52 protein-coding genes, 1 other RNA gene and 1 pseudogene (2 of these 54 only partly in view) are annotated in these 56,936 nt (G+C 59.6%); 20 read left to right on the top strand and 34 right to left on the bottom strand.

Going from position 1 to position 56,936, the window contains the following annotated elements; translation table 11 throughout:
- A protein-coding gene (locus FHW68_RS13795) for a transporter substrate-binding domain-containing protein (RefSeq protein ID WP_095633192.1) crosses the window boundary here: on the top strand, positions 1–552 show its 3' portion. 27 nt of this gene lie to the left of the window's left edge; the window shows 552 of its 579 coding nt (coding positions 28–579); the start codon falls outside the window, past its left edge; the stop codon is at positions 550–552.
- 128 nt (positions 553–680) lie between these two features.
- Here the strand turns inward: FHW68_RS13795 and FHW68_RS13790 are convergent, their stop codons facing one another.
- Complete coding sequence (locus tag FHW68_RS13790) at positions 681–1,166, bottom strand: DUF523 domain-containing protein (RefSeq protein WP_183680824.1); 486 nt, start codon at positions 1,164–1,166, stop codon at positions 681–683.
- Between the two features lie 2 nt (positions 1,167–1,168).
- Positions 1,169–1,801, bottom strand: coding sequence for a 2OG-Fe(II) oxygenase (locus FHW68_RS13785; RefSeq protein WP_095633190.1), 633 nt, complete (start codon positions 1,799–1,801; stop codon positions 1,169–1,171).
- Positions 1,802–1,934: 133 nt separating this feature from the next.
- Here FHW68_RS13785 and FHW68_RS13780 point away from each other — a divergent pair, with 133 nt between their 5' ends.
- Positions 1,935–2,687, top strand: a complete 753-nt coding sequence (locus FHW68_RS13780) for a DUF2059 domain-containing protein (RefSeq protein ID WP_183680822.1) — start codon at positions 1,935–1,937, stop codon at positions 2,685–2,687.
- 125 nt (positions 2,688–2,812) lie between these two features.
- Here FHW68_RS13780 and FHW68_RS13775 read toward each other — a convergent pair whose 3' ends face one another.
- Entirely contained in the window at positions 2,813–3,760 is a 948-nt protein-coding gene (locus tag FHW68_RS13775; protein ID WP_095633188.1) for an alpha/beta hydrolase, read from the bottom strand.
- Between the two features lie 97 nt (positions 3,761–3,857).
- On the opposite strand from FHW68_RS13775, the gene FHW68_RS13770 reads away from it, so the two are divergent.
- Positions 3,858–4,436 carry a DUF6436 domain-containing protein gene (locus FHW68_RS13770; protein ID WP_095633187.1) on the top strand — a complete coding sequence of 193 codons (579 nt, stop codon included), beginning with the start codon at positions 3,858–3,860 and terminating at the stop codon, positions 4,434–4,436.
- Between the two features lie 103 nt (positions 4,437–4,539).
- Positions 4,540–6,951, top strand: a complete 2,412-nt coding sequence (locus FHW68_RS13765) for a penicillin acylase family protein (protein WP_183680820.1) — start codon at positions 4,540–4,542, stop codon at positions 6,949–6,951.
- A gap of 230 nt (positions 6,952–7,181) precedes the next feature.
- On the opposite strand, the gene FHW68_RS13760 is transcribed toward FHW68_RS13765, so the two are convergent.
- The 8 genes from FHW68_RS13760 to FHW68_RS13725 all read right to left on the bottom strand — a co-directional run bounded on the left by FHW68_RS13760 (position 7,182) and on the right by FHW68_RS13725 (position 16,403).
- Positions 7,182–8,072, bottom strand: coding sequence for an ABC transporter permease subunit (locus FHW68_RS13760; protein ID WP_095633185.1), 891 nt, complete (start codon positions 8,070–8,072; stop codon positions 7,182–7,184).
- A complete protein-coding gene (locus tag FHW68_RS13755; protein WP_177409340.1) occupies positions 8,069–8,950 on the bottom strand; it encodes an ABC transporter permease subunit in 882 nt (293 codons plus the stop codon). The genes FHW68_RS13760 and FHW68_RS13755 overlap by 4 nt, the downstream gene beginning before the upstream one ends.
- Before the next feature lie 35 nt (positions 8,951–8,985).
- Complete coding sequence (locus tag FHW68_RS13750; RefSeq protein WP_095633183.1) at positions 8,986–10,128, bottom strand: ABC transporter ATP-binding protein; 1,143 nt, start codon at positions 10,126–10,128, stop codon at positions 8,986–8,988.
- 61 nt (positions 10,129–10,189) lie between these two features.
- Positions 10,190–11,287, bottom strand: coding sequence for a polyamine ABC transporter substrate-binding protein (locus tag FHW68_RS13745; RefSeq protein ID WP_183680817.1), 1,098 nt, complete (start codon positions 11,285–11,287; stop codon positions 10,190–10,192).
- Between the two features lie 241 nt (positions 11,288–11,528).
- Positions 11,529–12,626, bottom strand: coding sequence for a polyamine ABC transporter substrate-binding protein (locus tag FHW68_RS13740; RefSeq protein ID WP_095633273.1), 1,098 nt, complete (start codon positions 12,624–12,626; stop codon positions 11,529–11,531).
- 182 nt (positions 12,627–12,808) lie between these two features.
- The gene (locus FHW68_RS13735; protein WP_095633181.1) at positions 12,809–14,173 is read right to left on the bottom strand and encodes an aspartate aminotransferase family protein; all 1,365 of its coding nucleotides are present in this window, start codon (positions 14,171–14,173) and stop codon (positions 12,809–12,811) included.
- Positions 14,174–14,230: 57 nt separating this feature from the next.
- Entirely contained in the window at positions 14,231–15,589 is a 1,359-nt protein-coding gene (locus tag FHW68_RS13730) for a glutamine synthetase family protein (protein ID WP_095633180.1), read from the bottom strand.
- Between the two features lie 37 nt (positions 15,590–15,626).
- Positions 15,627–16,403 (bottom strand): gamma-glutamyl-gamma-aminobutyrate hydrolase family protein, encoded by a 777-nt coding sequence (locus FHW68_RS13725; protein WP_183680816.1) that lies wholly within the window; start codon positions 16,401–16,403, stop codon positions 15,627–15,629.
- Positions 16,404–16,681: 278 nt separating this feature from the next.
- On the opposite strand from FHW68_RS13725, the gene FHW68_RS13720 reads away from it, so the two are divergent.
- The gene (locus tag FHW68_RS13720; RefSeq protein ID WP_095633178.1) at positions 16,682–18,058 is read left to right on the top strand and encodes a glutamine synthetase family protein; all 1,377 of its coding nucleotides are present in this window, start codon (positions 16,682–16,684) and stop codon (positions 18,056–18,058) included.
- Between the two features lie 226 nt (positions 18,059–18,284).
- Positions 18,285–18,920, top strand: a complete 636-nt coding sequence (locus FHW68_RS13715) for a TetR/AcrR family transcriptional regulator (protein ID WP_095633177.1) — start codon at positions 18,285–18,287, stop codon at positions 18,918–18,920.
- Between the two features lie 133 nt (positions 18,921–19,053).
- Here FHW68_RS13715 and FHW68_RS13710 read toward each other — a convergent pair whose 3' ends face one another.
- The 10 genes from FHW68_RS13710 to argE all read right to left on the bottom strand — a co-directional run bounded on the left by FHW68_RS13710 (position 19,054) and on the right by argE (position 29,792).
- Positions 19,054–19,269, bottom strand: coding sequence for a molybdopterin-binding protein (locus tag FHW68_RS13710; RefSeq protein ID WP_003229256.1), 216 nt, complete (start codon positions 19,267–19,269; stop codon positions 19,054–19,056).
- Between the two features lie 105 nt (positions 19,270–19,374).
- Entirely contained in the window at positions 19,375–20,181 is an 807-nt protein-coding gene (gene ssuB / locus FHW68_RS13705; protein ID WP_183680814.1) for an aliphatic sulfonates ABC transporter ATP-binding protein, read from the bottom strand.
- A complete protein-coding gene (gene ssuC, locus FHW68_RS13700) occupies positions 20,178–20,960 on the bottom strand; it encodes an aliphatic sulfonate ABC transporter permease SsuC (protein WP_183680812.1) in 783 nt (260 codons plus the stop codon). Before ssuC ends, ssuB begins: the two co-directional genes overlap by 4 nt.
- Before the next feature lie 9 nt (positions 20,961–20,969).
- Positions 20,970–22,118, bottom strand: a complete 1,149-nt coding sequence (ssuD, locus tag FHW68_RS13695) for an FMNH2-dependent alkanesulfonate monooxygenase (RefSeq protein ID WP_095633174.1) — start codon at positions 22,116–22,118, stop codon at positions 20,970–20,972.
- A gap of 25 nt (positions 22,119–22,143) precedes the next feature.
- Positions 22,144–23,109 carry a sulfonate ABC transporter substrate-binding protein gene (locus FHW68_RS13690; RefSeq protein WP_183680809.1) on the bottom strand — a complete coding sequence of 322 codons (966 nt, stop codon included), beginning with the start codon at positions 23,107–23,109 and terminating at the stop codon, positions 22,144–22,146.
- Between the two features lie 101 nt (positions 23,110–23,210).
- The gene (gene ssuE / locus FHW68_RS13685; protein WP_095633172.1) at positions 23,211–23,804 is read right to left on the bottom strand and encodes an NADPH-dependent FMN reductase; all 594 of its coding nucleotides are present in this window, start codon (positions 23,802–23,804) and stop codon (positions 23,211–23,213) included.
- Positions 23,805–24,097: 293 nt separating this feature from the next.
- Positions 24,098–24,736, bottom strand: a complete 639-nt coding sequence (locus tag FHW68_RS13680) for a peroxiredoxin (protein ID WP_183680807.1) — start codon at positions 24,734–24,736, stop codon at positions 24,098–24,100.
- Positions 24,737–25,030: 294 nt separating this feature from the next.
- Positions 25,031–26,365 (bottom strand): OprD family porin, encoded by a 1,335-nt coding sequence (locus FHW68_RS13675; protein WP_183680805.1) that lies wholly within the window; start codon positions 26,363–26,365, stop codon positions 25,031–25,033.
- 742 nt (positions 26,366–27,107) lie between these two features.
- The gene (gene argA / locus FHW68_RS13670; protein WP_183680803.1) at positions 27,108–28,406 is read right to left on the bottom strand and encodes an amino-acid N-acetyltransferase; all 1,299 of its coding nucleotides are present in this window, start codon (positions 28,404–28,406) and stop codon (positions 27,108–27,110) included.
- A 228-nt stretch (positions 28,407–28,634) separates the two neighbouring features.
- The gene (gene argE, locus FHW68_RS13665; protein WP_095633170.1) at positions 28,635–29,792 is read right to left on the bottom strand and encodes an acetylornithine deacetylase; all 1,158 of its coding nucleotides are present in this window, start codon (positions 29,790–29,792) and stop codon (positions 28,635–28,637) included.
- Positions 29,793–29,970: 178 nt separating this feature from the next.
- On the opposite strand from argE, the gene FHW68_RS13660 reads away from it, so the two are divergent.
- Positions 29,971–31,338, top strand: coding sequence for an inorganic triphosphatase (locus FHW68_RS13660; RefSeq protein ID WP_183680801.1), 1,368 nt, complete (start codon positions 29,971–29,973; stop codon positions 31,336–31,338).
- Positions 31,339–31,493: 155 nt separating this feature from the next.
- Here the strand turns inward: FHW68_RS13660 and FHW68_RS13655 are convergent, their stop codons facing one another.
- A complete protein-coding gene (locus tag FHW68_RS13655) occupies positions 31,494–31,964 on the bottom strand; it encodes an Lrp/AsnC family transcriptional regulator (RefSeq protein WP_183680799.1) in 471 nt (156 codons plus the stop codon).
- A 126-nt stretch (positions 31,965–32,090) separates the two neighbouring features.
- Between FHW68_RS13655 and FHW68_RS13650 the strand changes: the two genes are divergently transcribed.
- The 3 genes from FHW68_RS13650 to FHW68_RS13640 all read left to right on the top strand — a co-directional run bounded on the left by FHW68_RS13650 (position 32,091) and on the right by FHW68_RS13640 (position 34,835).
- The gene (locus FHW68_RS13650) at positions 32,091–32,429 is read left to right on the top strand and encodes a hypothetical protein (RefSeq protein WP_183680797.1); all 339 of its coding nucleotides are present in this window, start codon (positions 32,091–32,093) and stop codon (positions 32,427–32,429) included.
- A 90-nt stretch (positions 32,430–32,519) separates the two neighbouring features.
- Positions 32,520–34,304, top strand: a complete 1,785-nt coding sequence (locus tag FHW68_RS13645; RefSeq protein ID WP_095633166.1) for a GspE/PulE family protein — start codon at positions 32,520–32,522, stop codon at positions 34,302–34,304.
- Positions 34,305–34,514: 210 nt separating this feature from the next.
- Positions 34,515–34,835, top strand: coding sequence for a DUF2388 domain-containing protein (locus tag FHW68_RS13640; RefSeq protein WP_095633165.1), 321 nt, complete (start codon positions 34,515–34,517; stop codon positions 34,833–34,835).
- A 193-nt stretch (positions 34,836–35,028) separates the two neighbouring features.
- Here the strand turns inward: FHW68_RS13640 and gcvP are convergent, their stop codons facing one another.
- The 10 genes and pseudogenes from gcvP to FHW68_RS13595 all read right to left on the bottom strand — a co-directional run bounded on the left by gcvP (position 35,029) and on the right by FHW68_RS13595 (position 47,263).
- A complete protein-coding gene (gcvP, locus tag FHW68_RS13635; protein ID WP_183680795.1) occupies positions 35,029–37,902 on the bottom strand; it encodes an aminomethyl-transferring glycine dehydrogenase in 2,874 nt (957 codons plus the stop codon).
- A 197-nt stretch (positions 37,903–38,099) separates the two neighbouring features.
- A complete protein-coding gene (gene gcvH, locus FHW68_RS13630; RefSeq protein WP_095633163.1) occupies positions 38,100–38,483 on the bottom strand; it encodes a glycine cleavage system protein GcvH in 384 nt (127 codons plus the stop codon).
- A 48-nt stretch (positions 38,484–38,531) separates the two neighbouring features.
- Complete coding sequence (gene gcvT / locus FHW68_RS13625; protein ID WP_183680780.1) at positions 38,532–39,614, bottom strand: glycine cleavage system aminomethyltransferase GcvT; 1,083 nt, start codon at positions 39,612–39,614, stop codon at positions 38,532–38,534.
- Positions 39,615–39,769: 155 nt separating this feature from the next.
- Positions 39,770–41,386 (bottom strand): iron ABC transporter permease, encoded by a 1,617-nt coding sequence (locus FHW68_RS13620; RefSeq protein ID WP_095633161.1) that lies wholly within the window; start codon positions 41,384–41,386, stop codon positions 39,770–39,772.
- Positions 41,387–41,563: 177 nt separating this feature from the next.
- Positions 41,564–42,568 carry an extracellular solute-binding protein gene (locus FHW68_RS13615; protein ID WP_183680778.1) on the bottom strand — a complete coding sequence of 335 codons (1,005 nt, stop codon included), beginning with the start codon at positions 42,566–42,568 and terminating at the stop codon, positions 41,564–41,566.
- A gap of 250 nt (positions 42,569–42,818) precedes the next feature.
- Positions 42,819–44,036, bottom strand: a complete 1,218-nt coding sequence (locus tag FHW68_RS13610) for a 2-octaprenyl-3-methyl-6-methoxy-1,4-benzoquinol hydroxylase (RefSeq protein ID WP_183680985.1) — start codon at positions 44,034–44,036, stop codon at positions 42,819–42,821.
- Between the two features lie 8 nt (positions 44,037–44,044).
- A pseudogene (locus tag FHW68_RS27290) lies at positions 44,045–44,140 on the bottom strand (tetrameric acyl-CoA thioesterase); the annotation flags it as partial.
- A 22-nt stretch (positions 44,141–44,162) separates the two neighbouring features.
- Positions 44,163–45,350, bottom strand: coding sequence for a 2-octaprenyl-6-methoxyphenyl hydroxylase (gene ubiH / locus FHW68_RS13605; RefSeq protein WP_183680775.1), 1,188 nt, complete (start codon positions 45,348–45,350; stop codon positions 44,163–44,165).
- Entirely contained in the window at positions 45,347–46,681 is a 1,335-nt protein-coding gene (gene pepP / locus FHW68_RS13600; protein WP_183680773.1) for a Xaa-Pro aminopeptidase, read from the bottom strand. The genes ubiH and pepP overlap by 4 nt, the downstream gene beginning before the upstream one ends.
- 27 nt (positions 46,682–46,708) lie before the next feature.
- Entirely contained in the window at positions 46,709–47,263 is a 555-nt protein-coding gene (locus tag FHW68_RS13595; RefSeq protein WP_095633156.1) for a YecA family protein, read from the bottom strand.
- A 126-nt stretch (positions 47,264–47,389) separates the two neighbouring features.
- Between FHW68_RS13595 and FHW68_RS13590 the strand changes: the two genes are divergently transcribed.
- From FHW68_RS13590 to FHW68_RS13575, 4 genes are all read left to right on the top strand, one after another.
- The gene (locus tag FHW68_RS13590; RefSeq protein WP_007899405.1) at positions 47,390–47,599 is read left to right on the top strand and encodes a TIGR02449 family protein; all 210 of its coding nucleotides are present in this window, start codon (positions 47,390–47,392) and stop codon (positions 47,597–47,599) included.
- Positions 47,596–47,913, top strand: coding sequence for a cell division protein ZapA (locus FHW68_RS13585; protein WP_095633155.1), 318 nt, complete (start codon positions 47,596–47,598; stop codon positions 47,911–47,913). Before FHW68_RS13590 ends, FHW68_RS13585 begins: the two co-directional genes overlap by 4 nt.
- A 30-nt stretch (positions 47,914–47,943) precedes the next feature.
- Positions 47,944–48,122, top strand: a non-coding RNA gene (gene ssrS, locus FHW68_RS13580) — 6S RNA.
- An 85-nt stretch (positions 48,123–48,207) separates the two neighbouring features.
- Positions 48,208–48,813 carry a 5-formyltetrahydrofolate cyclo-ligase gene (locus FHW68_RS13575; RefSeq protein WP_095633154.1) on the top strand — a complete coding sequence of 202 codons (606 nt, stop codon included), beginning with the start codon at positions 48,208–48,210 and terminating at the stop codon, positions 48,811–48,813.
- Positions 48,814–48,849: 36 nt separating this feature from the next.
- On the opposite strand, the gene FHW68_RS13570 is transcribed toward FHW68_RS13575, so the two are convergent.
- Positions 48,850–48,999: a hypothetical protein gene (locus FHW68_RS13570; RefSeq protein ID WP_095633153.1), complete on the bottom strand. Its 150-nt coding sequence runs from the start codon at positions 48,997–48,999 to the stop codon at positions 48,850–48,852.
- A 199-nt stretch (positions 49,000–49,198) separates the two neighbouring features.
- On the opposite strand from FHW68_RS13570, the gene FHW68_RS13565 reads away from it, so the two are divergent.
- From FHW68_RS13565 to FHW68_RS13550, 4 genes are all read left to right on the top strand, one after another.
- Complete coding sequence (locus FHW68_RS13565) at positions 49,199–49,648, top strand: EVE domain-containing protein (RefSeq protein WP_183680771.1); 450 nt, start codon at positions 49,199–49,201, stop codon at positions 49,646–49,648.
- Positions 49,649–49,775: 127 nt separating this feature from the next.
- On the top strand, positions 49,776–50,741 hold the full coding sequence (locus tag FHW68_RS13560) for an HlyD family secretion protein (protein WP_095633272.1): 966 nt from the start codon (positions 49,776–49,778) through the stop codon (positions 50,739–50,741).
- A complete protein-coding gene (gene rbbA / locus FHW68_RS13555; RefSeq protein WP_183680769.1) occupies positions 50,738–53,452 on the top strand; it encodes a ribosome-associated ATPase/putative transporter RbbA in 2,715 nt (904 codons plus the stop codon). The genes FHW68_RS13560 and rbbA overlap by 4 nt, the downstream gene beginning before the upstream one ends.
- Positions 53,452–54,570 carry an ABC transporter permease gene (locus FHW68_RS13550; RefSeq protein WP_095633150.1) on the top strand — a complete coding sequence of 373 codons (1,119 nt, stop codon included), beginning with the start codon at positions 53,452–53,454 and terminating at the stop codon, positions 54,568–54,570. Before rbbA ends, FHW68_RS13550 begins: the two co-directional genes overlap by 1 nt.
- A 232-nt stretch (positions 54,571–54,802) precedes the next feature.
- Here the strand turns inward: FHW68_RS13550 and FHW68_RS13545 are convergent, their stop codons facing one another.
- Positions 54,803–55,210, bottom strand: a complete 408-nt coding sequence (locus FHW68_RS13545; RefSeq protein ID WP_095633149.1) for a flagellar basal body-associated protein FliL — start codon at positions 55,208–55,210, stop codon at positions 54,803–54,805.
- A 150-nt stretch (positions 55,211–55,360) separates the two neighbouring features.
- On the opposite strand from FHW68_RS13545, the gene FHW68_RS13540 reads away from it, so the two are divergent.
- Together FHW68_RS13540 and glpT are read left to right on the top strand one after the other, a co-directional pair.
- On the top strand, positions 55,361–56,338 hold the full coding sequence (locus FHW68_RS13540) for an NADPH:quinone oxidoreductase family protein (protein WP_183680767.1): 978 nt from the start codon (positions 55,361–55,363) through the stop codon (positions 56,336–56,338).
- A gap of 204 nt (positions 56,339–56,542) precedes the next feature.
- Positions 56,543–56,936 carry the start of a glycerol-3-phosphate transporter gene (glpT, locus tag FHW68_RS13535; protein ID WP_183680765.1) on the top strand. It continues 956 nt past the right edge of the window, so the window shows 394 of its 1,350 coding nt (coding positions 1–394); its start codon is at positions 56,543–56,545; the stop codon falls past the right edge of the window.

The raw sequence follows: 56,936 nt of genomic DNA, 5'->3' as shown, positions 1-56,936 counted from the left end.
CTGCTACCCCTTTTGAGCCCTTTGGCTCATGCCGAACTGATTGACGATGTTAACGACCGCGGCGAATTGCGCATTGCCCTTGAGGCTAATACCCCGCCCTTCAATTTCAAGGATGACGGCAAACTGACCGGCTTCGAGGTGGAATTGGGCCAAATGCTGGCCAATGAACTGGATGTAAGGGCCGACTTCGTCGTCACCGATTCGGTCGACCTGCTGGCCGGCGTCGAAAGCGGCAAGTACGACGTCGCCATCAATCACATAGCACAGACCCCGGAGCTGAAGGATCGTTTCGACTTCAGCGAACCTTACATTCACACCAATTCACAATTGATCGCGCAGAAAGAAGAGCCGCCGCGTTCAATCCTGTTGGTGCAGTCGCTGACGGAAGAAAAGCCCAAAGCCGCCCCGGCTGTGAGCCTGGCCATTCCGTTTCAGAAGGGTAACCCGGCATTTCAAGCCAGCCTGGAAAACGCCTTGCAGCGGATCAAGGCTGATGGCCGGCTGGAGACGCTGGAGCAGAAATGGTTCGGGGCGGATGCGCCGAAACCCTGATTCAAGGTTGATGAATAACCCCTGTGGGAGCGGGCTTGCCCGCGATGAGGCCCTAACATCCAACATCGATGTTGAATGTTGAACCGCCATTGTGGGCAAGCCCGCTCCCACAGGTATTGGGGTGACTGCTAGTCCTGCGCGGCCAGCGCTTGCGCCGCTTCAGCCAACTCCAGCTCGCTGAACACCTGCACGCCATGGCGCTTGAGCAATGCCGCGGTTACACCCTCGCCGCTGACCTTCACGCCACTGAACGTTCCGTCATAGGTCAACAGATTCCCGCACGACGGGCTGTTGGCCTTGAGCACGGCGATGCGAATGCCGTGCTGTTGCACCAACTCCAGCGCCTGACAGGCCCCGCAAAGAAACTCGGCACTGACGTCCTCGCCCTCGGTGGTGATGACCGATGCCAGGCCATCAAGCACTTCACCGCCCTGCCCGCCCGCAATCTCCGCCGCGGCCCTTGGCGTCGGCAAACCACCGGCGACTTCCGGGCACAACGGCACTACCCGGCCTTCGGCAATCCACTGTTCCAACAGATTGAATGGCCCACTGGCGCCGCCGTCGTAACGGACGCGGTGACCGAGCAAACAACGGCTTACCAGAATCTTATGCATGATCAGAACGGCTCATTGCCACGACGCCGGAACCAGCCCGTCAACGACAGGCGATCCCGGGTCGCGGGCAGCACTTCGTGGGGAACTTCGCCCGACAGGAACACCACCAGGCATCCGCCGGTAGGCACTACATCGTGTTCAACGCCTTCATCCAGGTACATGCGCAACTGACCGCCATGCTCGGGCAGCCAGGCGTCATTGAGGTAGATCACCGCCGAAACCATGCGCCGGTCGTCATCGCGGAACCGGTCGACATGCTTGAGGTAGAAAGCGCCAGGCGGGTACAGAGCGAAATGGCTTTCGAAATCTTCCAGGCCCAGAAACAAACTGCGATTCATCGCCTCACGCAGGCTGTCCATCAACCCCAGATAGCGGTCGCAAGCCTCGGCCTGGCCGGGTTCGAGCCATTGGATATGGTCACCACGAATGCCTTCGCGGATCTCCGAAAACGGCCCACGCCCCACACCGGCCGGCGCAAGCTCGCCCTCGGCGGCACGTTTTTGGCACTCGGCCGCCAGCGCCCGGGTCAGATCCAGAGGCAGGAAAATAGTCTGCTGCGACCAGCCGCGCTCAGCCAGGTCGTCGACGATACGTAACAGCAGCGGATGATCAGAGGATATTTGCATGGCGCGCATAGTATTCCTGTGCCCGCAAATCCGACAGAGCCGCGCAGCGGAGGATTGGTCGGATAAGGCACGCAACCTGATACGAATTCTCGACAAGTACGAATGCCGCACGGAGAATAGTCGCCTGCTGACAGGAGTCCCTATGCGCCGTTTGCTTTTTTCACTGCTGATGTTCTGTGTTTTGCCCGCCTGGGCGGACGGCCACGACCAGTTGTACAAGGTTGCCGGTTGGCCAGAACAACGTGCGCACTTCAACGATGCTCTTTCTGCCGCTCAGCAGCGTTATCAGAACAGCCTGCCGCCGGCGGTGTTTCAGGCCTTGATCAACAACAGTAATCAGCGCTTTGCGCCCAAAGCCATGGATCAACGTGCTGAAGCGCAGCTGCGCAAAAAGCTTGCCGATCCGAAACCTGCATTGACCTTCTTCCAATCGCCCTTGGGCAGGAAAATCGTCGCCGCCGAACTGCTGGCGACCCGTCGCGATCAATTGGCCAAAAACGCCAAGGGTTTGCCGAGAATGCAGGCCAGCGATACCCGTCAGCTGATCATCGGCCACCTCGCCCAGGCCTTGCCTGCCCGCGAGGCCGGTGCTGAAGTCAGCCTCGCCATCGCGGGCGTGGCGGCCGACAGCCTGAGCTCGATGATCCCCGGCCTGCTCGGTGGCGGCCAGGCACAAGGCATGCTGAACGGCCAGCGCCAGCGTCTGATGGAGCAGATCGGCGCCGATCTGAATAACACGCTGCTGTATGTCTATCGCGACCTGTCGGATGAAGAACTGGAAGAGTTCGCCACATTTGCCGAGTCCGCTGAAGGCAAGGCTTACTACCAGGCAGCATTGGCGGCGATTCGGGCGGGGTTGGCGGTGGGGCAGAGTACGTCGAGCCTGGCCCAGTAATTTTTGGCGTCTGCCAAATCGCCTTCGCGGGCAAGCCCGCTCCCACAGTGGACCTGTGCAAGTCACCCATGGCCAATACAAAACCTGTGGGAGCGGGCTTGCCCGCGATGGGGCCCTGACTACCGCTAAAGATTCCGCCCCTTCATCCGCTTGCTCAAAAACCCGAAATACTCCTGCCGCAATCCGGCTGACTCATTCGCCAGATGATGCCGCGCCTTGGGCAGCATCAGCACTTGGGGCCGATCAAACTTGCCCCGCAATACATCAAGGTTGTGCTTCCAATCCACGGTCATGTCCGCCTGCCCCTGCACGATCAGCGGCTGCCGCGGGCTGCTCGGTGCCGCTTCGATGCGCTTGATCCAGCGCCCCAGCGCACCGACCCAGGCCGTTGGCAGACGCAGCGGCTGCAGCGGATCGGCTTGCAGGAATGCGAGGAAGTCAGGGTCGTTGGAATTCTCGCTGAAACGCCGGGCGATGCCTTTGACAAATGGCTTGAGCAGGTAATAACTGAGCTGCGACCAGCCCCAGGCTCGCGGCCGCACCAGTGGTGACAGCAGAATCACTTGCCCTTGGGCCGGACTGCTCGCGCCTTGATTGAGCACATGATCAATCACGATCGCCCCGCCGGTACTTTGCCCGCACAAATGCCAGGGCTGCGGAAGGCCGAGCGATTGCGCCTCGACCAACAGGCCTTGCAACGCGCTCTGATACTCGGCGAAGTCCTTGATGCTCGCCCGTTCGCCGCTGGACAGGCCATGGCCCGGCAGGTCACAGGCGATTACTGCAAAACCCTGGTCCAGCGCCCACTCGATCACATGCCGATAGAGCCCGGTGTGATCGTAGAAACCGTGAAACAGAAACAGCGTCGCCTTCGCCCGTTCGGGCCACCAGAGCTGGCTGACCACTTCATAGCCATCGACCTCGAAACGCCCCAGGCCACTGCGCAAGGTTCGCCGGGGGAAATCCAGCCCATAAAAATGCTGATAGGCCATGGCCTCGGTCGACAGCGGCTGCCACTCGGCCAATGGCCGCAGGCTGGCACGCAAATGATCGGGGTCGAAAGTGGCAGACATGGGCGATTCCAGAGCGCGAAATGGACTTTATGGGCCTGCGATATTCATCTGTCGCGGCAAGCATGGCAAGCTAGCCGACCTTCGAGGATTGAAACCCATGCGTCCGGTCTACCGCACCACATTGCTTGCCAGCCTGCTCGCCCTTGTGTGTGCCGGCGTGCTGTGGGCCGCCTATGACTGGTTTCAGGGGCGCTACTTGCGCGCCTTCAGTTCGCACACTGCGATGTTTTCCGGCGATCCATTGCGCCTGCCGGACGAGCTCGCCGGCCCCGGCGCCATTCGCCTGGTGCATTTCTGGGACCCGGCCTGCCCGTGCAATGTCGGCAATCAACAACACCTGACCGAACTGGTCGAGCAGTATGTACCGCAGGGCATCGAGTTCTATGCGGTTCAAAGGCCCGGCAGCCACGGTCAATTGCCCAGCACGTTGAGCCGCCTTAAAACCATCACGGTCCTGCCTGGTTCCGAACAAATCCCTGCCAGCCCGGCGGTGGCGATCTGGGACCGCAGTGGCAGGCTGGCGTATTTCGGTCCGTACAGCGAAGGCCTGACCTGCAATTCGAGCAACAGTTTTATCGAGCCCATCCTGCAAGCGCTGAACGAAGGTCGAGCGGTGAACGCCACCCATACGCTGGCGGTGGGTTGCTACTGCCCGTGGCCTGCTGAGATGCAGTAAAGGCATTGCTGACTTTTCCAGGACCGCGATGGCCGGCGCAGAAGGTCTGTGCTACACGTTTGCAGCCCCACGGGCGGCAATCCCGTAAGAACAAGGAGTCACCATGAAACGCGTCCTGACCGTACTTGCCGTGCTGATCATCGTGCTCGTCGCCGGAGGCGGCTGGTATGTGTACAGCAAGCAACCGACGCGTCAGGGCCAGGTGGCGTTGCAGCACCTGCAAGGTTCGGTGACCGTGCGCTACGACGAGCGCGGCGTGCCGCATATCCGCGCCGAAAACGAAACCGACCTCTACCGCGCCCTCGGCTACGTGCACGCCCAGGACCGACTGTTCCAGATGGAAGCCATGCGGCGCCTGGCCCGCGGTGAACTGGCCGAAGTCCTCGGCCCGAAACTGATCGACACCGACAAACTGTTTCGCAGCCTGCGTATCCGCGAACGGGCAGACAGTTATGTGGCCGCGCTGGATCGTCAGTCGCCGGCATGGAAGGCTCTGCAAGCCTATCTGGACGGCATCAATCAGTATCAGGACAGCCACGCGGCGCCCGCCGAGTTCGACGTGCTGGGGATCCCCAAGCGCCCGTTCACTGCCGAAGACAGCATCAGTATCGCCGGCTACATGGCCTACAGCTTTGCCGCGGCGTTTCGCACCGAACCCTTGCTGACTTACGTGCGTGAGCAACTGGGCGCCGAGTACCTGACCATCTTCGATCTCGACTGGCAGCCCAAGGGCGTGCTGGCCAAGAGGCGCGCCAACCCTGCACCGGCCCTCACCGCCAATGACTGGAAGGATCTGAATGCCCTCGCCCGTTTGAGTGAGCACGCCTTGGCCGACAATGGCCTGCCGCAATTCGAAGGCAGCAATGCCTGGGTGATTGCCGGCAGCCGCAGCAAAAGCGGCAAGCCACTGCTGGCCGGTGATCCGCACATTCGCTTCTCGGCGCCGTCGGTGTGGTACGAAGCGCACCTGTCGGCACCAGGCTTCGAGCTTTACGGTTACCATCAGGCGCTGGTGCCGTTTGCGTTTCTGGGCCACAACCTGGACTTCGGCTGGAGCCTGACGATGTTCCAGAACGACGACCTGGACCTGATTGCCGAGAAGGTCAACCCGGAGAACCCGAACCAGGTCTGGTATCGCGGCAACTGGACCGACCTGGTCAACACCGAACAACAGATCGCGGTCAAAGGCCAGCCACCGGTCACGCTGACCCTGCGCCAGTCGCCCCATGGCCCGATCATCAACGATGCGCTCGGCACTGCCGCCGGCAAAACACCGGTCGCCATGTGGTGGGCTTTCCTCGAGACGCCGAATCCGATCCTCGACGGTTTCTACCAGCTCAACCGCGCCGACACCCTGGCCAAGGCCCGCGCCGCCTCGGCCAAGGTTCAGGCGCCGGGGCTGAACATCGTCTACGCCAACGCCAAGGGCGACATCGGTTGGTGGGCCTCGGCGCTGCTGCCCAAGCGCCCGGCCGGGGTGAAACCCGGGTTCATCCTCGACGGCAGCACCCCTCAGGCGGACAAGGAAGGTTTCTACCCGTTCAGCGCCAACCCCCAGGAAGAAAACCCGGCGCGGGGCTATATCGTCTCGGCCAACTTCCAGCCAGTGTCGCCGACCGGCATGGAAATTCCCGGTTACTACAACCTTGCCGATCGCGGTCAGCAGCTCAATCGTCAACTCAGCGACAAAAATGTGAAGTGGGACAACGAGTCCGGCCAGAAGCTGCAACTGGGCACCACCACCGACTACGGTCCGCGCTTGCTCGCGCCGTTGCTACCGGTACTGCGTGAAGGGGTGAGCGATCCCGCCGAGCTCAAACTCGTGGAGCAACTGGCGCAATGGACTGGCGATTACCCGCTGGACTCGATCAGCGCCACGCTGTTCAACCAGTTTCTGTTCAACCTCGCCGACGCCGCGATGCGCGATGAACTGGGCAACGACTTCTTCGAAACGCTGCTGCCGACCCGGGTGATCGATGCCGCACTGCCGCGTCTGGCGGCCTCCGCCGATTCACCGTGGTGGGACAACCGCAACACTTCCGGTAAAGAGACCCGCGCCGATACGGTCAAGGTGGCCTGGCAAGCGAGCATGGCTCACCTCAAGACCACCCTTGGCGCCGACTCCGCACAATGGCAGTGGGGCAAGGCACATACCCTGACCCACGGCCATCCGCTGGGAACGCAAAAGCCACTGGAGCGGATCTTCAATGTCGGGCCATTCGCGGCGCCCGGCACCCATGAAGTGCCAAACAACCTCTCGGCCAAGATCGGCCCGGCGCCGTGGCCTGTGACTTACGGCCCGTCGACGCGGCGGCTGATCGACTTCGCCGACCCGGCCCACAGCCTGACCATCAACCCGGTCGGCCAGAGCGGCGTGCCGTTCGACCGTCACTATGACGATCAGTCCGAGGCGTATATCGAAGGGGTTTATTACCAGGCGTATTTAAACGATGAAGAAGTGACGGCCAATACCCGCAGTACGTTGAAGCTGTTGCCAGCGCGTTCAGGGCAATAGATTTCTGTTGGTTTAACTGACGTCATCGCGGGCAAGTCGAATCGTCGCACCGCCGCTCCCACAGGTTTTGTGTTGATCACAAAACTGTTACTTCACACCGATCACTGTGGGAGCGGGCTTGCCCGCGATAACGGCATCACCGTCAACATAGATATCGACGGACAGACCGCTATCGCGAGCAAGCCTGGATTTGGGTTGGCCCCGCAACGGTGGTCAACCCGGCCTCAGGCTCAAGCCGCTTCCGGCGCCTGCGTCCGACGCACGTCCGGTTGTTTCCAGGAGTCGGCGGCGCCTTCTTCGATGGCCTGCTGGATCGCACGCTTGCGAATCTCTTCGGCACGACGGCTGAAGAACCAGACCAGGAACGTGACGAACGACACCGCCAGCAGAATCAGGCTGGCCACGGCATTGATCTCAGGCTTCACGCCCAGGCGCACCGCCGAGAACACTTCCATTGGCAGGGTCGTGGAACCCGGACCCGATACGAAGCTCGCCAGCACCAGGTCATCCAGCGACAAGGCGAACGACATCATCCCGCCCGCCGCCAGCGACGGCGCGATCATCGGGATGGTGATCAGGAAGAACACCTTCCACGGCCGCGCGCCCAGGTCCATGGCCGCCTCTTCGATGGACAGGTCCAGCTCACGCAAGCGCGCCGACACCACCACCGCCACATACGCCGCACAGAACGTGGTGTGGGCGATCCAGATGGTGACGATGCCGCGTTCCTGCGGCCAGCCGATCATCTGCGCCATGGCCACGAACAGCAGCAACAGCGACAGACCGGTGATCACTTCCGGCATCACCAACGGCGCGGTGACCAGACCACCGAACAGCGTGCGGCCCTTGAAGTGGGTGATACGGGTCAGCACGAACGCCGCCAGTGTCCCCAGTGCCACCGCGGCAATCGCCGTGTAGCAGGCGATTTCCAGCGAGCGCACCACCGAGCCCATCAGTTGGGTGTTGTCCATCAACCCCACGTACCACTTGATCGACCAACCGCCCCACACCGTCACCAGTTTGGAGGCGTTGAACGAGTAGATCACCAGGATCAGCATCGGCGCGTAGATGAACAGCAAACCCGCTACCAGCATGAAACTCGAGAAACGGAAGCGCTTCATTCCTTGCCCTCCATTTCTTTGGCCTGACTACGGTTGAACAGAATGATCGGCACAATCAGGATCGCCAGCATCACCACCGCCAGCGCGGACGCCACCGGCCAGTCACGGTTGTTGAAGAACTCTTGCCAGAGCACTTTACCGATCATCAGGGTTTCCGGACCGCCGAGCAGTTCCGGAATCACGAACTCGCCCACCACCGGGATGAACACCAGCATGCAGCCGGCAATGATGCCGTTTTTCGACAGCGGCACGGTGATCTTCCAGAAACTGTTGAAGGTGCTCGAACCCAGGTCCGACGCGGCTTCCAGCAGGCTGGTGTCATGTTTGACCAGGTTGGCGTAGAGCGGCAGGATCATGAACGGCAGATAGGAGTAAACGACCCCGATATAAACCGCGAGGTTGGTGTTGAGAATCTGCAGCGGCTGGTCGATCCAGCCCATGCTCATCAAAAAGCCGTTAAGCAAACCGTTGTTGCTGAGAATGCCCATCCACGCATACACGCGGATCAGGATCGCGGTCCAGGTCGGCATCATGATCAGCAACACCAGCACCGTCTGCAGCTCTTTGCGGGCACTGGCAATGGCGTAGGCCATCGGGTAGCCGATCAACAGGCAGAGGACGGTGCTGATCAGCGCCATCTTGAGCGAACCCAGGTAAGCGGCGATGTACAAATCGTCGTCGCCGAGCATCGCGTAGTTGCTCAGGTTAAGCAGCACCTGGAGCTTCTGGTCGATGAAGCTGTAAATTTCGGTGTACGGCGGAATGGCCACGTCGGCTTCGGCAAAGCTGATCTTCAAGACGATGAAGAACGGCAGCATGAAGAACAGGAATAGCCAGATGAACGGCACCCCGATGACCAACTGGCGGCCACCGGGAATTATTCGATTGAGCCGGCGTTTGAATTTGCGCAGGTTCATGAGCGAAGTACCACGCCGCTGTCGTCTTCCCACCACACGTAAACCTGGTCACCCCAAGTCGGGCGCGCGCCACGGCGTTCGGCATTGGCGACGAACGACTGGACGATCTTGCCGCTCGGCAGTTCGACATAGAACACCGAGTGGCCACCGAGGTAGGCGATGTCATGCACTTTGCCGCTGGACCAGTTGTATTCGCAGGTCGGCATGGTCGGCGTCACCAGCAGTTTTTCCGGACGGATCGCGTAGGTCACGGATTTGTCCTGCACCGACGTGCTGATGCCGTGGCCCACATAAATCTGCCGGTCCAGGTCCTTGCAGGTGATGATCGCGTGGCCTTCGGCGTCGTCGATCACTTCACCGTCGAAGATGTTGACGTTGCCGATGAATTCGCAGACCAGACGGCTGGTCGGGGTTTCGTAGATGTCGATCGGGCTGCCGATCTGGGCGATCCAGCCCAGGTGCATGATCGCGATGCGCTCGGCCATGGTCATGGCCTCTTCCTGGTCGTGGGTGACCATCACGCAGGTCACGCCGACCCGCTCGATGATTTCCACCAGTTCCAGTTGCATTTGCGAACGCAGCTTTTTATCCAGCGCGCCCATTGGCTCGTCGAGCAGCAACAGCTTCGGTCGTTTGGCCAAGGAACGCGCCAGCGCCACACGCTGACGCTGGCCACCGGACAATTGATGCGGTTTACGCTTGGCGTACTGAGTCATCTGCACCAGTTTGAGCATGTCGGCCACGCGCGCATCGATTTCAGCGGCAGGCAGTTTGTCCTGCTTGAGGCCGAAGGCGATGTTCTGCGCCACGGTCATGTGCGGGAACAGCGCGTAGGACTGGAACATCATGTTGATCGGCCGCTCGTACGGCGGCATGTCCGTGATGTCGACGCCATCGAGGTAAATGCGCCCCTCCGTGGGCCGTTCGAAACCTGCCAGCATCCGCAGCAAGGTGGATTTGCCCGAACCCGAGCCGCCGAGCAAGGCGAAGATTTCGCCTTTCCTGATTTCCAGGGACACGTCGTCCACGGCAATCGTCTCGTCGAACTTTTTTGTGACCCGGTCGATTTTGACCAGCACCTGTTTAGGTGTCTGGTCGCCCTCGAGGGCTTTCTTATAGGCGCCGGAGGCAACTGCCATTTACGAAACTCCCAACAGAATTTGCAGTTCGCCCAACGTGGCGAACCTGGATAGTTTGCAGCTATTTGCCCGACTTGACCTTGGTCCAGCTGCGCGTCATCAAACGTTGAATGTTTGGTGGCAACTCGGTGGAAACGTAGGTCTTGTCGAGGACCGCTTGCGGTGGATAGACCGATTCGTCGGTGCGTATGGACTGTTCCATCAGTTTGTCCGACCCGGGATTCGGGTTGGCGTAGCCTACGGAATCGCTGACCTGGGCAATCACCTCGGGTTTCAGCAAATAGTTGATGAAGGCATGGGCTTCCTTGACGTTGGCGGCATCCTTGGGGATCGCCAGCATGTCGAACCAGAGCGCGCCGCCCTCTTTCGGAATCGAATAGGCGATGTTTATGCCTTTGCCAGCTTCAGCCGCGCGGGCCTTGGCCTGGAACATATCGCCGGAGAAACCGATCGCCACGCAGATATCACCGTTGGCCAGGTCTGCGATGTATTTGGACGAGTGGAAATACGTCACGTAAGGCCGCACCGCCAGCAACTTGGCTTCGGCCTTTTTGTAGTCTTCAGGGTTGGTACTGTTGGCATCCAGGCCCATGTAGTTGAGGACCGTGGGCATCATTTCATCGGCGGAGTCGAGGAACGCCACGCCGCAGCTGTGCAGCTTCTTGATGTTCTGCGGTTCGAATACCACATCCCAGGAATCGATCTTGTCGAGACCCAGCACGGCCTTGACCTTGTCGACGTTGTAACCGATGCCGTTGGTGCCCCACAGATACGGTACGGCGTACTGATTGCCCGGATCATTCTGCTCCAGGCGCTTGAGCAGCACCGGATCGAGGTTGGAATAGTGGGTCAGCTTCGATTTGTCGAGCTTCTGGAAAGCCCCGGCCTTGATCTGCTTGCCAAGGAAGTGGTTGGACGGCACGACCACGTCATAACCGGTACGCCCGGCCAGCAACTTGCCTTCCAGGGTTTCGTTGGAATCGAATACGTCATACACCGGCTTGATGCCGGTTTCTTTCTGGAAGTCGGCCAGGGTGCTCTCACCGATGTAGTCCGACCAGTTATAAATATGCACCGTGCCAGCCGCCTGAGCACTGACAGCGAGTGTCAGCCCGGCGCCGACCAACAGGGCATTGCGCAACAAAGAAAAAATAGGCAAGTGGAGGTCCTCTAAAATTAGTTGGGCCCAAGTTGCCCCGCGTTACATGACAGCCATGGCTGCCTGACAACAAAACCGGCGCGCAACTTACCCTCGAAAAACCGTTCCAGCAAAACTTTTATGCAGAACCCTGTAGCAGCTGCCAAAGGCTACGTTCAACTGCGAAGCAGTTGTGCTGTCGAAAAGCGGAGGTCCTTGGGACCTCAACGCAGCCTGCGGCAGCTGCTACAGGGTTTATGGCTTATTTACCGGATTTGATCTTGGTCCAGCTGCGAGTCAGGATCCGCTGGGTGGCGGCCGGCAAATCGGCAATCGCGTACAGCTTGGCCAGTACTTCTGCTGGCGGGTAGATGCCAGGATCGCTGGTGATTTCTTTATCGACCAATGCGGTAGATGCCGCGTTACCGTTCGGGAAACGCACGGCGTTGGTGATCTCGGCCATGATTTCCGGCTTCTGCAGGAAGGTCATGAACTTGTAGGCGCCTTCGACGTTTTCGGCATCTTTAGGGATGGCGACCATGTCGTAGAAGCTGCCGGCACCTTCTTTTGGAATGTTGTAGCTGACTTTCACCTTGTCACCGGCTTCAGCGGCGCGAGCCTTGGCCTGGTAGATGTCGCCCGAGTAACCCACAGCGACACAGATGTTGCCGTTGGCCAGGTCGGAGATGTATTTGGACGAGTGGAAGTAGCCCACCGAAGGACGGATTTTGAGGAACAGCGCTTCGGCTTCAGCCAGTTGTTTCTTGTCCTGGGTGTCGGTTGGATAGCCCAGGTAATGCAACGCCACCGGAATCATCTCGGTTGGCGAATCGAGGAAGCTGATACCACACGACTTCAACTTGGCAGCGTTTTCAGGTTTGAACAGCAAGTCCCAGGAGTTGGTCGGCGCATCGGCACCCAGTGCAGCCTTGACCTTGTCGGGGTTGAAACCGATACCGATCGAACCCCACATGTAAGGGAAGGCGTGTTCGTTGCCCGGGTCGCTTACCGATACGGCTTTAAGCAGGTCCGGGTTCAGGTTTTTCCAGTTAGGCAGCTTGGACTTGTCCAGCTTCTGGTAAACGCCGGCCTTGATCTGCTTGGCCAGGAAGTTGTTCGACGGCACGACGATGTCATAGCCGGACTTGCCTGCCAGCAGCTTGGCTTCCAGGGTTTCGTTACTGTCGAACACGTCGTAGACGACTTTGATACCCGACTCGGCTTCGAACTTCTTGACGGTATCCGGTGCGATGTAATCGGACCAGTTGTACACGCGCAGCACTTTGTCGTCCGCCTGAACGGCGCCCGCCATCATGCCCATCAGGGACATGGCGAGGAGGGTCTTGCCAGCTATCTTCATACCTAATGCCTTCATGGGTAATGCTCCAGTTTTTCTTTTTAACCACGTGCTCGGCGGCCGGTTACCGGGCATCCGAACAACCGTTAGTCTGGCAAGTTCCAAGGCAGGCTTTCAAGGAAAGACCCATCCTTTGTTTGCACTGAACGAAGTGCAAACTTCGCACCTCGTTCAGAGCCTAGCACTTAGCCCTGCAACGCACTCAGGGTCAGGTCCAGGCACTTGCGCGCCTTGGTCACCAACTCGTCGATTTCAGCCGGTGTAATCACCAGGGGCGGAGCAATGATCATGGTGTCGCCGACGGCGCGCATGATCAGGCCGTTTTCGAAGCAGAACGTGCGGCAGATCATGCCGACACCCTTGCCTTCGTAACGTTTGCGGGTGGCTTTGTCCTGGACCAGTTCAATGGCCCCCAACAGACCGACCCCACGCACTTCCCCCACCAACGGGTGATCGCTCAGTTCCCGTAGACGCTTTTGCAAATAAGGTGCCGTTTCTGTCCGCACGCGCTCGACAATTTTCTCGTCGCGCAAGATGCGGATGTTTTCCAGCGCCACCGCAGCGGCCACCGGGTGCCCGGAATAGGTGAAACCGTGGTTGAAGTCGCCACCTTCGTTGAGCACCTCGACCACGTCGTCATGCACGATCAGGCCGCCCATCGGGATGTAGCCGGACGTCAGGCCCTTGGCGATGGTCATCATGTGAGGTTTGAGGTCGTAGAAATCGCTGCCGAACCATTCACCGGTACGGCCGAAACCGCAGATCACTTCGTCGGCCACGAACAGAATGTCGTACTTGGCGAGGATTTCCTTGATACGCGGCCAGTAGGTGTCTGGCGGGATGATCACGCCGCCGGCGCCCTGGATCGGCTCGGCAATAAAGGCACCGACATTGTCGACGCCGACTTCCAGAATCTTCTCTTCCAGCTGATTGGCCGCCCAGATACCGAACTCGTCCGGCGTCATGTCACCGCCTTCGCCGAACCAGTACGGCTGGGCAATGTGGACGATGCCCGGGATCGGCAAGTCGCCCTGTTCGTGCATATAGGTCATGCCACCCAGGCTCGCGCCGGCCACGGTGGAGCCGTGATAGCCGTTCTTGCGACTGATGATGACTTTCTTCTTCGGCTGGCCCTTGATCGCCCAATAGTGGCGAACCATCCGCAACATGGTGTCGTTGCCTTCGGACCCGGAACCAGTGAAGAACACGTGATTCATGCCTTCAGGCGCAACGTCGGCAATGACCTTGGCCAGTTCCAGCACCGGCGGGTGAGCGGTCTGGAAGAACAGGTTGTAATAAGGCAGTTCGCGCATCTGTTTGCTGGCGGCATCGGCCAGCTCATCGCGACCGTAGCCGACGGCGACGCACCACAGGCCGGCCATGCCGTCGAGGATCTTGTTGCCTTCGCTGTCCCAGAGGTAAACGCCCTTGGCATGGGTGATGATCCGCGGGCCTTTTTCTTTCAGCTGCTTGAAGTCGCTGAACGGGGCCAGGTGGTAATCACTGCTCAGGGCTTGCCATTCACGGGTTTGCGGGTTGTTGCTGGTCATGCCAATTCTCCTTGGATTCCAGTGAAGGCGCGGCGATTGACAGCCGCGCTCGGCGCATCAGACGGCAAAGAGCAGGAATTCCCGCTCCCACGAACTGATCACGCGCTTGAAGTTTTCATGCTCGGCTCGCTTGACCGCGACGTAGCCCGTGATGAATTTCGTGCCCAGGTATTTTTCGATGGTCTTGCTGTTTTCCATGCGATCCAGGGCATCTTCAATGGTCAGGGGCAGGCGCAGGTTGCGTCGCTCGTAACCACGACCCACGACCGGCGCACTGGGGTTATGCCCTTCGACCATGCCGATCAAGCCACACAACAGGCTGGCGGCGATGGCCAGGTAAGGGTTGGCATCGGCACCCGGCAGACGGTTTTCCACCCGACGGTTCTGCGGCCCGGCGTCCGGAACCCGCAGGCCTACGGTGCGGTTCTCTTCGCCCCACTCCACGTTCACCGGGGCCGAGGTATCCGGCAGGAAGCGGCGGAATGAATTGACGTTGGGAGCGAACAACGGCAGCAGCTCAGGAATGAATTTCTGCAGGCCACCGATGTGGTTGAGGAACAGCTGGCTCATGGTCCCGTCTTCATTGGAGAAAACGTTTTTGCCGGTCTCAAGGCTAATGATGCTCTGGTGCAAGTGCATGGCGCTGCCTGGCTCGCCGGTCATGGGCTTGGCCATGAAGGTCGCCGCCACGTTGTGCTTGAGCGCGGCCTCGCGCATGGTGCGCTTGAACACCAGAATCTGGTCGGCCAGGGACAGGGCATCGCCATGACGGAAGTTGATTTCCATCTGCGCCGTGCCGTCCTCGTGGATCAGCGTGTCGAGGTCCAGCTCCTGCAGTTCGCACCAGTCGTAGACGTCTTCGAACAACGGGTCGAATTCGTTCGCCGCTTCAATCGAGAAAGACTGACGGCCGGTTTCCGGGCGACCGGAGCGGCCAATCGGCGGTTGCAGCGGGTAGTCCGGGTCATCGCTGCGCTTGGTGAGGTAAAACTCCATTTCCGGCGCCACGATCGGCTGCCAGCCGTGGTCGGCGTAGAGTTTGAGCACCTTTTTGAGCACGTTGCGTGGCGACAGCTCGATCGGGTTGCCTTGCTTGTCGTAAGTGTCGTGAATCACGATGGCGGTGGGCTCGATGGCCCATGGCACCAGAAACACCGCGTTCTGGTCGGGACGGCAGATCATGTCGATGTCGGCCGGGTCGAGCAGTTCGTAATAGATGTCGTCTTCGACGTAGTCGCCGGTGACGGTCTGCAACAGAACGCTTTCGGGCAGGCGCATGCCTTTTTCAGCAATGAACTTGTTGGTCGGCGAGATCTTGCCCCGGGTAATGCCCGTCAGGTCGCCAATCATGCATTCGACTTCTGTGATCTTGTGGTCTTTCAACCAATCGGTGAGCTGGTCGAGGTTGTTACTCATAAATGCCTCTTAGGCTGAGTTTCCTGACTCTTATAAGTCAGGCGTTGTTTGACGCATCGGCGTCGCGTTGTAGTGCGCGCTTGCGGCAGGCATCGCCAAATGCCTGGAAAATCGCAAGGTAGTCAGGATTCAAGCTTACCTGCCATTCGGGATGCCATTGCACCCCTAAAGCAAAAGCCTTGCCTTCGATGACAGAGATGGCTTCGATCAACCCGTCGGGAGCCACCGCTTCCACGCGAAGGCCTGGCGCCAGACGCTCGATGCCCTGACCGTGAATCGAATTGACTTCAATCTCGCTCTTCAGGCCCAGCCTGGCAAGTACACCGCCCGGCTGAACGTGTACAAGGTGCCTTGGCGCGTATTGCCCTTCCAGCGGCAGGCTGTCGTCTTCACGGTGATCCATGAATGGACCGGCCTCGTGAACCTTCTGATGCAGACTGCCACCGAACGCCACATTCATTTCCTGGAAGCCGCGGCAAATACCGAGCACGGGCACACCCGCCTCGACAGCAGCGCGGATCAGCGGGAGAGTGATGGCATCGCGTGCAGAATCATGAGCAGTACCTGGCGCACTGGCCGGGCCTTTATAGTGAAACGGTTCTATATTGGAAGGAGAGCCTGTAAAGAGAATGCCGTCCAGAGCGTCCAGAATATCGGACGATGTCAGTAGATCCGCCAGGGATGGAAGAATCAACGGCAGGCCCTTGGCAGCTGAAGCCACGGCGCGTACGTATTTGTCGCCACTGATGTGATAAGCATGCAGACCGATCTGCTTTGAGCAGGCGGTGACGCCGATTAACGGCAGGCGAGACATGAAGCACCCCGGTATTATTGCTGTTATGGGTTTGAATCGAGCTTAGCCTTGTTCATTTTTTTACACAACACCCCCGTAAAAAATACAACACGGCCCGCTCAAGCTCGCGGGCGCCAAGAAGGCTGAAGGCAAAAAAATGCCCCAAAGTGCCTCAAAAAAGCCCGGCCAGTGCTTTTTTAGGGCAAAAAAGGCCTCACTTGACTTCGGCATGCCGTTCGGGTTGACTGGAATCCGAAGAGATCAATGATTGATATTTTTAACAACAAAGGTGTTGCATCATGTCGGTACCCCCGCGTGCCGTTCAGCTTAACGAAGCGAACGCGTTCCTTAAGGAACATCCTGAGGTTCTGTACGTTGACCTTCTGATTGCGGATATGAATGGTGTGGTGCGCGGCAAGCGCATTGAACGCACCAGCCTCCACAAGGTTTACGAGAAAGGCATCAACCTGCCGGCCTCTCTATTTGCTCTGGATATCAATGGCTCGACGGTGGAAAGCACCGGCCTGGGCCTGGACATCGGCGATGCTGACCGAATCTGTTATCCAATCCCCGATACCCTGTGCAATGAGCCCTGGCAGAAGCGCCCGACCGCGCAACTGCTGATGACCATGCACGAACTCGAAGGTGATCCTTTCTTCGCCGACCCGCGCGAAGTCCTGCGACAAGTCGTAGCCAAGTTTGACGAGATGGGCCTGACCATCTGCGCCGCGTTCGAACTGGAGTTCTACCTGATCGACCAGGAAAACGTGAACGGTCGCCCACAACCGCCGCGCTCGCCGATCTCCGGCAAACGCCCGCATTCGACCCAGGTCTACCTGATCGACGACCTCGACGAATACGTCGACTGCCTCCAGGACATTCTGGAAGGTGCGAAAGAGCAAGGCATTCCGGCCGACGCCATCGTCAAGGAAAGTGCCCCGGCACAGTTCGAAGTGAACCTGCACCACGTGGCCGACCCGATCAAGGCCTGCGACTATGCGGTCCTGCTCAAGCGTCTGATCAAAAACATCGCCTACGACCATGAGATGGACACCACCTTCATGGCCAAGCCTTACCCAGGCCAGGCGGGTAACGGTCTGCACGTCCACATCTCGATTCTTGATAAAGAGGGCAAAAACATTTTTGCCAGCGAGGATCCCGAGCAGAACGCCGCACTGCGTCACGCGATCGGCGGTGTGCTCGAGACCCTGCCGGCGCAGATGGCTTTCCTCTGCCCGAACGTCAACTCCTACCGTCGTTTCGGCGCCCAGTTCTATGTGCCGAATTCGCCGTGCTGGGGCCTGGACAACCGTACCGTGGCCATTCGCGTACCGACCGGTTCCTCCGATGCCGTGCGCATCGAGCATCGTGTCGCCGGTGCCGACGCCAACCCGTATCTGTTGATGGCTTCGGTTTTGGCGGGCGTGCACCACGGCCTGACCAACAAGATCGAGCCGGGCGCGCCCGTGGAAGGCAACTCCTACGAGCAGAACGAGCAAAGCCTGCCGAACAACTTGCGTGATGCACTGCGCGAGCTGGACGACAGCGAAGTCATGGCCAAGTACATCGATCCGAAATACATCGACATTTTTGTTGCCTGTAAAGAGAGCGAGCTGGAGGAGTTCGAACACTCCATCTCCGACCTCGAATACAACTGGTACCTGCATACCGTTTAAGCGGTTGCAGTAAAAACAACGCCGCCGGCTGATAAGGCCGAGCGGCGTTTTTTTATGGCCGCCTACGGCGGATCGCGGGCAAGCCCGCTCCCACAGGGATCGTCTGCGTATTCAATATCTGCATTCAACACATGACATTGTGGGAGCGGGCTTGCCCGCGATGGCGGCCGGGAAGACAACACACAACTCGACTCGTACAATGCCCGCTGCCCCGCAGGAGACTTCAATGACGCGCACCGCCACTATTCGCAAACCCCGCGCCCGCAGTCAGGCCCGGATCGACTCGATACTCGATGCCGCCCGCACGCTGCTGGCCGCCGAGGGCGTGGCCAGCCTGTCGATTTACAGCGTCGCCGAACGCGCGGAGATTCCACCCTCCTCCGTCTACCATTTTTTCGCCAGCGTCCCGGCCCTGCTTGAGGCCCTGACCGCCGATGTCCATGCCGCGTTTCGTGCCTGCCTGCAAGCGCCAATCGATCACCACGCCCTCAACGGCTGGCGCGACCTGTCACGCCTGGTGGAACAACGCATGCTTGCCATCTACGACGAAGACGCCGCCGCCCGTCAACTGATCCTCGCCCAGCATGGCCTGACCGAAGTCACCCAGGCCGACCGCCAGCACGACATCGAACTCGGCGACCTGATGCACAAGCTGTTCGACCACCATTTCGAATTGCCGAGGTTGCCCAGTGATGTCGATGTGTTTGCACTGGCCATGGAGCTGGGCGATCGGGTGTATGCGCGCTCGGTGCAGCAGCATGGGCAGATCACGCCGCGGATGGCTGAAGAAGGGATGCGGGTGTTTGATGCCTATTTGGGGCTTTATCTGCCGCCATATTTGCCCAAACGCGAAGTGCTTTGATCATTCCCACGCTCTGCGTGGGAATGCCTCTTCGGACGCTCCGCGTTCGGCTTGTGGGACGCAGAGCGTCCCGGGCTGCATTCCCACGCAGAGCGTGGGAACGATCAGTCCTCCGGGGGGTTGGCGCTCGTGCTTACAATTTGGCGATCGATACCTCGGTGGATTTCACAAACGCGATCACTTCACTGCCGACCACCAGTTCCAGCTCTTTCACTGAACGGGTGGTAATCACCGAAGTGACGATGCCGGAGGCCGTCTGCACGTCGATTTCCGACAGCACGTCACCCAGCACGATTTCCTTGATCGAGCCTTTGAACTGGTTACGAACGTTGATGGCTTTGATAGTCATAAGATTTCTCCTGAGGTCGAAATGAGCTGCAAGTTGCAAGCTACAAGCTGCAAGAAGAAGCAGAGCGCTTTACTTGCAGCTTCAAGCGTGAGGCTTGCGCTGCTCTTATTGCGCCCAACGCAATTGCGCAGGCAGTGGTGAAACAGGTTCCGGTGCCGGCGGTTGGCCTGGCAGGGACAGCACGCGGTTGAGCACTTCGGTTTCCAGCGCCGCCAGCCGATGGGAGCCACGGGGCCGAGGGCGCGGCAGTTCCACAGGCAGGTCGAGGCCGACTTCGCCCTCTTCAATCAGAATCACCCGATCGGCAATTGCCACCGCTTCGCTGACGTCGTGGGTCACCAGCAACACGGTGAAGCCATGCTGTTGCCAGAGCCGTTCGATCAACTGCTGCATTTCGATTCGGGTCAGGGCATCCAGTGCGCCCAGCGGTTCGTCCAGCAACAGCAAGCGCGGTTGATGGATCAACGCGCGGGCCAGGGCCACACGCTGCTTCTGCCCGCCGGACAACGCTGCCGGCCATTCGTGGGCGCGATCCGCCAGGCCGACGGCGTCCAGCGCTTGCAATGCTTGCGGCCGCCAGTTGCCCTTGAGCCCGAGACCGACGTTGTCGATGATCTTTTTCCAAGGCAGCAAACGCGCTTCCTGGAACATCAACCGAGTGTCTTCCCGTGCATTGCTCAGCGGCGCGGAGCCTGCATGCAGCTCTCCCCCGGTGGGTGTGTCGAGACCGGCGAGCAGGCGTAGCAAAGTACTTTTGCCGCAGCCGCTACGCCCGACCACCGCCACAAACTGCCCGGCCGGAATGTGCAAATCGATTTCACGCAACACTTGCCGCGAACCGAAGGTTTTTTGCAGCTTGCCCACCGCCAGCGGGATACCGCGCCGCAGGCGTGGAGGTTGTTGAGCTGTCATGCGGCACCTCCCTTGGCAACCTGATAAGCCGGATGCCAGCGCAGCCACACACGCTCAAGCCCACGCGCCGCAAGGTCGGCCAGCTTGCCGAGCACCGCGTACAACAGAATCGCCAGCACCACCACGTCGGTCTGCAAGAATTCCCGGGCATTCATCGCCAGGTAGCCGATGCCCGAGCTCGCGGAAATGGTTTCCGCCACGATCAAGGTCAGCCACATGAAGCCCAGGGCAAAACGCACGCCGACCAGAATCGAAGGCAGCGCGCCCGGCAAAATCACTTGGCGAAACAGGCTGAAACCGGACAGGCCGTAACTGCGCGCCATCTCCACCAGCGCCGGGTCGACGTTGCGAATGCCGTGATACGTGTTGAGGTAGATCGGGAATAACGTGCCCAACGCCACCAGAAAAATCTTCGCCGTCTCGTCGATGCCGAACCACAGAATCACCAGTGGAATCAGTGCCAGGTGCGGCACGTTGCGGATCATCTGCACCGAGCTGTCGAGCAGGCGTTCGCCCCATTTCGACAAGCCGGTGATGAAGCCCAAGGCCAGGCCGATGCCGCCGCCAATGACGAAACCGAGCGCCGCGCGCCAGCCGCTGATGGCCAGGTGAGTCCAGATTTCACCGCTGCCGACCAGGCTCACACCGGCTTCGATCACCGCGATCGGCGCCGGCAGAATCCGCGTCGACAACCAGCCCGTCGACACCGACAACTGCCACACCGCCAGCAACAAGACCGGCAACGCCCAGGGCGTGAGGTTGTGGATGATTTTCTTCATGGCGGCAACTCAGCGCTGGGACGCGGCTTTGGGAAGAATGTCGTTGGCTACCATCTCGCCGAACGGGCTGACGTAACCGCCACTTTTTGGCAACTGCGCACGCTCGATATCCAGGTGCGGGAACAGCAACTCAGCCACGCGATAGGATTCTTCCAGGTGTGGATAACCGGAGAAGATGAACGTATCGATGCCCAGGTCCGCGTATTCCTTCACGCGAGCGGCCACGGTCGGGCCATCGCCGACCAGCGCCGTTCCGGCCCCGCCGCGCACCAGACCAACACCGGCCCAGAGGTTGGGGCTGACTTCCAGATGGTCGCGGCTGCCACCATGCAACGCGGCCATCCGTTGCTGGCCGACCGAATCGAAACGCGCCAGAGACGCCTGGGCACGGGCGATGGTGTCATCGTCCAGATGCGAGATCAGTCGCTCCGCCGCTTGCCACGCCTCGGCATTGGTTTCGCGAACGATCACATGCAGGCGAATACCGAAGCGCACGGTGCGACCGAGCTTCGCGGCTTTGGCACGAACCTGTTCGATTTTTTCCGCCACGGCGGCAGGCGGCTCGCCCCAGGTCAGAACCATTTCGACCTGCTCTGCCGCGAGGTCTTGGGCGGCTTCCGACGAGCCACCGAAATACAGCGGCGGGCGCGGTTGCTGGATCGGCGGATAGAGCAACTTGGCACCCTTCACGCTGATGTGCTGACCGTCGTAATCAACCGTTTCACCTTCCAGCACCCGGCGCCAGATGCGGGTGAATTCCACCGAGGCCTGATAGCGTTCCTCGTGACTGAGGAACAAACCGTCGCCGGCCAGTTCTTCCGGATCGCCACCAGTGACCAGGTTGAACAGCGCCCGACCGCCAGACAAGCGATCCAGTGTCGCGGCCTGACGCGCCGCCACCGTCGGGGAAATGATCCCGGGCCGCAGGGCAACCAGAAACTTCAAGCGCTGGGTCACCGGGATCAGCGATGCGGCCACCAGCCACGAGTCTTCGCAGGAGCGACCGGTAGGAATCAACACCCCGCCAAAGCCCAGACGATCCGCCGCTTGCGCGACCTGTTGCAGGTAACCGTGATCGACGGCGCGAGCGCCTTCGGCGGTGCCAAGGTAATGGCCATCGCCATGGGTAGGCAGGAACCAGAAGATATTAAGGCTCATGGAGTGGTCTCCTCAGGGAATCGAATTACGGCGCTTTGGCCACGGTGGCAGGTGGCGTCCAGATCACGTCTTTAATGCTCAAGGGTTTGGGAATCAGCTTGAGCTGGTAAAAGCTGTCGGCAATTTTTTGCTGGGCGGCGGCGACTTCCGGCGTCAGGAACAGCGCGCCGTAGCCCTGGCGTTTCATCGAGGTCAGGGTGATGTCCGCTGGCAGGCCAAGCAGTGGCGAAACTTGCCGGGTCACGTCCTCGGGATTGGCCTTGGACCATTCGCCAACCGCACGCACTTCTTCCACCAGCGCCTTGATCACTTGAGGATTTTTCCGCGCGTAAGGTTTGGTCGCCAGGTAGAACTGATGGTTGTCGACGAGGCCCTCGCCGTCGCGCAGCGTGCGTGCTTGCAGTTGCTGTTCGGCGGCGGCCTGGTACGGGTCCCAGATCACCCAGGCATCGACACTGCCACGCTCGAATGCAGCGCGGGCATCGGCCGGCGGCAGGAACACGGTCTGGATGTCGGTGTATTTGAGGCCGGCGTCTTCAAGCGCACGCACCAGCAGGTAGTGCACGTTGGAGCCCTTGTTGAGCACGACTTTCTTGCCCTTGAGGTCCTGCACCGATTTGATCGGCGAGTCCTTCGGCACCAGGATCGCTTCGCTGTGGGGCGCTGGCGGTTCGTAGGCGACATAAAGCAGATCGGCGCCGGCTGCCTGAGCGAACACGGGCGGCGTTTCACCGGTGACGCCAAAGTCGATGGAGCCGACGTTCAGGCCTTCGAGCAGTTGCGGGCCACCGGGGAATTCAGTCCATTGCACGTCCACGCCTTGAGCGGCGAGGCGTTTTTCCAGTGTGCCCTTGGCTTTGAGCAGCACCAGGGTGCCGTACTTTTGATAACCGATCCGGAGTGTCTCGGCCTGAACTTGAGTAATGGCGCCGAAGGTAACAGCCGCAGCAAACAGAGCGACCAGACCACGACGCAAAATGACAGTGCGCATAGCGCTCTCCTTTTTGCAGTTGGGTTTTGGCTGCACCTGCTTGGCCGTTAGCGGCTGAGTAAGGTGAGTACTTCAAATTCATATGTGGTTTGAGGGCTGGCTTAAATGCTCCAGCGAGCACTCAACAAACGTTCGTTCAACAGGTTCGGATCGAGCGGTTTGGGCCGTCGAGCCATGGCGCTGAAAAACTGCTCCAGCGCTTCAAACAATCGTTGCGCAAGCTCCGGCGCCAACTGCGCCTGGGCGCTGCCCTCGCCGTAAGCGATCTGGCTGTCCACAGCGAAAATCCCCTGTAGCATTTCCTGAGCTTTCAACGCTGACAGCACCGGTTTGAGCGCGTAATCCACCGCCAGCATATGAGCGATGCTGCCGCCGGTAGCCATCGGCAAAACCACCTTGTGGTTGAGGGCACGTTCGGGCAGCAGATCGAGCAAGGTTTTCAGCGCACCTGAGAACGACGCCTTGTAAACCGGCGTGGCGATCAGCAAACCATCGGCGTTTTCAATCTGTTGCAACAGGTCGATCACTTTCGGGCTGTCGAAGCGGGCATGCAGCAAATCTTCGGCCGGGAAGTCCCGTACCTGGTAATTCACCACTTCCACACCTTGCTCTTGCAACCAGCGTCGCGAGCGCTCCAGCAAAACCCCGGAACGGGAACGCGGGCTGGGACTGCCACCGAGTGAGACGACCAGCATTCAGACATTTCCTTGAGCGATGTTGGCGATTTCGCGGCGTGCGATCTCGCGTCGATGGAGTGACATTAACAGCTGATTCATATATCCATAAATCATATTTATTCATTTGTTTATTCTTTTAATGAATATGGCGATGGTCTTTCCCGGACAAAAAAAGAGCCGTCGAAACGGCCCAAAATCCCCTGCTTTGGTAGACCTGTAGGAGCGAGGCTTGCCCGCGAACGGTACAACTCGGTATCTCTCTGGCCCCGCCCAAATACGCCTTCGCGGGCAAGCCTCGCTCCTACAGAAAATCAACGATTCGGCTGTGGCGTCAGGCGTAGGTACGGCTTCACCGCGCGATAACCTTTGGGAAAGCGCTGCCTGATTTCATCTTCGTCCTTGAGCGACGGCACGATCACCACTTCATCACCGTCCTGCCAGTTGGCCGGGGTGGCCACTTTGTAGTTGTCGGTGAGCTGCAGCGAATCGATCACCCGCAAAATTTCATTGAAATTACGGCCGGTACTCGCCGGGTAAGTAATGGTCAGCCGAATCTTCTTGTTCGGATCGATCACGAACAGAGAACGGACGGTCAGGGTGTCATTGGCGTTCGGATGGATCAGGTCGTACAGGTCGGACACTTTACGGTCCGCATCGGCGAGTATCGGGAAGTTGACGATGGCGTTCTGGGTTTCGTTGATGTCCTCGATCCACTTGTGATGCGAGTCCACCGGGTCGACCGACAGAGCAATGGCTTTGACGCCGCGCCGTGTGAAGTCATCCTTGAGCCTGGCGGTGAAGCCCAATTCGGTGGTGCATACCGGCGTGAAGTCCGCCGGATGGGAAAACAACACGCCCCAGCTATCGCCCAGCCATTCATGGAAACGGAGAGTCCCCGCGCTGGAATCCTGTTCGAAGTCGGGGGCGATATCGCCAAGTCTGAGGCTCATGGTGCGGCTCCTTGTGAGTGCTTGTTGAGCCCAACTGTGCCTGCGTTCGATATTAATTAAAAAGAATAAATATCGATTTATTTAGATTAAAAATGAATATTAAAAATCTATTCACTGGACCTGAATAGTCATCGAGACGAACATCGGCCACAAGGTTCGAGAAGGCCTTGAGTTGCTGCAAAAGAGGGGAATTTCAAGGAGGGTTTACGGGGGTGAGCCCCCCTTGAAAACGCAAAAGCCCCGCCTGGCGAGATGCCGGGCGGGGCTTTTTTTGCGTCGGCTACGTGAGCGTTATTACAACAGCGGGATCGAGTAGCTGACGATCAGACGGTTTTCGTCCTGATCGCGAACGCCCGGGATGTCGGTGCGCCACGTCGCGTTTTTCCACATGACCCCCACATTTTTCAGCGGGCCTTCTTGCACAACGTAACCTACAGTCAGGTCGCGCTCCCACTCGGAGCTGTTGTTGCCTGCTGGCGCAGTAGAGGTTCTGTTGGTGTCGATATCGTCGCCATGCAGGTAAACCACACCGGCGGTCAAGCCAGGCACGCCGACTTTGGCGAAGTCATACGAGTAGCGAGCTTGCCAGGTACGTTCGCCGGCACGGGCGAACTTCTGGATCTGACTGTCGGTAGTAAGGTAAGCCGACGAGCCATCGCCCTGGTTCAGCCAAGGGAAATCGCTGCTGCCATTGCTGACCTGGTAACCGCCACCGAAGGTGTGACCGGCAACGGTGTACAGGAACAGACCGCTGTACAGATTGTTGTCGACCTTACCTTTACCGTTGGAGGTGCTGCTGTAGTTGCCGTTGCTGTAATAAGCCGGAGTGTTGCTATTGAGACCATCATCGGAGCTGTTGAAATAACGCAAATCAGATTTCAACACGCCCGGACCGATCGACCAGTTGTGCACCAGACCCAGGAAGTGCTGCTTGTAGAAATCTTCCAGGTTGCCGTAGTAGTACTGGGCAGTCAGGTCTTTGGTGATTTTGTAGTCACCACCGGCATAGATGAACTTATTGCTGTTAGCGGTACGCGCAGCCGCGCCACCGATGGACAACTGCTCATTGTTGCTGGAGTTACGGCCTTTAACGTGCTCGATTTGACCGCCAATAAGGGTCAGGTCCTTGATCTCGCCGGAGGTGATCTGGCCACCCTGCCAGGTTTGTGGCAGCAGACGACCGTCGTTGGTCACGATCACCGGCAGTTTTGGCTGCAGGGTGCCCAATTTCAGTTCGGTCTGAGAAATCTTGGCTTTTGCAGTCAGGCCCAGGCTGGAGAAGTTATCAACCGCTTCGCCATTGGATTCGCTTGGGAAAACGGTGCCGCCGTAAGAGGTAGCAGTGGCACCATTAGTGCCGCCGCCCGAATCCAGCTTGATACCCAGCAAGCCGATGGCATCAACACCGAAGCCTACGGTTCCTTGGGTATAACCGGAAATGAAGCGCAGATCGAAGCCTTGGCCCCATTCTTCGTTCTTGTTCGCACCGGAGCCATTACGGTTATCTGTATTGATGTAAAAGTTACGCAGCCCCAATGTAGCCTTGCTGTCTTCGATAAAACCGGCGGCGCTTGCCTGCTGCGCCAAAACCCCTACGGCCACTGCCAGGGCCAAGGTGGACTTCTTCATTGTTTCGCTCCTCTCGTTCTAATTTTTATGCTCTTTGGTCCAGGGTCTAACGCCCCGGATCCAAGATGCGCGATTAGCACTGGTCCATGACTGACAAGTCAATCGTAACCATGTGTGTCTACGACCAAGGTCTAACCGCCGTGATTTGCTCCTGCAGGTTAATGACTTCCTTATAAACCCAAAAAGAATTATTTAGCTCTTTTTAATATTCTTTAGGAATATAGCTCGGTCGCCAGTATCCGAACCGGGACACAAGGTATCGGCTCATAAGCTAATTCCTAAATGGTATTTATTGACGTTTTTTTAGATCGATTAGCTTTCGACGTATTCCCCAAACGTCAATCAGTATCGAAAAGGCGACGCCCATGATGGCCAAGCGCGCACTATCCAGTCAAATTGTTACAGTTTGTGTATCGCTGATATTTTCTTTTTTCCGCCGACGGAGAGGGTCGTTCACAGGATTTACGCCAAGATGACCGGCGCCAATAATGTGCCGAAGCACGCGCCAGCTCGGCATTTGCAGCCAAGGCGATGGGCGAAACAGCGAAGTGCTGGAAGGGACAAGGAAGGTCGAGATGCAGCCGGATTATTCGCCGTATGTCAGCGCGAAATTCATCACTGAGTAACACCCCCGCCCCGGTAGGAGCGAGGCTTGCCCGCGAAGAGGCCATATCTGCCGACACAAGTGTTGAATGTCAGGCCGCCTTCGCGAACAAGCCTTGCTCCTACAAGGCTTGGGGCATCACAGGGCTTTTTCGAAGATCTTCGAATTACGCTGATAGTTGTAAAGCGACGCCCGCGCCGACGGCAGGCGTTCGACGCTGCTTGGCACAAAGCCCCGCTCACGGAACCAATGGGCCGTCCGGGTCGTCAGCACGAACAGGGTTTTCAGCCCCTGGGCCCGGGCGCGGGTTTCGATGCGCTCCAGCAATTCATCGCCGCGACCACCATGGCGGTACTCCGGATTCACCGCCAGACACGCCAACTCCCCGGCATCCGAATCGGCAATCTGATACAGCGCCGCGCAGGCGATGATCATCCCTTCACGTTCGACCACGCTGAACTGCTCGATCTCACGCTCCAGCACCTCCCGGGAACGCCGTACCAGAATGCCCTGCTCTTCCAGCGGGCTGATCAAGTCCAGCAAACCGCCGACGTCCTCGATGGCCGCCTCGCGCACCACCTCGAATTGCTCCTGGGCCACCAGTGTACCGCCACCGTCACGGGTGAACAGTTCGGTCAGCAGCGCGCCATCTTCGGCGTAACTGACGATGTGGCTGCGCGCCACCCCGCCCCGACACGCTTCAGCGGCCGCATCCAGCAGCTCGGCTTGATAGTTGTTGCCCAAACGCTGCAAGTGAGCGGGTACTTGCTGCGGTCGCAATTCGCGGACCAGCCGGCCATTTTCATCGATCAAGCCAGGATCGACGCCGAACAGCAGCAGCTTGTCCGCCCCCAGATCGATAGCGGCGCGGGTGGCAACGTCTTCGCAGGCGAGGTTGAAGATCTCACCGGTCGGCGAATAACCCAATGGCGACAACAGCACGATGGAGCGTTCGTCCAGCAGGCGATTGATGCCCTTGCGGTCAACCCGGCGCACTTCGCCGGTGTGGTGGTAGTCGACACCTTCAAGTACGCCAATCGGCCGTGCCGTGACCAGATTGCCGCTGGCCACCCGCAGGCGCGACCCCTGCATTGGCGAGGAGGCCATGTCCATGGACAGCCGGGCTTCGATGGCGATGCGCAGTTGACCCACCGCATCGATCACGCACTCAAGCGTCGCCGCATCGGTGATGCGCATGCCGTGGTGGTAATGCGGAATCAGGCCGCGAGCAGCGAGGCGGGTTTCAATTTGCGGGCGCGAACCGTGAACCAGCACCAGTCGCACGCCCAGGCTGTGCAGCAGCACCAGGTCGTGGACGATGTTGCCGAAGTTCGGGTGCTCCACGCCGTCGCCGGGCAGCATGACGACAAACGTGCAATCGCGGTGGGCGTTAATGTAAGGCGAAGCGTGACGAAGCCAATTGACGTATTCGGGCATGAACCTGGGCCTGTAATAAATAGCAGCCGAAAAAAGGGTAAAGCAGTAAACGCACAGCGGGCTGATGGTTATCGTCGGAACAGGCTTGGCGACACGCGCGCTCTCCTCATGAATACGGGTTGGGACATCGGCAATTTATACACGCTCTGTAGGAGCTGCCGAAGGCTGCGATCTTTTGATCTTGTTTTTAAAATGCAAAGATCAAAAGATCGCAGCCTTCGGCAGCTCCTACACCGTTTTGGCCGGTGTCAGGCAGTAATGTTCAATCAGTTGACGTAATAGATGCACGGTAGGTTGCAAACGTGACATTTCGAGGTATTCCCCCGGTTGGTGCGCGCAGGCGATGTCGCCCGGGCCCAGTACCAGTGTTTCACAACCAAGACGCTGAAGATAAGGCGCTTCTGTGCCAAACGCCACTGCTTCGGCGCGATGGCCGGTGAGCTTTTCTGCGACCCTGACCAATTCCGAGTCTTCGGCCTGCTCGAAGGGGGGCACTTCAGGGAACAGCGGCGCGTAATCGATCTTCACTTGATGCCGTTCGGCAATCGGATTGAGCTTCTGCAAAATCGCTGCGCGCAGCGCTTTGGGGTCCATGCCTGGCAAAGGCCTCAGGTCGAATTCCAGCGAACACTGGCCGCAAATGCGATTAGGGTTGTCGCCACCGTGGATGCAACCGAAATTCAGGGTCGGCTGCGGCACGCTGAACTGTGGGTTACGGAACTCGCGCTGCCACGCCAGGCGCAAGCCGCGCAGTTCGCCCATGGCGTCGTGCATGGCTTCGAGGGCGCTGTGACCCAGGCGCGGGTCCGAGGAATGGCCACTCTGACCGAGGATGTCGATGCGCTCCATCATGATGCCTTTGTGCATCCTGATCGGCTTCAGCCCGGTCGGCTCGCCGATCACCGCCGCGCGACCCAAGGGCCGTCCGGCTTCGGCCAGGGCACGAGCTCCGGCCATTGAGCTTTCTTCATCGCAGGTGGCGAGAATCAGCAAGGGTTGCTTGAACGGTTGGTCGAGCAAGGGTTTGACGGCTTCGATGGCCAAGGCGAAGAAACCCTTCATGTCACAACTGCCCAAACCGACCCAACGACCCTCTACTTCCGTCAGTTTCAGCGGATCGGTCTGCCACAACGCCTCGTCGTAGGGCACCGTATCGCTGTGACCGGCGAGCACCAGGCCGCCGGGGCCGGAGCCAAAACTGGCCAGCAGATTGAATTTGCCGGGGCTGACCTGCTGGATATCGCAGGCAAAACCCAAGTCCCCCAGCCAAGTCGCCAACAAGTCGATGACCGGCCGATTGGTTTGATCCAGGCGAGGTTGGGTACAGCTGACGGACGGCGCGGCGATCAGCGCAGCGAACTGATCTTTCATGGACGGCAAAGGCATCGCTGACTCCCCACTCGCGAATTGAAGTCCATCATAGAACCATCCGGTGACAGGAATAAACTGTCGCGGCGCGTCACCAAGCGTCAACAGACCCTATCTCGAATGAGTCCTGTACACTGCACGACCTTGGCAGCCACACATTCCCCCGGCTGCGCTCCCGATCCTGGATTTTCCGGCCATGCAGAAAGAAACCGAAATCAAACTCCGCGTCAGCCGCGAAACCCTCGCCGCCTTGCGCGAGCACCCGTTACTGAAAAAACGCAACAAAAGTGGCTGGGAACGCCGTGAGTTGATGAACCAGTACTTCGACACGCCTGAGCGCGACCTGGCCCGCGCCAAGGTTGCCCTGCGCCTGCGCCGTGATGGCGACGAAGTGATTCAGACCCTCAAGACCCGAGGCCAGAGCGTCGCCGGTTTGTCCGAGCGTCACGAGTACGACTGGCCTCTGGCCAAAGCCAAGCTCGACGTGAAAAAACTCGACGGCGAATGCTGGCCCCAAGAGCTGGCCGAACTGGACAAGAAAACCCTGAAAGCCATCTTCACCACCGATTTCGTTCGCGAACGCGCCGAAATCGCCTGGGGCCGTGGCAAGACCAAAGTGGTCATCGAAGCCGCGCTGGATTTGGGCCACGTGGTGGTCGGCAAGCAAAAAGAAGAAATCTGCGAGCTGGAACTGGAACTGCGCGAAGGCGAACCGGCCGCGCTGCTGGAACTGGCCGCCGAACTGGCCGCGACCCTTCCACTGATGCCGTGTGACATCAGCAAGGCCGAACGCGGTTATCGCCTGTTCGACGCCAACAGCTACTCGCTGAGCCTGGCTGCGCCGCAGATCACCGCCGAAATGCCGCTGGACGATGCGTTCGCCGCGTTGAGCTGGCATTTGCTGAGCAGCAGCCAGCGTCTGGCCGAGCAATATCGCTTCAATGGCCACTGGCGTCTGTTGCAAGACTGGGTCGAGAACCTCGCTGAGATGCGCGCGCTGATCAGCAGCCTCGGTCAGGCCGCACCGCGTCAGTCGACTCATGATCTGCGCATCGCGCTGGATGCCCTGCTGGAAGACTGGCGCCCGCTGGTACAAGCCGGCCTGGACGACGAAGACGTGCGTAAAGCTGCGCCGGAGCAGTTCCTCGAAGAACTCGAAGACCCGCGCTGGGGCCTGTTCTCCCTGAACACTTCGCGCTGGTTGCTGGCTCGCACCTGGGCCACCGACCGCAACACCCGCGGTAATCGCCAGGGCGCTGCACAACTGGGCAGCTGGTTGCCACGCATGCTGGGCGAAGAAGCCAACTCGCTGCAGTTGCAGCGTTATCAGCAACAGCCGGAAGACCTGGCCGAACAGTTGCCGCGTATCGAACGCATCCAGGCGTGGCTGCACCATGCCCGCAACGTACTGGAGATCCCGGAAATGGATCGCCTGTACGGTGAATTGAACAAATTGGCGCAACTGGCCAACGAGCCGATCACCGATGAATCGCTGGATGCGCGCAAGCAGCAGGCCATCGCGGTGTATCAGAATCGCGCCTGGAAGACTTTGCTGCGTCTGTAAGACCCCTGTGGCGAGGGGGCTTGCCCCGTTCGGCTGCGAAGCAGTCGTAAACCCAGCCAACCCGTTATGCCTGATGCATCGTGTTGGCTGGTTTTGGGAGTCCTTCGGCCTCCAACGGGGGCAAGCCCCCTCGCCACAAAAGCCTTCGAACATCCTCAGCGCAACACCGGCAAACTCGTCGTGGACTTGATCTCCGATAACGCCACGATCGAGTTGACCTCCTGAATCCCCGGCACCATCGACAGCTTCTCGAAGAAGAAGCGCTCATAAGCCTCGATGTCTGCCGTGACGATCCGCAGCAAGAAATCCACCGACCCCATCAGCACATAACATTCCAGCACCTCGGGAAAACCGCGAATCGCCTCGGTGAACTCAGTGAAGTTCGAACGTCCGTGGGCGTTGAGTTTGATCTCGGCGAAGATCTGCGTGTTCAGGCCGATTTTCTTGCGGTCAAGCAACGTCACCTGAGCGCGAATGATCCCCTCTTCCTTCATCCGCTGGATCCGCCGCCAGCACGGCGACTGCGAGAGCCCCACCTGTTCGGCGATCTGCGCACTGGAGAGCGAAGCGTCCTCTTGCAGCAACGCGAGAATCTTGCGGTCGTAGTTATCCAGCTCGCTGTGCATAGAAAAACCTGTAAATGATATGAATACGAATTGATCGATTCGATAGATCCCCAATGCGCCCAATCATAGATAAGAAATGCCCGGCACCGAATGTAAAAATTCCTCCAGTGATTTTGGAGCTCGACCATGCCGCATTTAGAAGCCGTGACCACCTTGCCTGCCCGCGCCGATGTCTGGAACGTCAACAACGCCCATTGCCGCGTTCACTATCAATTACTGGCCGAGGCCGAGCCGGACCTGCTGTGTCGGGCGCTTAACCTGTTCGCCCTGCAGTTTCTTACACCTCAGCAAGTCAACGTGCAGCGCATGGACGATCTGCTGTCGGTCGACATCGTCATGGACGGCCTGAGCGGGCACCGGGCTCAAGTGATTGCGGAAAAATTACGTAACCTGATCAGCGTCTGCTCGGTGAACCTGCAAGTGGTTGATTCTGCGTGGGTAGAGCCGGCTCAGGCGACAGGCTGAAAAGAAACGACATGCCTTGGTCGGGTAGTGGCCCAACGGTCTGCGGGTGCGCGACTATCCTTTGCGAACGGTTGTTCAAAAGGAGCCCGCATGTCCGTTCAACTCGCCACTCAGGACCGCTGGCTGGACCTTAATGATTTGCTGCGTGAATTGGTCGCCCAAGGTTTTATCAGTCAGGATTCGGCCGAGCACGCGCTCAACGCCCGCCGCCGTCATGCCATAAATGGTCAACAGCACCCGCTGGAATTCATCGCCAGCCAACACCTGGACGACCTCAGCCGTCCCGGCAAACACCTCGATCTGGAAAGCCTGACACTCTGGCTGTCTCAGCGGGCCGGCCAGCCTTACTTGCGCATCGACCCGCTGAAAATCAACGTCGCGGCCATCACGCCGCTGATGTCCTATGCCTTCGCCCAACGCCACAAGATTCTGGCGGTGTCCATCGACCGCGACGCCGTTACCGTCGCCAGCGCCCAGCCCTTCGTCAGCAGCTGGGAAGCCGACCTGACCCACGTGCTGAAGCTGCCGATCAAACGCGTAGTCGCCAACCCGGTGGACATCCAGCGTTTCAGCGTGGAGTTTTTCCGGCTGGCCAAATCGGTCACGGGCGCCACCAACGCGGATCAGCAAAACAGCACCCTGGGCAACTTCGAACAGTTGCTCAACCTCGGCGCCAGCGACCAGGAGCCGGACGCCAACGATGCGCACATCGTCAACATCGTCGACTGGCTGTTCCAGTACGCGTTCCAGCAACGGGCCAGCGATATCCACATCGAACCCCGGCGCGAGCAAGGCACGGTGCGCTTTCGCATCGACGGCGTGCTGCACAACGTCTATCAATTCCCCCCGCAGGTGACCATGGCCATCGTCAGCCGCCTGAAAAGCCTGGGGCGGATGAACGTCGCAGAAAAGCGCAAACCCCAGGACGGCCGGGTCAAAACCAAAACCCCGGATGGCGGCGAAGTCGAATTGCGCCTGTCGACATTACCGACCGCGTTCGGCGAAAAAATGGTCATGCGGATCTTTGACCCGGAAGTGCTGCTCAAGGATTTCGATCAGCTGGGTTTTTCCGCCGATGACTTGCGCCGCTGGCAGGACATGACTCGCCAGCCCAATGGCATCATTCTGGTAACCGGGCCGACCGGTTCGGGCAAGACCACCACGCTGTACACCACCCTGAAGAAACTGGCGACGCCAGAGGTGAACCTCTGCACCATTGAAGACCCGATCGAAATGGTCGAGCCAGCGTTCAATCAGATGCAGGTCCAGCACAACATCGAGCTGACCTTTGCCGCCGGCGTGCGCGCACTGATGCGCCAAGACCCGGACATCATCATGATCGGCGAAATCCGCGATCTCGAAACCGCCGAAATGGCGATTCAGGCCGCACTCACCGGCCATTTGGTGCTGTCGACATTGCACACCAACGACGCCCCGAGCGCCATCAGCCGCCTGCTGGAACTCGGCGTGCCGCACTATTTGATCAAGGCCACGGTACTCGGAGTCATGGCTCAGCGCCTGGTCCGAACCCTCTGCCCGCATTGCAAGGCGCCATTAACTTTGGGCGAGGACGACTGGCAAACCCTGACCCGACCTTGGCAAGCGCCACTGCCAGGTAACGCACAACGCGCCATCGGTTGTCTGGAATGTCGCGAAACCGGCTATCGCGGCCGCGCCGGAGTGTACGAAATCATGCAGCTGACGGACGGCATCAAAGCACTGATCAACCCCGATACCGATTTACTGGCGGTCCGCCGTCAGGCCTTCAAGGAAGGCATGCGCAGTTTGCGCTTGTCAGGGGCACAGAAAGTGGCGGCGGGGCTGACCACGATCGAAGAGGTACTGCGGGTGACGCCGCAGAGTGAGCAGAAGTAGGCCATTTCAACCGCTACACACTCCTTGTTTGTAGCAACTGCCAAGCCTGCATGCCTGGTAGGAGCTGCCGCAGGCTGCGATCTTTTGATTTTCGCTTTAAAAACAACAACAAAAGATCGCAGCCTGCGGCAGCTCCGACAGCCGTCACGGAACTCGATTGGGTAATTGGCAATCAAAGCCCGCAGTTAAAACCCAGTGGAGTCACCTTTTATGCGTCTCAAACTTGCTGTCGCTACCTTTGCCGTGTTGTCCCTTCCAGTCGGTTCGGCGATGGCTGATGACAGCTTTTGGCGTAACGTTCTTACATCCGGTGCCACCACCGGCACCTCTTACCTGACCTCCAGGGATCACAAGCTGGTCGTCGCCGCCCAGGACGACGCCGGCAGCTTTGTTGCCAGTGACGGCGCCATCCGCGGCCCCTACCTGGAAGCTGCGATACAGAAAGTCCGCGCCGATAACCCTGGCCTGCAAGCCACGGACATGGAACTGGCGAACGCCCTCCTGGCGAAGAATGCCATCGCTTCGAAATAAGGTTCGTTGCTGAACAAAAAATGCCGCTCTGGATGAGCGGCATTTTTTTTGCCCGATACAAAACCCTGTCAATGATCGCTCCCCACGCTGCGCGTGGTAGCACCGCCATGGACGCTCTGCGTCCGCTCTTGGGACGCGGAGCGTCCCGGGAGGCATTCCCACGCAGAGCGTGGGCACGATCAGCCTCCCGCTGTCAGCGGTATTCGTCCACCGGCACACACGCGCAAAACAGATTGCGGTCACCGTAGACATTGTCCACACGGTTCACCACCGGCCAATATTTATGGGCCTTGGTGTGCGCATCTGGCGTCACCGCCTGCTCGATGCTGTACGGGCGCTCCCAAACCCCGGTGATATCGGCCAAGGTATGCGGTGAGCGTTTCAACGGGTTGTCCTCCGCCGGCCAATTGCCGTTCTGCACCTCGGTAATTTCCGCGCGAATACTCAGCATCGCGCCGATAAAACGGTCCAGTTCCGCCTTCGATTCACTCTCGGTCGGTTCGACCATTAACGTCCCCGGCACCGGGAATGACATGGTCGGCGCATGGAAGCCATAGTCCATCAGACGCTTGGCAACATCCTCTTCACTGATCCCGGTCTGCGCCTTGAGAGGGCGCAAGTCGAGGATGCATTCGTGGGCCACTCGCTCGTTGCGCCCCGTGTAGAGCACTGGAAATGCGCCGGCCAAATGCTGCGCCAGGTAATTCGCGGCGAGGATCGCCACCTCACTCGCATCCGCCAATTGCGGTCCCATCATGGCGATGTACATCCAGCTGATGGGCAAAATGCTCGCACTGCCCCAAGGGGCCGCGCTCACCGCGCCGTTTGCCGGCAGCGGGCCATCGATGGGCACTACCGGGTGATTGGCGACGAACGGCGCCAAATGCGCGCGAACACCGATCGGCCCCATGCCCGGCCCACCGCCGCCGTGGGGAATGCAAAACGTTTTGTGCAAGTTCATGTGCGACACGTCGGCACCGATGTCTGCCGGCCGCGCCAATCCGACTTGCGCATTGAGGTTGGCACCATCCATGTACACCTGACCGCCATGGCTGTGGATAACTTCACAGATCTCGCTGATGCCTTCCTCGTAAACCCCATGGGTCGAAGGATAAGTCGCCATCAGGCAGGCGAGTTTATCCCCCGCTGCCGTGGCCTTTTCCTTCAGATCATCCAGATCGACATTACCCGCCTCATCGCACTCGACGATCACCACGCGCATCCCGGCCATTTGCGCCGAGGCCGGGTTGGTGCCGTGGGCCGAAGCCGGGATCAGGCAAACATCCCGCGCGCCCTGATGGCGGCTCTCGTGATATTTGCGAATCGCCAGTAACCCGGCGTACTCGCCCTGGGCACCCGAGTTGGGTTGCATGCAGATCGCATCGAAACCGGTGATTGCGCAAAGCCAGCGCTCCAGTTCCTCGATCATCAAGGAATAACCCACCACCTGCTCTTTCGGCACAAACGGATGCAGGTTGGCGAACTGTGGCCAGGTGATGGGGATCATCTCGCTGGTGGCATTGAGCTTCATGGTGCAAGAGCCCAGCGGAATCATCGATTGATTGAGCGCCAGGTCTTTGTTTTCCAGCTGCTTGAGGTAACGCAGCATTTCGGTTTCGCTGTGATGAGCGTTGAACACCGGATGACGCAGATAAGGCGTACTGCGCTGCAACCCGGCAGGAATACCGGATGCCAGCGTTTCAGCGTCCAGGTCGTCGACGTTGAGCCCATGATCGGCACCGAGAAACACATCGAACAGCTTCGCCACGGTGCTTTCATCGCAGGTTTCGTCGAGGCTCAGGCCCAGGTGCCCGCGGCCGAGAATGCGCAAATTGATCTGCGCCGTCTGAGCGCTTTCGATGATCGCCGTCTGAGTGCCACCGACCTCCAGGGTCAAGGTGTCGAAGAAATTCTGGTTGAGACGAGTAATTCCGTGACGCTCCAGGCCAGCGGCGAGGATGCAGGTCAGCCGATGGACACGTTGGGCAATCCGTTTAAGCCCTTCCGGTCCATGGTAGACCGCGTAGAAACTGGCGATATTGGCCAGCAGCACCTGGGCGGTGCAGATGTTGGAGTTGGCCTTCTCCCGGCGGATATGTTGCTCGCGGGTTTGCAGGGCCATGCGCAGGGCGACATTGCCGCGAGCATCTTTCGACACACCGATGATCCGCCCGGGAATCGCCCGTTTGTATTCGTCGCGGCTGGCAAAAAACGCCGCATGAGGGCCGCCGTATCCCATAGGCACGCCAAATCGCTGGGATGAACCGAACACCACGTCGGCGCCCAACTCCCCCGGTGGGGTCAGCAATAACAGGCTTAGCAGATCGGTCGCCACGCAAGCCAGAGCTTGTTGGGCATGCAATTGATCGATCAATGGACGCAGATCGCGCACTTCACCGTGGGTGTCGGGGTATTGCAGCAACGCGCCGAACACTTGGTGCTGTGGCAAGTTATCCACAGCGTCGACGATCAGCTCGAAACCGAACCCTTCGGCCCGGGTCCGCACCACGGAAATGGTCTGCGGGTGGCAGTTCTCATCGACAAAAAACAGGTTGCTTCGGGATTTGGCCACGCGCTTGGCCAATGCCATGGCCTCGGCTGCCGCCGTGGCCTCATCCAGCAGCGAGGCGTTGGCCAGTTCCAGGCCGGTCAGGTCGATGGTCAACTGCTGGAAATTCAGCAACGCTTCGAGCCGGCCTTGAGCGATCTCCGGTTGATAGGGGGTATAGGCGGTGTACCAACCGGGATTTTCCAGCACGTTGCGCAGGATGACGGCCGGCGTGAGGGTCCCGTGGTATCCCATGCCAATCAGGCTGGTCCAGACCTGGTTCTGCTCGGCGTAACCCCGCAACCTGGCCAGCGCGGCTTGTTCGTCGAGGGCCGGCGGCAAGTCCAGCGGCCGGTTGAGGCGGATTCCCGGCGGCACCGTCTGCTCGATCAGTTCGATCCGGCTGCCAAGACCGAGGCTGTCGAGCATCGCCTGCTGCTCGGCGGCATCGGGGCCCAAGTGGCGGCGCAGGAAGGTATTAGGGTCGCGTAACTGGCTCAAGGACGGCAACTGGGACATGACGGGCTCTCTCTTGACTGGCGCTCGGCGTCGATGCAATGCGGTCAAACCAGCATAGCAGTCGCTGTCGGGGAGCCATTGAAGAAGGAGTCGGTAAACGATGTAGGAGCTGCCGAAGGCTGCGATCTTTTGATCTTTGATTTTAAGAATACAAGATCAAAAGATCGCAGCCTTCGGCAGCTCCTACGGGGCGAGCATTACTCGCCGATGGCGACCTTGTAGGCCGCCGGGTCCAGCAAGTTGTTCAGCTCGGAGGTATCGGTTGGTTCGAGTTTGAAGAACCAGCTGTCATAAGGCGCGCTGTTGACCAGTTCCGGGTTGTTGGCCAACTCTTCGTTGACGGCAATGACGGTGCCGGAAACCGGCGAGTAAATATCGGACGCAGCCTTGACTGACTCGACGACACCCGCAGATTCACCGGCCTCGAACACTTTGCCGATTTCCGGCAGCTCGACGAACACGACATCACCCAAGGCTTCTTGAGCATGGTCTGAAATACCCACTTTCACGCCGCCATCATGGTCTAGACGGGCCCATTCGTGACTTTCGGCAAAACGCAGGTCGACTGGGATTTCGCTCATGTTTTGTGTCCTCAAGAAAAATGTCAGCGGTCATTGCCGCCAAAAAAGTTAGATCAAGGTTTTGCCGTGGCGTACGAAGGTCGGTTTGACCACTCGAACCGGGTACCACTTGCCACGGATTTCCACTTCAGCGCGGTCGGCGGTGGCCGCCGGTACGCGCGCCAGTGCAATCGACTTGCTAAGCGTAGGAGAGAAACTACCACTGGTGATCTCCCCTTCGCCAACATCAGCGATGCGAACCACTTGATGGGCCCGCAAAACACCACGTTCTTCCAGGACCAGCCCCACCAGTTTGTGCTGTACGCCATTGGCCTGTTCGGCTTCCAGGGCAGTGCGGCCAATGAACTGGCGCGTGTCCGGTTCCCAGGCAATGCTCCAGGCCATGTTGGAGGCCAATGGCGAAACCTCTTGATGGATGTCTTGCCCGTAGAGGTTCATGCCGGCTTCGACGCGCAAGGTATCTCGTGCTCCGAGGCCGATCGGGGAAATACCCGCGCCCACCAGATCGTTGAAGAAGCCCGGGGCCTGATCGGCTGGCAGCAGGATTTCCAGACCATCCTCACCGGTGTAACCGGTGCGCGCGATGAACCAGTCACCGTCGGTCTGGCCTTCGAAATATTTGAGCTTCTCAATCAGCGTGCCGCGGGACTGAGTCACCAGTTCGGCAATCTTGTGCCGGGCGTGAGGCCCTTGAATGGCCAGCATCGCCAGTTCGGAGCGCTCGTTGAGCCGTACATCGAAGTCGTCGAGATGCGCCTGCATCCAGGCCAGATCCTGATTGCGGGTGGAGGCGTTGACCACCAGGCGATAACCGTCCTGGAGACGGTAGACGATCATGTCGTCGACGATGCCACCGTGCTCGTTGAGCATGGCGCTGTACAAGGCACGGCCGGGGCTGTGCAGACGTTCGACGTCATTGGCCAGTAAATACTGCAGCCAGGCCTTGGCCTGGGGGCCGTCGACATCGATCACGGTCATGTGGGATACATCGAAAACCCCGCAATCGCGGCGCACCTGATGGTGTTCCTCGACCTGCGAGCCGTAATGCAAGGGCATGTCCCAACCGCCAAAATCGACCATCTTCGCGCCGAGGGCGAGATGAAGGTCATACAGAGGCGTACGCTGTCCCATGGGTTTCTCCTTCCGGGCGTGGCGAAGGTGCGGGCAGGCGCTGTACGGGATAAATGCCTTGAAATAAAAGGCTTTCAGCCGATTTCAGCAACCCGATCCGAGGACGGACCGCACCGAATGCCGCGCATTGTAGCCGCAAGGTGTAGGACTGACACCTACGCGTTTCGATGCGCCGAACGTCGGATCAATCCGATGACCGGTAACAGCCCGACCAACACCAGGGTCAATGCCGGCAACGAGGCCCTCGCCCACTCGCCCTCGCTGGTCATTTCAAAGATCCGCACCGCCAGCGTGTCCCAGCCAAACGGGCGCATCAGCAGGGTTGCGGGCATTTCCTTGAGCACGTCGACGAACACCAGCAACGCCGCACTCAATGTGCCCGGCAGCAGCAGCGGCAGATACACTTTGAAAAACAGTCGTGGCCCACTGACGCCAAGGCTACGTGCTGCTTCGGGCAAAGAGGGCCGTATTCGCGCCAGGCTGCTTTCAAGCGGCCCATAGGCCACCGCGATGAAGCGCACCAGATAGGCCAGCAACAACGCCGACAGACTGCCCAGCAGCAGCGGTTTGCCCGCGCCGCCAAGCCAGCCAGACAACGGGACCACCAGTTCGCGATCCAGGTAACTGAACGCCAGCATGATCGACACCGCCAGCACCGAGCCCGGCAAGGCGTAGCCAAGGTTGGCCAGACTGATGCCGGAGCGGATCGCCCGAGTCGGCGCCAATCGACGGGCAAAGGCCAGTACCAGAGCGACACTGACGGTGATCACTGCGGCCATGCCGCCCAGGTACAGGGTATGGAGGATCAATCCGGCATAACGCTCATCCAGATCGAAGCGCCCGCGTTGCCAGAACCACACCATCAGTTGCAGCACGGGAATGACGAAGGCGCAGGCGAACACCAGAGCGCACCAGCTCATGGCCGCCAGCGCCTTGAACCCGCTCAGGTGATACAACGCCTTGACCCGTGGCCGTTCGTTGCTCGCCCGGTTGGCTCCGCGGGCACGGCGCTCGCCATACAGCACGACCATCACCACCAACAGCAACAGGCTGGCCAGTTGCGCGGCGGTGGAGAGGCTGAAGAAGCCGTACCAGGTCTTGTAGATAGCGGTGGTGAACGTATCGAAGTTGAACACCGACACAGCACCGAAATCCGCCAGGGTTTCCATCAGCGCCAACGCCACGCCCGCGCCGATGGCCGGACGCGCCATCGGCAATGCCACTCGCCAGAACGCCTGCCAAGGGGATTGCCCAAGGACTCGCGCTGCTTCCATCAAGCCTTTGCCTTGAGCCAGGAATGCGCTACGCGCCAACAGGTAAACATACGGATAGAAAACCAGCACCAGCACCAGAATCACTCCGCCGGTGGAGCGCACTCGCGGTAGCCTCAAACCGCTGCCAAACCATTCGCGCAGCAAGGTTTGCACGGGGCCGGCGAAATCCAGCAGGCCGACGAAGACGAATGCCAGCACATAAGCGGGAATCGCAAAGGGCAACATCAGCGCCCAGTCCAGCCAACGCCGACCGGGGAATTCGCAGAGGCTTGTGAGCCAGGCCAGGCTGACGCCCAGCAGCGTTACGCCAAAGCCGACGCCGAGTACTAACGTCAGGGTATTGCCCAGCAACCGCGGCATTTGCGTGTCCCACAGGTGGGACCAGATCTGCTGATCAATGATTTGCCAGGAAAAAAGCAGAACGCTCAGGGGCAGCAGCACCAGCGCAGCAATGGCGAAGACCAGGGGATACCAGCGGCGTTGGGCGGGGTGGGCCAAGGAAAACTCTCGTTTAAATGATTGTGCCCACGCTCTGCGTGGGCACACATCTTGTGACGCTCTGCGTCACGCTTCGACGCGGAGCGTCGGTGGATGCATTCCCACGCAGAGCGCGGGAACGATCAGGCCGGCAGGGACGTCGCCGACTTCATTCTGTGGCGCAGTATATCGACAGACTCAGTTCCAGCCAGCCCGATCCATCATCCGGATCGCTTCAGCCTGACGTTTACCGGCGATTTCCACCGGCAAGGTGTCAGCCTTGAACTTACCCCAGCTCGCGACTTCAGCTGAAGGCTCAACGGCAGGGTTGGCCGGGAATTCCTGGTTCACGTCAGCGAAAATCTTCTGTGCTTCAGGCGTGGTCATCCACTCCACCAGCGCCTTGGCGGCTTCTGGGTGTGGAGCGTGTTTGGTCAGGCCGATGCCCGACAGGTTGACGTGCACGCCGCGGTCGCCCTGATTCGGCCAGAACAGTTTCACCGGCAGGTCCGGCTTCTGTTGGTGCAGACGGCCATAGTAGTAAGTGTTGACGATGCCGACATCGCACTGGCCGGCGTTGATCGCCTCCAGCACGGCAACGTCATCGGAGAACACGTCGGTGGACAGGTTGTTGACCCAGCCCTTGAGGATTTTCTCGGTTTTCTCGGCGCCATGGACTTCGATCATGGTGGCCGTCAGAGACTGGTTGTAGACCTTCTTCGCCGTGCGCAGGCACAGACGACCTTCCCATTGTTTGTCCGCCAGCGCTTCGTAGGTGGTCAGTTCACCGGGTTTTACCCGGTCGGTGGAATAGGCGATGGTCCGTGCCCGCAGGCTGAGGCCGGTCCAGGCATGGGAGGATGCGCGGTATTGCGACGGGATGTTGGCGTCGATCACCTTGGAAGTGAACGGCTGGAGGATGCCCATTTGCTCGGCCTGCCAGAGGTTGCCGGCATCGACGGTCAGCAGCAGGTCGGCAGTGGCATTTTCGCCCTCGGCCTTGATCCGCTGCATCAGCGGCGCTTCCTTGTCGGTGATGAATTTCACCTGCACGCCGGTTTTCTGGGTGTACATATCGAAGACCGGTTTGATCAACTCATCGATACGCGAGGAGTAAACCACCACCTCGTCGGCGGCCTGGGCGGCGGTGCTGCCAATCAGGGTCAGGGCCAGGGCGGTCAGTAGACGCTTGGGTGCCAACATGGGAGTGGTCTCTCGAATGGGGGAGTGAGAGCAAATGATAAGGACTCACATTTCGCATCTCAATCGGACAGTGGGTGGAGGCGTTACCGGATGTTGCACAGCCGAATGAAAGACAAATGTGGCGAGGGGGCTTGCCCCCGTTCGGCCGCGTAGCGGTCGCAGACCGGATAGCAAACTTTGTCTGGGATAAATGCCGGGACTGCTTCGCAGCCCAACGGGGGCAAGCCCCCTCGCCACAAGGCCATCCCTGTCAGGCCTTGGCAAGTGCCGGCAGATCCCCGATCAACCCAAGCGCTTCTCGCACGAACAATGCCTTGGCCTCGGGCATTTGATCGACCATCTTCAACCCGGTATTGCGCAACCAGCGCACCGGCAACGGATCGGCCTGGAACAATCGCTCGAGCCCTTCCATCGCGGCCATCAACGCCAGGTTGTGGGGCATGCGCCGACGCTCGTAGCGACTGAGTACTTTCACGTCCGCCAACCGCTCACCGCGCGCGACCGCTTGCAGCAGCACTTCGGCCAGCACCGCGGCATCGAGAAAACCAAGGTTCACGCCTTGCCCGGCCAGCGGATGGATGGTGTGGGCCGCATCGCCGATCAGTGCCAGGCCTTCAGCCACGTAACGCTTGGCATGACGCTGACGCAGCGGCACACACAAACGCGGGTCGACGCGCAGCACGGTGCCGAGGCAGCCTTCAAAGGCCCGCTCCAGCGCCTTGCAGAAGCCTTCGTCATCCAGTGCCATCAGGCGTTCGGCTTCGCTCGGCGTGGTCGACCAGACGATCGAGCACCAATCCTGTTGACCGTCCCGCTCCAGCGGCAGAAACGCCAGCGGGCCGTTGTCGGTGAATCGTTGCCAGGCGGTCATTTGATGAGGTTTTGAGCTGCGCACGCTGGTTACGATCGCGTGGTGCATGTAGTCCCATTCGCGAGTCGCCACACCGGTGAGGCGCCGAACGGCCGAGTTGGCGCCATCCGCCGCGATCACCAAGGGGGCCCGCAAAGTACGGCCATCGGCCAGGGTCAGCAGCCAGTCGTCACCGGAGCGACGCATCTGCTCCAGGCGCGCATTGGCCAGCAACCCGAGATCGCAATCGTGCAGTCGATCGAGCAAGGCGTCCTGCACCACACGGTTCTCGACGATATGCCCAAGCACTTCGGCATGCACGCTGGTCGCCGAGAAGTGGATCTGCCCGGTGCCGCTGCCATCCCAGACGTGCATGTCTGTATAAGGACTGCTGCGCCGGCTGACGATGCCATCCCAAACGCCCAAGTGTTCGAGTATTCGCTGGCTGGCCGCCGACAAGGCGCTCACCCGCGGTTCGAACGGCGCCTGTTCATCGAAGGGTTTGACGCTCAGGGGGCTGCCGTCCAGCAGCAGGACCTCCAGCCCACTGTTTTGTAACGCCAGCGCCAAGGCACTGCCGACCATTCCAGCCCCGACAATCAGCAGATCTGCGCGCATTTCCATGCTTAAACCTGTCTCGCTTGCGGCTTGAGCCGCACATAAAGTTTTTTTTCGACTCGCATCACCCAAGAGCTCGCGCCGTCGTGAATAACGACTTGCAGGTGCCCCCTGCCCGGCTTTCGCTTAGTCATCGGGACGCGTACCCAGGCCCATGGCTTGGCGGGCGAACCAGCGTTTGGCCGGCGGCAGCAGATCGAGGCCAAGCAGCCCGATGTTGCGACCCAGGGAAACCAGCGGCTGAGTGCTGCCGAATAACCGGGTGACCTGATCGGAGAAGCCCACGGTCAGGTTCTGGTCCATGCGTTGACGCTCGCGGTAGGCCTGCAAGGTGGCGAAATCACCGGGCGATGTCTCGCTGCCCAACAAACTGTCGGCCAGCGCCTGGGCATCGCGCAACGACAGGTTGAACCCTTGCCCGGCAATCGGATGCAGGCTGTGGGCGGCGTTGCCGAGGATTGCCAGATGCGGGCGGACCTGTTCCTCGGCTTCGATCAGCGACAACGGATACAAATGCCGTGCACCGACCTGTTTCAGTGTGCCGAGGCGATAACCGAAGATGCCCTGTAGTTCAGTGAGAAAACTGCGGTCATCAAGGGCTGCCAGCCGTTGCGCGTCCATGCCCAGACGGGTCCAGACCAGCGCGCAACGGTTGTCCGGCAACGGCAGCAAGGCCATCGGCCCATCATCGGTGAAACGTTCGAAGGCCATGCCGTTGTGCGCTTCGCTGGGGGTGATGTTGGCGATCAGCGCGCTCTGGTTGTAGGGGCGTTTCTTGATGCCGATCCCCAGTTGCTCACGCAAGCCGGAACGGCCGCCATCGGCGAGTACCGCAAGGTCGCATTCCACCAGGGTTTCATCATTGAGCGCCAGGCGATAGCCGTCGGTCAGCGGTTCCATGGCGGTGACCTCCGCCGGGCAACGCCAACTGATCACGTCCTTGTCCAGACTGTGCCAGAGGCATTGGCCAAGCCAGGCGTTTTCCACCACATAACCCAGCGCCGGAACGCCCTCTTCCATCGCCGACAGCCGCGCGGTGGAGAAACGTCCACGGTCGGAGACATGAATCTGTTTGATCGGCTCGGCGCGGCGGGAGATTTCCTGCCATACGCCCAACCGTTGATAAATCTGCCGGGCACCAAAGGACAACGCCGAAGAGCGGGCGTCATAACTCGGTTGATAGTTGTCGCCGGGGGCAAACGGTTCGATCAGCACGATCTTCCAGCCACGGGCCTTGGCCCCGGCCTGCAATGCCAACGCCAGACTGGCGCCGACCAGGCCACCGCCGATGATTGCCAGATTGACTCGACTCATGTCGCGTGTGCCCGTGCGGCGGCCATCAAGGCCTCGATGTCGGCGACCGTTTTCGGCACGCCGTTCGTCAGGATTTCACAACCGGTTTTAGTGACCACCACGTCGTCCTCGATGCGTACGCCAATGCCGCGCCATTTCTTCGCCACGTTCTGGTTGTCCGGCGCAATGTAAATGCCCGGTTCGACTGTCAGCGCCATGCCGACTTCCAGCACACGCCATTCACCACCGACCTTGTACTCGCCAACGTCGTGCACATCCATGCCCAGCCAGTGGCCGGCGCGGTGCATGTAAAACGCTTTATAGGCTTCGCTGGCGATCAACTCGTCGACGTCGCCCTGCAACAGGCCCAACTTCACCAGACCGGCGGTAATCACCCGGACCGTGGCTTCGTGCGCCTGATTCCAGTGTTTGTTCGGTGCGATTTCGGCAAACGCCGCTTCCTGGGAAGCCAGCACCAACTCGTAAATCGCTTTCTGCTCCGGTGAATACTTGCCGTTGACCGGCCACGTGCGAGTGATGTCGCTGGCGTAACAGTCGATCTCGCAACCGGCATCGATCAGCACCAGATCGCCGTCCTTGAGCACCGCATCATTCTGCTGGTAATGCAGGATGCAGCTGTTGCGCCCGGCGGCGACGATCGACCCGTAAGCCGGCATCTTTGCCCCGCCCTTGCGAAACTCGTAATCGAGCTCGGCTTCGAGGCTGAACTCATGCAAACCGGCACGGCTGGCCTGCATCGCACGAATATGGGCCTGGGCGGAAATCCGTGCGGCTTCACGCATCACCTTCACTTCCGCCGCCGATTTATACAGGCGCATGTCGTGAAGCAGATGATCCAGGGCAACGTATTCGTTCGGCGGCTGGGCGCCGAGGTGCGCTTTAGAGCGGATCACGTTGATCCAGTCCATCAGGTGCCGATCGAATTCCGGGTTGCTGCCCATGGCCGAGTACACCCGGTCGCGGCCTTCGATCAGGCCCGGCAGGATGTCGTCGATGTCGGTGATGGGAAACGCGTCGTCGGCGCCGAAATCACGGATCGCGCCTTCCTGGCCGGCACGCAGGCCATCCCACAATTCCCGTTCGGCATTACGTTCCCGGCAAAACAGCACGTATTCGCCGTGCTCACGGCCGGGCATCAACACGATGACGGCTTGAGGCTCGGGGAAACCGCTGAGGTACTGGAAGTCGCTGTCCTGACGGTAGACGTGCTCGACGTCACGGTTGCGGATGGCCACCGCGGCGGCGGGCAGGATGGCGATGCTGTTGGGTTCCATCTGCGCCATCAGCGCCTTGCGGCGACGGCTGTATTCCGATTTCGGGATATGAATCATGGGCAGATGGCTTTCCCTGGCACGCGATTAATGCAACGACGGTTTGGCAGCCGCTTTGTCGGTTTTCCTGGTTTCGGTAAAAAGCAGCAAAGGAGCGACGCGCAGGTACTCCATCACTTCCATGTAATCGCTTTCGCCGTCGTCGGACTCTTCCAGAGCATCCTGGACCTGAGAAATCGCCGCCAGGTCTTGCAACACTTCTTTAGCTTCTTCGCTCAACGCGTATTCGCGGCGGGTCAAGCCAAAGCCGGCGAGAAAGCCCTGGCACCACTGGCCCAGCGCGGCCGCACGCTCGGTGAGTGGCGCGTCGTCGGTCGGCAGCAGCAGAACAACGGTCATGTCGTCGCTGGTCAGCTCGCCCTTGACCATCTCTTGCAGCCCGATCAAGGCGTTGCGAACGTTGTCTTGTGGCTCGCCTTCGAGCAGCTCGGCGGCGTCGGCCAACCAGCTGTCGGCTTCAAAGCCGGCACCGGCGCAACTGCGACCGAGCAACAGGCCGTGCAGTTCGGCAGGCGAGACGGGATGGCCGCTGGTGCTCAGCAGGGTGGCGAAGGCTTGGTACGGAGAATTCTGAATGGGCATGGGCAGCTAGGCGCCAGACGGCGCTATGTCTAGAATGAAGGCCTTGTATCCTACATCGACAGACTCGCCAAGACTATTAAAGGCTGTCCGCCAGCTATCACGCATCAGACACAACCAGTGGACACAATGGAAGACACCGACCTGCAAGCGCTGATGGCCAGACTCGAATTGCTGATTACTCGAGTCGAGCAACTAAAGAGTCAGAACGGACTCCTATTAGCTCAGGAAAAGAGTTGGCGCGAGGAACGCGCGCACCTCATTGAAAAAAATGAAATCGCCCGGCGTAAGGTCGAATCGATGATTTCGCGCCTCAAGGCCCTGGAGCAAGACTCATGAGTTCAAGCAATAGCGTAACCGTGCAGATCCTCGACAAAGAATATTCGATCATTTGCCCCCAGGAAGAGCGCAGCAATCTGGTGAGCGCTGCCCGTTACCTGGACGGCAAGATGCGCGAAATCCGCAGCAGCGGCAAAGTCATCGGCGCCGACCGCATCGCCGTGATGGCAGCCCTGAACATCACACACGAGCTTCTGCACAAGGAAGAACGCCCGGATGTGCAGGCCAGCAGCTCGACCCGTGAGCAGGTTCGCGACCTGCTGGACCGCGTCGATCTGGCGCTGTCGACCGATCCGGATGTCACCAAGGGCTGAAACACGAAACCGCTTGGGGTATACTCGCATCACTCCCTGGGGTGCTTGCCAGTTGACGACGTCCCTGAGCCGATTCGCACTACCCTGGAGGTTGCACGTTGGGCTGGTGTGCATGTCCGCTAGACGGAAAGCCTTAAAGCCTACTGCATCTTCCACCTTGAACTTTCGGGTTCAAGGGCTAAGTCGACAGCGGTTCATCCGGGGAGCCTTATTCCAGTCCGATGCCGGTTCAAATACCGGCATCGGCTTTTTTACGGGTACGCTTTGGTACTCGCACTTCTGAAGCCTGAATCCATGACCGAACCTGCGCTGCTGCCCCGCCCGCAACTTCGACGCATGCTGCGCAAGGCCCGCCGCGCACTGACACCCTGTCAGCAGCGCGAGGCCGCTCGCGGGCTGTATAAGCAATTGATCCAGCACCCGCTGTTCCGCCGCGCAAAACACATTTCCCTGTACCTGCCCACCGACGGAGAGATCGATCCGCGCCTGCTGATGCGTGCCGCGCAACGCCGGGGCAAAACGACGTATCTGCCGGTGCTCAGTGCCTGGCCGCGAACCAAAATGGTGTTCCAGCGGATCCGCCCCGGGGAAAAGCTCAAGCCCAACCGTTTTCGCATTCCCGAACCACGGCACAACATTGCCCGGCAACGCAAGGTCTGGGCGCTGGATCTGGTGTTGTTGCCGCTGGTGGGCTTTGACGATGTCGGCGGACGCCTGGGAATGGGCGGCGGCTTCTACGACCGAAGCCTGGCGTACCTGGCACGGCGCAAAAACTGGCGCAAGCCGACGCTGCTGGGCCTGGCCCATGAATGCCAGAAGGTGCAACGATTGGCTCAGGCGAGCTGGGATGTGCCGTTGCAAGGAACGGTCACGGACAAGGCGTGGTATTTCGCGGACTAGACGCCACTGGTATCAGCGGCGTCCATCAAGACAGGTTCAGCGCTTGAAGGCCGACGGCTGTTGCTGCGCGATCTCGACCGGAGCATCGGGTTTATTGTTCCACAGGCTTTGGGCATAGCCGGTGGTCACGACACCAAGGCCAAATAGAACAACCAAAATCCATAGTAAATCCGGTTTGCGTTTCATCGATTGCCCCCCAAAGGCATATCAACACGATGACAGCAGCGGTTCCGTTGTAGGTGTAGGCCGTGCAGCAGCGTCAAGCTTAGAAGGCCGGCATTTTGCGACAACGTGAACCGGCACGCAAACACTGGCGTCAACCGACCGTCGGTTTGTCATAAAATTGACCGACCACTTGCCCACTCACCTCGCAAGGAGCAAAACCATGGCCTATTGGCTGATGAAATCCGAGCCCGATGAACTCTCGATCCATGACCTGGAGAAGCTAGGCCGAGCGCGCTGGGACGGGGTTCGCAACTATCAGGCACGTAACTTCCTGCGGGCCATGGCGGTGGGTGACGAGTTTTTCTTCTATCACTCCAGCTGCCCCGAGCCTGGGATTGCCGGGATCGGCAAGATTGTCGAGGCGGCGTATCCGGACCCAACGGCACTGGAAGCTGAAAGTCATTATTTCGATCCCAAGGCCACTGCCGAGAAAAACGCCTGGAGCGCGATCGATGTTGCTCACGTCGAGACGTTCCCCAAGGTGCTGAGGCTCGATTATCTGAAGCAGCAAACCGCGCTGGCCGAGATGCCATTGGTACAAAAAGGCTCGCGGCTGTCGGTGATGCCCGTCACCGCTGAGCAATGGACGGCGGTGCTTGGCCTGCGCTAAATGAAGCAGGACCGTTGTGCTTTGGTTTACCTTACCCATCGGTCAGGTTTGACCCTCAGTTGACGGACATCAAGTCGCTCAGGCGCTTGCCTGTCAGACTACGGCGCTACAGATGCAGGATGCCTACATGTCGACCCACAGCCGCTCTTCGCTTTTCTTCGTTTTTTTACTGGGGGCTTTGCTATTGGCCGCTGGGGGATTCGGTTACTGGAAGTCGACGCTTAACCGACTGCCCGAAGGGTTGTATGTCGGCAATGGTCGGCTCGAAGCCACTGAAGTGCAGATCGCCAGCAAGACACCCGGCCGGCTGGCTGAAGTTTGGGTGGACGAAGGCGACAAAGTCACCAAAGGTCAACTGTTGGCCCGCATGGACACCCGCACCCTTGAAGCCCAGCGCAAGCAGGCTGAAGCTGAAGTGATACGCGCCCGGGAAAACCTTTCGGCCGCTCAGGCCAATCTGCAACTGCGCCAGAGTGAGCAACTGCTTGCCCATCAAGAACTCAAACGCTCCCAGGAATTGTTCAAGCGCGGTTTCGCCAGTGGCCAGATCATTGATCAGCAGCAGTCACGCTTCGACACCGGCAATGCGGCTGTCACCGCCGCCCGCGCTCAGGTGTCTGCCGTTGGCGCAGCCATTGGTGCGGCACAGGCACAAGTCGCTCAGTTAACCAGCGAAATTGACGATTGCAGCCTACGGGCCCCCATCGATGGGGTCATTCAGCTTCGCACCGCCGAGCCCGGTGAAGTGCTCGGTGCCGGTGGGCGGGTACTGCTGCTGATTGACCCGAACGACCAATACATGAACCTTTATCTTGCGGCATCCGTAGCCGGACGCCTGGCGGTCGGCGATGAAGCCCGGATCTTGCTGGACGCCCTGCCCGGTCAGCCGTTGCCGGCGAAAATCAGCTTCGTGGCGGCCAAATCACAGTTCACCCCCAAAGAAGTCGAGACCCGCGACGAGCGTCAGAAACTGGTGTTTCGAGTCAAGCTACGTCTGACCCAACCCAGCGCCGTGCCCCAGGCCAAACCGGGGATGCCCGGTAACGGCTACGTGCGCACCGCTCCCATTGACTGGCCGGCCAACCTTCAATGACCGGCCTGGCGCTGCATGCCACTGGCCTTCAGCACCATTACGGCCAACAGAATGCGCTGAGCGACATCTCATTCAGCCTGCCCGCCGGCACCCGGTGCGGTTTGATTGGTCCGGATGGCGCCGGTAAATCCAGCTTGCTGGGATTGATCGCCGGCGTGAAGACATTACAAGACGGCCAACTGGAAGTACTTGGTGGCTCGATCCAGGACCGTCGCCACCGCAACAGCCTCTACTCGCGTATCGCGTTCATGCCTCAGGGCCTGGGTGGCAACCTGTATCCCGAGTTGTCGATCAGCGAGAACATTCACTTTTTCGCCACACTGTTCGGGCTGTCCGGGACCGAGTGTGATCAGCGCATGCATAACCTGCTGTTGGTCACTGATCTACTGCGATTTGCCGAGCGCCCGGCCGGCAAACTATCGGGCGGGATGAAACAGAAGCTCGGCCTCTGTTGTGCGTTGATCCATGAACCGGACCTGTTGATCCTCGATGAACCGACCACTGGCGTCGATCCCTTGTCCCGACGGCGTTTCTGGGAGTTGATTGATGACGTTCGGCGCCAACGCCCGCAACTGACGCTATTGGTCGCCACCGCCTACATGGAGGAGGCCGAGCAGTTCGAACACTGCCTGATGCTTGATGGCGGCAAGCTGATCGCCGCCGGTTTGACCCGCGAACTGGAGGCGGTCACTCCTGGCGGCAAACTCGATGCGGCCTTCACCCATTTTCAGGGCGACACCGTCCATGACAACCAGCCGCTGGTAATCCCTCCTCAAGTCAATGCCACCACCGACATCGCCATCGAAGCCCACGACCTGACCCTGCGCTTCGGCGATTTCACGGCTGTGGACAAGGTCAGCTTCGCCATCGGCCGCGGCGAGATCTTCGGGTTTCTGGGCTCCAATGGCTGCGGCAAAACCACCACCATGAAAGTGCTCACCGGGCTGATTCCCGCCAGCGAAGGCAGTGCCACGCTGCTGGGCAATCCGGTGAACGCCAAGGATCTGGCCACCCGCAAACGCGTTGGTTTCATGTCCCAGAGTTTCTCTTTGTACGGCGAACTGAGCGTGCGACAGAACCTGGACTTGCACGCGCGACTGTTCGATTTGCCCAAGGTCGATAGCGCGCCGCGCATCAATGAGCTGATCCAGCGTTTCAACCTGGGCAGCGTCGCTCATCAGCCGTCCGGTGCGTTGCCGCTTGGCCTGCGTCAACGGTTATCCCTGGCGGTGGCGGTGCTGCATCGCCCGGAAGTGCTGATCCTCGACGAACCGACTTCCGGTGTCGATCCGGCGGCCCGGGACGATTTCTGGCGGCTGCTGATCGAACTGTCCCGCGAACAGGGCGTGACGATCTTCCTGTCCACCCATTTCATGAACGAAGCCCAACGCTGCGACCGCATCTCGTTGATGCACGCCGGCAAGGTATTGGCCTGCGACACCCCGGCAGCCCTGCAACAGCGGTTCAAGGGCCAGACACTGGAGGCAGCGTTCGTCACCTGCCTGGAACAGGCGCAGGGCCCCATCGCAACGCCGACAGCGCCCGTCGACGCCACGCTCGCACTGACCACACCGATAGACCGTCGCTTCAGTTTTGGACGGTTGCGGGCACTGGCGAGCCGTGAAAGCAAGGAACTGTTGCGCGATAAAGTACGCATGGCCTTCGCCTTGCTCGGGGCGATCCTCATGATGGTGATCTTCGGCTACGGCATTTCCCTGGATGTGGAAGAACTCGCCTTCGCGGTTTACGACCAGGACCAGACCCCGCAAAGCCGGGCTTATCTGGAGGCCTTCCGTGGCTCCCGCTACTTCGATGAGCATCCTCCCATCAACGATGCGGAGCAGTTGCATCGACGCCTGCAACGCTCGGAAATCAAACTGGCGCTGGAGATCCCGCCCGGGTTCGGCCGAGACCTGTTCGCCGGTCGTCAACCCGTGGTGGCGGCCTGGCTCGATGGCGGCATGCCGTTTCGCGCCGAAACCAGCCGCAATTATGTGGAAGCGGTCCACCTGGCCAACCTGGAGCAATTGGCCGAGCAGTCCAGCTCCGCATTAAAGCGGCCAGCAGCGGCCGCATTGGAAACCCGCTTCCGCTACAACCAGGACGTCATCAGCGTCAACGCCATCGGCCCCGGGGTGATGGCGCTGATCCTGGCGTTCATCCCCGCCATGCTGACCGCGCTGGGTATCGTGCGGGAGAAGGAATTGGGCTCGATCACCAACTTCTACGCGACACCGCTGACCCGCCTGGAATTCCTGTTAGGTAAACAGGCGCCGTATCTGGCAATCAGCCTGATCAACCTCGCCGTCCTGGCGGCCATGAATCGCTGGCTGTTCGGCGTGCCCTTCAAGGGCAGCGCACTGACCCTGGCCTTCGGCGGGCTACTCTATGTGCTGGCAACCACCAGCATGGGTCTGTTGATCTCGGCATTCACCAGAACCCAGATTGCCGCCATTTTGGGCACCATGATCATCACCAGCCTGCCGACCATTCAGTTTTCCGGCTTGATCGTGCCGCGCTCCTCCCTTGACGGCGCGGCGGCAGTCATGGGGATGCTGTTTCCGGCGGGCTACTTCCTCGATATCGCCGTCGGCACCTTTACCAAGGCGCTGGATATCCGCCAGTTGTGGCCTCAATGCCTGGCATTGTTCGGGTTTTTTCTCGTGTTCACCGGGCTTAGCCTGGCCATGCTGAAAAAGCAGGAGGTCTGATGCACAAGCTTGCGCACATCCTGCGTCTTGGCCTCAAGGAACTCACGAGCCTGCGACACGACAGTGTGTTGCTGTTGTTTCTGTTCTACGCCTTTACGGTGGCAATCTACATGCCGGCCGCGGGCTCCGTGATCGGCGTGCACAACGCCAGTGTGGCCATGGTCGATGAAGATCACAGTCACCTGTCACGGCAATTGGCCCAAGCCCTGCAACCACCGGAATTCCAGCCGCCGGTGTCGCTGCCTTATGAACAAATGGACGAAGTGCTGGACAGCGGCCGATACACCTTCGTGATCAATGTTCCGGCAAATTTTCAGGCGGATCTGTTAGCCGCCCGCCAGCCGGCGCTGCAAGTCAACGTCGATGCCACGGCCATGAGCCAGGCATTCATGGGCGCGGGCTACATTGGACGGATTTTCCAGCGCGAGCTGCTGACCTACAGTGGCCAGGACGATGCGGCGAACAAATCCCCCGTGCTGTTAACGACGCGAGCCTTGTTCAATACCAACCTGGAAGGTGGCTGGTTCCTGGCGGTCATTCAGATCGTCAACAACATCACCATCCTCGCCATCATCCTGACCGGCACAGCACTGCTGCGTGAGCGTGAACACGGCACCCTCGACCATTTGCTGGTGCTGCCGCTGACAGCACTGGAGATCATGCTGGCTAAAATCTGGAGCAATATGCTGGTGGTGGTGCTGTGCACCTGGGTATCACTTGAAGTGATCGTCAAAGGTGCGCTCGGCGTGCCGCTGGCCGGCTCCTTGACCTTGTTTTTGCTGGTGACGGCGGTTTATCTGTTCGCCAGCACGGCGCTGGGGATATTCCTCGCGACCCTCGCCCGCTCGACACCGCAGTTCGGTTTGTTGGCGATTCCGGTGATTATTCCGATGTTGCTGCTCTCTGGCGGCAGCACCCCGCTCGACAGCATGCCGCAATGGCTGCAATGGGTGATGCAGGGCTCGCCTTCCACGCACTTCGTCAGCCTCAGCGCCGCGATATTGTTTCGCGACGCGGGCATCGGCGTGGTCTGGCCGGACTTACTGGCATTGAGCGCCATCGGCCTGCTGTTTTTTACCATTGCGCTGATGCGTTTTCGCAAGAGCCTGGCGTCCTGAACCAGTGGCGAAGAGCAAGCCCTGATACCGGCAAGCTAAACTGCAGCGCGCGCCTTGTAGCAGCTGCCGAAGGCTGCGTTCGGCTGCGCAGCAGTCGTGAGTCCGGCTAATGAGGTCTGTCTGATACACCACAGTTTCTGATTTTACGATTGCTTCGCAGCCGAACGCAGCCTTCGGCAGCTGCTACAGATCGTATGACAGCTTAACTCATCGGCATCAGCCCCCCCTCTGCCTATTGAATGATCAGGTTGTTGAACAACAAATCCTCAACCACCGGTTTGCCGGTTTCATCGTTCATCACTTGCTGGGTCTGCTTCAAGGCTTCCTGACGCAGCTTTTCCTTGGCTTCGACATTGTTCATGGCTTCCGTGGTCTGCTGCGCAAACAGGGCCACCAGCTTGTTACGGATCAACGGCTCATTGGCTTTTACCGCTTTGGTCGCCTCGTCACCGGTCACCCGCAATGCTACATCGGCCTTGTAGACCTTGAGTTTGGGCGTGCCGTCCAGCCCATAGTTGCCCACGAATGGCGGGCTCAGGGTGATGTAGTTGACCTTCGGGGCTTCACCTTCTTTGGCTTCTTCGGCCATCGCTGCCACAGGCAGAGACAGGGCCAGCATCAACATGATCCACGCTTTCACAATTCACTCCTTATCCGGTTTGCGGCCAAGCATAACGACCCGCCGCTCAAGCACAAGCTTATGGCTGACTATCAGGGTCGGGCATGCTCGTTGACCCGATGACTCACACACCTACACTTATCGGCCATCACTCCCAAAGGAATAGCCCTGATGAAAGCCGTGCTGTGCAAAGCCTTCGGCCCTGCCGAATCGCTGGTGCTGGAAGACGTCGCCAGCCCTGTGGCGAAGAAGAATGAAATCCTGCTGGATGTGCATGCCGCCGGGGTGAACTTCCCGGACACGCTGATCATCGAGGGCAAATACCAATTCAAGCCGCCCTTCCCGTTTTCGCCGGGGGGCGAAGCGGCGGGTGTGGTCAGCGAGGTGGGCGAAAAGGTCAGCCACCTCAAGGTCGGTGATCGGGTCATGGCCTTGACTGGCTGGGGCAGCTTTGCCGAGCAAGTCGCGGTGCCGAGCTACAACGTGCTGCCAATCCCGCCCTCGATGGACTTCAACACCGCCGCCGCATTCAGCATGACCTACGGCACATCGATGCACGCCCTAAGGCAACGGGGCCAGCTGCAACCCGGCGAAACCTTGCTGGTGCTCGGCGCTTCCGGCGGCGTCGGCCTCGCCGCGGTGGAAATCGGCAAAGCCATGGGTGCTCGCGTCATAGCCGCCGCCAGCAGCGCAGAAAAACTCGCGGTGGCCAAGGCCGCCGGCGCCGATGAGCTGATCAACTACAGCGAAACCAGTCTCAAGGACGAGATCAAACGCCTGACCGACGGCCAGGGCGCCGACGTGATCTACGATCCGGTTGGCGGTGATCTGTTCGACCAGGCCATCCGCGCCATCGCCTGGAACGGCCGGCTATTGGTGGTCGGTTTCGCCAGCGGACGAATCCCGGAGCTGCCCGTGAACCTGGCACTGCTCAAAGGCGCAGCGGTGATCGGCGTGTTCTGGGGCTCCTTCGCCCAACGTCAGCCACAAGACAATGCAGCAAACTTCCAACAGTTGTTTGGCTGGTTTGCCGAGGGCAAGTTGAAGCCGTTAGTGTCTCAGGTGTATCCCCTGAGCAACGCGGCCCAAGCCATCAATGATCTTGGCCAGCGCAAGGCGGTCGGGAAAGTGGTCGTGCAGGTTCGCTGATTATTTTCTAGCCAGGTCGCAGCCTTGCGACCTGGCTCCGTCATCCCCACACCGACCCTCATTTATACCTGAGCGACATGTTCATAAAGGAACATGCGATCTCCAACATTTCCGCTGTTTTGCCGATGCGAACCGGTGCTATTTTCGGTAACGAAACTGTAACATTCGCATCCGCAGTCAAAACAAGAATTCTGGAGCTCTTGAATGTTTGCTTTCTTTCGTCCTGCCGCACATCAGGCTCCATTGCCTGAAGAAAAAATAGACAGCACCTACCGACGCCTTCGCTGGCAGATCTTCGCCGGCATTTTCATTGGGTACGCGGGTTACTACCTGCTGCGCAAGAACTTCACCCTGGCGATCCCGGATCTGATTGCTCAAGGCTATACAAAAGGCCAGCTGGGTGTGGCCATGTCGGCGATTGCGATCGCTTACGGCCTTTCCAAGTTTTTGATGGGCATCGTGTCCGACCGCTCAAACCCCCGTTATTTCCTGCCTTTTGGCCTGATAGTGTCCGCCGGAGTCATGTTCATTTTCGGTTTCGCGCCGTGGGCGACGTCCAGCGTGACCATGATGTTCATCCTGTTGTTCATCAACGGCT

Source organism: Pseudomonas sp. Tn43 (assembly GCF_014192635.1).
In the GTDB taxonomy this organism is placed as follows: Bacteria; Pseudomonadota; Gammaproteobacteria; order Pseudomonadales; family Pseudomonadaceae; genus Aquipseudomonas.
Note: the sequence above shows the minus strand (reverse complement) of the source record. Positions and strands in the feature narration are given on the sequence as shown.

Bases quoted from the DNA above. Each gene is read 5' to 3' on its own strand.
- FHW68_RS13680 (WP_183680807.1), bottom strand. From the start codon at position 24,736: ATGAGCCTCAGACTTGGCGATATCGCCCCCGACTTCGAACAGGATTCC.
- FHW68_RS13730 (WP_095633180.1), bottom strand. From the start codon at position 15,589: ATGAGTAACAACCTCGACCAGCTCACCGATTGGTTGAAAGACCACAAG.
- FHW68_RS13710 (WP_003229256.1), bottom strand. From the start codon at position 19,269: ATGACTATCAAAGCCATCAACGTTCGTAACCAGTTCAAAGGCTCGATC.
- FHW68_RS13585 (WP_095633155.1), top strand. From the start codon at position 47,596: ATGAGTTCAAGCAATAGCGTAACCGTGCAGATCCTCGACAAAGAATAT.
- FHW68_RS13540 (WP_183680767.1), top strand. From the start codon at position 55,361: ATGAAAGCCGTGCTGTGCAAAGCCTTCGGCCCTGCCGAATCGCTGGTG.
- FHW68_RS13675 (WP_183680805.1), bottom strand. From the start codon at position 26,365: ATGAAGAAGTCCACCTTGGCCCTGGCAGTGGCCGTAGGGGTTTTGGCG.
- FHW68_RS13610 (WP_183680985.1), bottom strand. From the start codon at position 44,036: ATGCGCGCAGATCTGCTGATTGTCGGGGCTGGAATGGTCGGCAGTGCC.
- FHW68_RS13615 (WP_183680778.1), bottom strand. From the start codon at position 42,568: ATGTTGGCACCCAAGCGTCTACTGACCGCCCTGGCCCTGACCCTGATT.
- ssuC (WP_183680812.1), bottom strand. From the start codon at position 20,960: ATGAAGAAAATCATCCACAACCTCACGCCCTGGGCGTTGCCGGTCTTG.
- ssuD (WP_095633174.1), bottom strand. From the start codon at position 22,118: ATGAGCCTTAATATCTTCTGGTTCCTGCCTACCCATGGCGATGGCCAT.
- ubiH (WP_183680775.1), bottom strand. From the start codon at position 45,350: ATGAGTCGAGTCAATCTGGCAATCATCGGCGGTGGCCTGGTCGGCGCC.
- FHW68_RS13760 (WP_095633185.1), bottom strand. From the start codon at position 8,072: ATGAAGCGCTTCCGTTTCTCGAGTTTCATGCTGGTAGCGGGTTTGCTG.
- gcvP (WP_183680795.1), bottom strand. From the start codon at position 37,902: ATGTCCCAGTTGCCGTCCTTGAGCCAGTTACGCGACCCTAATACCTTC.
- rbbA (WP_183680769.1), top strand. From the start codon at position 50,738: ATGACCGGCCTGGCGCTGCATGCCACTGGCCTTCAGCACCATTACGGC.
- FHW68_RS13640 (WP_095633165.1), top strand. From the start codon at position 34,515: ATGCGTCTCAAACTTGCTGTCGCTACCTTTGCCGTGTTGTCCCTTCCA.
- argE (WP_095633170.1), bottom strand. From the start codon at position 29,792: ATGCCTTTGCCGTCCATGAAAGATCAGTTCGCTGCGCTGATCGCCGCG.
- FHW68_RS13775 (WP_095633188.1), bottom strand. From the start codon at position 3,760: ATGTCTGCCACTTTCGACCCCGATCATTTGCGTGCCAGCCTGCGGCCA.
- FHW68_RS13645 (WP_095633166.1), top strand. From the start codon at position 32,520: ATGTCCGTTCAACTCGCCACTCAGGACCGCTGGCTGGACCTTAATGAT.
- FHW68_RS13565 (WP_183680771.1), top strand. From the start codon at position 49,199: ATGGCCTATTGGCTGATGAAATCCGAGCCCGATGAACTCTCGATCCAT.
- FHW68_RS13570 (WP_095633153.1), bottom strand. From the start codon at position 48,999: ATGAAACGCAAACCGGATTTACTATGGATTTTGGTTGTTCTATTTGGC.
- ssuB (WP_183680814.1), bottom strand. From the start codon at position 20,181: ATGACAGCTCAACAACCTCCACGCCTGCGGCGCGGTATCCCGCTGGCG.
- FHW68_RS13720 (WP_095633178.1), top strand. From the start codon at position 16,682: ATGTCGGTACCCCCGCGTGCCGTTCAGCTTAACGAAGCGAACGCGTTC.
- FHW68_RS13715 (WP_095633177.1), top strand. From the start codon at position 18,285: ATGACGCGCACCGCCACTATTCGCAAACCCCGCGCCCGCAGTCAGGCC.
- FHW68_RS13750 (WP_095633183.1), bottom strand. From the start codon at position 10,128: ATGGCAGTTGCCTCCGGCGCCTATAAGAAAGCCCTCGAGGGCGACCAG.
- FHW68_RS13770 (WP_095633187.1), top strand. From the start codon at position 3,858: ATGCGTCCGGTCTACCGCACCACATTGCTTGCCAGCCTGCTCGCCCTT.
- FHW68_RS13560 (WP_095633272.1), top strand. From the start codon at position 49,776: ATGTCGACCCACAGCCGCTCTTCGCTTTTCTTCGTTTTTTTACTGGGG.
- gcvT (WP_183680780.1), bottom strand. From the start codon at position 39,614: ATGGGACAGCGTACGCCTCTGTATGACCTTCATCTCGCCCTCGGCGCG.
- FHW68_RS13575 (WP_095633154.1), top strand. From the start codon at position 48,208: ATGACCGAACCTGCGCTGCTGCCCCGCCCGCAACTTCGACGCATGCTG.
- FHW68_RS13655 (WP_183680799.1), bottom strand. From the start codon at position 31,964: ATGCACAGCGAGCTGGATAACTACGACCGCAAGATTCTCGCGTTGCTG.
- FHW68_RS13765 (WP_183680820.1), top strand. From the start codon at position 4,540: ATGAAACGCGTCCTGACCGTACTTGCCGTGCTGATCATCGTGCTCGTC.
- pepP (WP_183680773.1), bottom strand. From the start codon at position 46,681: ATGATTCATATCCCGAAATCGGAATACAGCCGTCGCCGCAAGGCGCTG.
- FHW68_RS13790 (WP_183680824.1), bottom strand. From the start codon at position 1,166: ATGCATAAGATTCTGGTAAGCCGTTGTTTGCTCGGTCACCGCGTCCGT.
- FHW68_RS13660 (WP_183680801.1), top strand. From the start codon at position 29,971: ATGCAGAAAGAAACCGAAATCAAACTCCGCGTCAGCCGCGAAACCCTC.
- FHW68_RS13590 (WP_007899405.1), top strand. From the start codon at position 47,390: ATGGAAGACACCGACCTGCAAGCGCTGATGGCCAGACTCGAATTGCTG.
- FHW68_RS13780 (WP_183680822.1), top strand. From the start codon at position 1,935: ATGCGCCGTTTGCTTTTTTCACTGCTGATGTTCTGTGTTTTGCCCGCC.
- FHW68_RS13740 (WP_095633273.1), bottom strand. From the start codon at position 12,626: ATGAAGATAGCTGGCAAGACCCTCCTCGCCATGTCCCTGATGGGCATG.
- FHW68_RS13595 (WP_095633156.1), bottom strand. From the start codon at position 47,263: ATGCCCATTCAGAATTCTCCGTACCAAGCCTTCGCCACCCTGCTGAGC.
- FHW68_RS13550 (WP_095633150.1), top strand. From the start codon at position 53,452: ATGCACAAGCTTGCGCACATCCTGCGTCTTGGCCTCAAGGAACTCACG.
- FHW68_RS13650 (WP_183680797.1), top strand. From the start codon at position 32,091: ATGCCGCATTTAGAAGCCGTGACCACCTTGCCTGCCCGCGCCGATGTC.
- gcvH (WP_095633163.1), bottom strand. From the start codon at position 38,483: ATGAGCGAAATCCCAGTCGACCTGCGTTTTGCCGAAAGTCACGAATGG.
- argA (WP_183680803.1), bottom strand. From the start codon at position 28,406: ATGCCCGAATACGTCAATTGGCTTCGTCACGCTTCGCCTTACATTAAC.
- FHW68_RS13725 (WP_183680816.1), bottom strand. From the start codon at position 16,403: ATGTCTCGCCTGCCGTTAATCGGCGTCACCGCCTGCTCAAAGCAGATC.
- FHW68_RS13785 (WP_095633190.1), bottom strand. From the start codon at position 1,801: ATGCGCGCCATGCAAATATCCTCTGATCATCCGCTGCTGTTACGTATC.
- FHW68_RS13690 (WP_183680809.1), bottom strand. From the start codon at position 23,109: ATGCGCACTGTCATTTTGCGTCGTGGTCTGGTCGCTCTGTTTGCTGCG.
- FHW68_RS13735 (WP_095633181.1), bottom strand. From the start codon at position 14,173: ATGACCAGCAACAACCCGCAAACCCGTGAATGGCAAGCCCTGAGCAGT.
- ssuE (WP_095633172.1), bottom strand. From the start codon at position 23,804: ATGCTGGTCGTCTCACTCGGTGGCAGTCCCAGCCCGCGTTCCCGTTCC.